This window comes from Paenibacillus popilliae ATCC 14706 (assembly GCF_000315235.1).
Taxonomy (GTDB): domain Bacteria; phylum Bacillota; class Bacilli; order Paenibacillales; family Paenibacillaceae; genus Paenibacillus_B; species Paenibacillus_B popilliae.
This window is the reverse complement of record NZ_BALG01000021.1, coordinates 1-40,985: the sequence shown is the minus strand read 5'-3', so window position 1 is coordinate 40,985 and position 40,985 is coordinate 1. Positions and strand designations below refer to the sequence as shown.

Annotated in this window: 53 protein-coding genes and 1 pseudogene; 3 read left to right on the top strand and 51 right to left on the bottom strand. The window is 51.3% G+C overall.

Annotated elements, in window-relative coordinates; translation table 11 throughout:
- Positions 1-305: 305 nt before the first annotated feature.
- Both PPOP_RS02220 and PPOP_RS02215 read right to left on the bottom strand, forming a co-directional pair.
- Positions 306-530 (bottom strand): hypothetical protein, encoded by a 225-nt coding sequence (locus tag PPOP_RS02220; protein ID WP_006284398.1) that lies wholly within the window; start codon positions 528-530, stop codon positions 306-308.
- A 203-nt stretch (positions 531-733) separates the two neighbouring features.
- On the bottom strand, positions 734-1,417 hold the full coding sequence (locus PPOP_RS02215) for a stage II sporulation protein M (RefSeq protein ID WP_093470953.1): 684 nt from the start codon (positions 1,415-1,417) through the stop codon (positions 734-736).
- Between the two features lie 98 nt (positions 1,418-1,515).
- On the opposite strand from PPOP_RS02215, the gene pdaB reads away from it, so the two are divergent.
- Positions 1,516-2,319, top strand: coding sequence for a polysaccharide deacetylase family sporulation protein PdaB (gene pdaB, locus PPOP_RS02210; protein WP_006284395.1), 804 nt, complete (start codon positions 1,516-1,518; stop codon positions 2,317-2,319).
- Between the two features lie 48 nt (positions 2,320-2,367).
- On the opposite strand, the gene PPOP_RS02205 is transcribed toward pdaB, so the two are convergent.
- On the bottom strand, positions 2,368-2,970 hold the full coding sequence (locus tag PPOP_RS02205; RefSeq protein ID WP_042227058.1) for a KinB-signaling pathway activation protein: 603 nt from the start codon (positions 2,968-2,970) through the stop codon (positions 2,368-2,370).
- A gap of 135 nt (positions 2,971-3,105) precedes the next feature.
- On the opposite strand from PPOP_RS02205, the gene gerD reads away from it, so the two are divergent.
- Positions 3,106-3,762, top strand: coding sequence for a spore germination lipoprotein GerD (gerD, locus tag PPOP_RS02200; RefSeq protein ID WP_006284392.1), 657 nt, complete (start codon positions 3,106-3,108; stop codon positions 3,760-3,762).
- 69 nt (positions 3,763-3,831) lie between these two features.
- On the opposite strand, the gene PPOP_RS02195 is transcribed toward gerD, so the two are convergent.
- The 5 genes from PPOP_RS02195 to PPOP_RS02175 all read right to left on the bottom strand — a co-directional run bounded on the left by PPOP_RS02195 (position 3,832) and on the right by PPOP_RS02175 (position 8,576).
- Positions 3,832-4,944, bottom strand: a complete 1,113-nt coding sequence (locus PPOP_RS02195) for an Mrp/NBP35 family ATP-binding protein (protein WP_006284391.1) — start codon at positions 4,942-4,944, stop codon at positions 3,832-3,834.
- Between the two features lie 76 nt (positions 4,945-5,020).
- Positions 5,021-5,791 (bottom strand): N-acetylmuramoyl-L-alanine amidase CwlD, encoded by a 771-nt coding sequence (gene cwlD / locus PPOP_RS02190; protein ID WP_006284390.1) that lies wholly within the window; start codon positions 5,789-5,791, stop codon positions 5,021-5,023.
- A gap of 115 nt (positions 5,792-5,906) precedes the next feature.
- Positions 5,907-7,073: a sulfate adenylyltransferase gene (sat, locus tag PPOP_RS02185; protein WP_006284389.1), complete on the bottom strand. Its 1,167-nt coding sequence runs from the start codon at positions 7,071-7,073 to the stop codon at positions 5,907-5,909.
- Between the two features lie 21 nt (positions 7,074-7,094).
- A complete protein-coding gene (locus tag PPOP_RS02180; protein WP_006284387.1) occupies positions 7,095-7,787 on the bottom strand; it encodes a phosphoadenylyl-sulfate reductase in 693 nt (230 codons plus the stop codon).
- A gap of 210 nt (positions 7,788-7,997) precedes the next feature.
- Positions 7,998-8,576: a cupin domain-containing protein gene (locus PPOP_RS02175; RefSeq protein WP_006284386.1), complete on the bottom strand. Its 579-nt coding sequence runs from the start codon at positions 8,574-8,576 to the stop codon at positions 7,998-8,000.
- Between the two features lie 348 nt (positions 8,577-8,924).
- Between PPOP_RS02175 and PPOP_RS02170 the strand changes: the two genes are divergently transcribed.
- Positions 8,925-9,242 carry a hypothetical protein gene (locus tag PPOP_RS02170; protein WP_006284385.1) on the top strand — a complete coding sequence of 106 codons (318 nt, stop codon included), beginning with the start codon at positions 8,925-8,927 and terminating at the stop codon, positions 9,240-9,242.
- Between the two features lie 774 nt (positions 9,243-10,016).
- Here PPOP_RS02170 and rpsI read toward each other — a convergent pair.
- The 43 genes and pseudogenes from rpsI to PPOP_RS19875 form a co-directional block, all read right to left on the bottom strand.
- Positions 10,017-10,409, bottom strand: coding sequence for a 30S ribosomal protein S9 (gene rpsI, locus PPOP_RS02165; protein ID WP_006284382.1), 393 nt, complete (start codon positions 10,407-10,409; stop codon positions 10,017-10,019).
- 21 nt (positions 10,410-10,430) lie between these two features.
- The gene (gene rplM / locus PPOP_RS02160; protein ID WP_006284380.1) at positions 10,431-10,868 is read right to left on the bottom strand and encodes a 50S ribosomal protein L13; all 438 of its coding nucleotides are present in this window, start codon (positions 10,866-10,868) and stop codon (positions 10,431-10,433) included.
- 236 nt (positions 10,869-11,104) lie between these two features.
- A complete protein-coding gene (truA, locus tag PPOP_RS02155) occupies positions 11,105-11,926 on the bottom strand; it encodes a tRNA pseudouridine(38-40) synthase TruA (RefSeq protein WP_006284378.1) in 822 nt (273 codons plus the stop codon).
- 154 nt (positions 11,927-12,080) lie between these two features.
- Positions 12,081-12,452 carry a 50S ribosomal protein L17 gene (rplQ, locus tag PPOP_RS02150; RefSeq protein WP_006284377.1) on the bottom strand — a complete coding sequence of 124 codons (372 nt, stop codon included), beginning with the start codon at positions 12,450-12,452 and terminating at the stop codon, positions 12,081-12,083.
- Positions 12,453-12,485: 33 nt separating this feature from the next.
- Entirely contained in the window at positions 12,486-13,430 is a 945-nt protein-coding gene (locus PPOP_RS02145) for a DNA-directed RNA polymerase subunit alpha (RefSeq protein WP_006284376.1), read from the bottom strand.
- 137 nt (positions 13,431-13,567) lie between these two features.
- Complete coding sequence (gene rpsK / locus PPOP_RS02140) at positions 13,568-13,963, bottom strand: 30S ribosomal protein S11 (protein WP_006284374.1); 396 nt, start codon at positions 13,961-13,963, stop codon at positions 13,568-13,570.
- Positions 13,964-13,982: 19 nt separating this feature from the next.
- On the bottom strand, positions 13,983-14,351 hold the full coding sequence (gene rpsM, locus PPOP_RS02135) for a 30S ribosomal protein S13 (protein WP_006284373.1): 369 nt from the start codon (positions 14,349-14,351) through the stop codon (positions 13,983-13,985).
- A gap of 20 nt (positions 14,352-14,371) precedes the next feature.
- Positions 14,372-14,485, bottom strand: coding sequence for a 50S ribosomal protein L36 (rpmJ, locus tag PPOP_RS02130; protein ID WP_003333770.1), 114 nt, complete (start codon positions 14,483-14,485; stop codon positions 14,372-14,374).
- Between the two features lie 87 nt (positions 14,486-14,572).
- The gene (infA, locus tag PPOP_RS02125) at positions 14,573-14,788 is read right to left on the bottom strand and encodes a translation initiation factor IF-1 (protein ID WP_006676514.1); all 216 of its coding nucleotides are present in this window, start codon (positions 14,786-14,788) and stop codon (positions 14,573-14,575) included.
- 2 nt (positions 14,789-14,790) lie between these two features.
- The gene (locus PPOP_RS02120) at positions 14,791-15,102 is read right to left on the bottom strand and encodes a KOW domain-containing RNA-binding protein (protein WP_006284369.1); all 312 of its coding nucleotides are present in this window, start codon (positions 15,100-15,102) and stop codon (positions 14,791-14,793) included.
- A 10-nt stretch (positions 15,103-15,112) separates the two neighbouring features.
- Complete coding sequence (gene map / locus PPOP_RS02115) at positions 15,113-15,865, bottom strand: type I methionyl aminopeptidase (RefSeq protein WP_006284367.1); 753 nt, start codon at positions 15,863-15,865, stop codon at positions 15,113-15,115.
- 4 nt (positions 15,866-15,869) lie between these two features.
- Positions 15,870-16,514: an adenylate kinase gene (locus PPOP_RS02110; RefSeq protein ID WP_006284366.1), complete on the bottom strand. Its 645-nt coding sequence runs from the start codon at positions 16,512-16,514 to the stop codon at positions 15,870-15,872.
- A gap of 141 nt (positions 16,515-16,655) precedes the next feature.
- Positions 16,656-17,951: a preprotein translocase subunit SecY gene (gene secY, locus PPOP_RS02105; RefSeq protein ID WP_006284364.1), complete on the bottom strand. Its 1,296-nt coding sequence runs from the start codon at positions 17,949-17,951 to the stop codon at positions 16,656-16,658.
- Positions 17,951-18,394, bottom strand: a complete 444-nt coding sequence (gene rplO / locus PPOP_RS02100) for a 50S ribosomal protein L15 (protein ID WP_006284363.1) — start codon at positions 18,392-18,394, stop codon at positions 17,951-17,953. The genes secY and rplO overlap by 1 nt, the downstream gene beginning before the upstream one ends.
- A gap of 88 nt (positions 18,395-18,482) precedes the next feature.
- Positions 18,483-18,668, bottom strand: coding sequence for a 50S ribosomal protein L30 (rpmD, locus tag PPOP_RS02095; RefSeq protein ID WP_006284362.1), 186 nt, complete (start codon positions 18,666-18,668; stop codon positions 18,483-18,485).
- 13 nt (positions 18,669-18,681) lie between these two features.
- Complete coding sequence (gene rpsE, locus PPOP_RS02090) at positions 18,682-19,179, bottom strand: 30S ribosomal protein S5 (protein WP_006284361.1); 498 nt, start codon at positions 19,177-19,179, stop codon at positions 18,682-18,684.
- A 26-nt stretch (positions 19,180-19,205) separates the two neighbouring features.
- Positions 19,206-19,574, bottom strand: coding sequence for a 50S ribosomal protein L18 (gene rplR / locus PPOP_RS02085; protein WP_006284360.1), 369 nt, complete (start codon positions 19,572-19,574; stop codon positions 19,206-19,208).
- A 64-nt stretch (positions 19,575-19,638) separates the two neighbouring features.
- Positions 19,639-20,181, bottom strand: coding sequence for a 50S ribosomal protein L6 (gene rplF / locus PPOP_RS02080; RefSeq protein ID WP_006284359.1), 543 nt, complete (start codon positions 20,179-20,181; stop codon positions 19,639-19,641).
- Between the two features lie 33 nt (positions 20,182-20,214).
- On the bottom strand, positions 20,215-20,613 hold the full coding sequence (gene rpsH / locus PPOP_RS02075; protein WP_006284358.1) for a 30S ribosomal protein S8: 399 nt from the start codon (positions 20,611-20,613) through the stop codon (positions 20,215-20,217).
- 32 nt (positions 20,614-20,645) lie between these two features.
- Positions 20,646-20,831 carry a type Z 30S ribosomal protein S14 gene (locus tag PPOP_RS19880; protein WP_006676503.1) on the bottom strand — a complete coding sequence of 62 codons (186 nt, stop codon included), beginning with the start codon at positions 20,829-20,831 and terminating at the stop codon, positions 20,646-20,648.
- 86 nt (positions 20,832-20,917) lie between these two features.
- The gene (rplE, locus tag PPOP_RS02070; protein WP_006284356.1) at positions 20,918-21,460 is read right to left on the bottom strand and encodes a 50S ribosomal protein L5; all 543 of its coding nucleotides are present in this window, start codon (positions 21,458-21,460) and stop codon (positions 20,918-20,920) included.
- A 26-nt stretch (positions 21,461-21,486) separates the two neighbouring features.
- Positions 21,487-21,837 (bottom strand): 50S ribosomal protein L24, encoded by a 351-nt coding sequence (gene rplX / locus PPOP_RS02065; protein WP_006284355.1) that lies wholly within the window; start codon positions 21,835-21,837, stop codon positions 21,487-21,489.
- 39 nt (positions 21,838-21,876) lie between these two features.
- Positions 21,877-22,245 (bottom strand): 50S ribosomal protein L14, encoded by a 369-nt coding sequence (gene rplN / locus PPOP_RS02060; RefSeq protein ID WP_006284354.1) that lies wholly within the window; start codon positions 22,243-22,245, stop codon positions 21,877-21,879.
- Positions 22,246-22,280: 35 nt separating this feature from the next.
- Positions 22,281-22,547: a 30S ribosomal protein S17 gene (gene rpsQ, locus PPOP_RS02055; protein ID WP_006284352.1), complete on the bottom strand. Its 267-nt coding sequence runs from the start codon at positions 22,545-22,547 to the stop codon at positions 22,281-22,283.
- A 61-nt stretch (positions 22,548-22,608) separates the two neighbouring features.
- A complete protein-coding gene (gene rpmC, locus PPOP_RS02050; RefSeq protein WP_006284351.1) occupies positions 22,609-22,809 on the bottom strand; it encodes a 50S ribosomal protein L29 in 201 nt (66 codons plus the stop codon).
- The gene (gene rplP / locus PPOP_RS02045; RefSeq protein ID WP_006284350.1) at positions 22,809-23,234 is read right to left on the bottom strand and encodes a 50S ribosomal protein L16; all 426 of its coding nucleotides are present in this window, start codon (positions 23,232-23,234) and stop codon (positions 22,809-22,811) included. The genes rpmC and rplP overlap by 1 nt, the downstream gene beginning before the upstream one ends.
- A 2-nt stretch (positions 23,235-23,236) precedes the next feature.
- A complete protein-coding gene (gene rpsC, locus PPOP_RS02040) occupies positions 23,237-23,902 on the bottom strand; it encodes a 30S ribosomal protein S3 (RefSeq protein WP_006284349.1) in 666 nt (221 codons plus the stop codon).
- Positions 23,903-23,905: 3 nt separating this feature from the next.
- Positions 23,906-24,238 (bottom strand): 50S ribosomal protein L22, encoded by a 333-nt coding sequence (gene rplV / locus PPOP_RS02035; RefSeq protein WP_042227060.1) that lies wholly within the window; start codon positions 24,236-24,238, stop codon positions 23,906-23,908.
- 164 nt (positions 24,239-24,402) lie between these two features.
- Positions 24,403-24,681, bottom strand: a complete 279-nt coding sequence (gene rpsS / locus PPOP_RS02030) for a 30S ribosomal protein S19 (RefSeq protein WP_006284347.1) — start codon at positions 24,679-24,681, stop codon at positions 24,403-24,405.
- Between the two features lie 71 nt (positions 24,682-24,752).
- Positions 24,753-25,583, bottom strand: coding sequence for a 50S ribosomal protein L2 (rplB, locus tag PPOP_RS02025; RefSeq protein ID WP_006284346.1), 831 nt, complete (start codon positions 25,581-25,583; stop codon positions 24,753-24,755).
- A 33-nt stretch (positions 25,584-25,616) separates the two neighbouring features.
- A complete protein-coding gene (gene rplW, locus PPOP_RS02020) occupies positions 25,617-25,907 on the bottom strand; it encodes a 50S ribosomal protein L23 (protein WP_006284345.1) in 291 nt (96 codons plus the stop codon).
- Positions 25,907-26,530: a 50S ribosomal protein L4 gene (gene rplD / locus PPOP_RS02015; RefSeq protein WP_006284344.1), complete on the bottom strand. Its 624-nt coding sequence runs from the start codon at positions 26,528-26,530 to the stop codon at positions 25,907-25,909. Before rplD ends, rplW begins: the two co-directional genes overlap by 1 nt.
- Before the next feature lie 25 nt (positions 26,531-26,555).
- Positions 26,556-27,179 (bottom strand): 50S ribosomal protein L3, encoded by a 624-nt coding sequence (gene rplC / locus PPOP_RS02010; RefSeq protein ID WP_006284343.1) that lies wholly within the window; start codon positions 27,177-27,179, stop codon positions 26,556-26,558.
- Positions 27,180-27,227: 48 nt separating this feature from the next.
- A complete protein-coding gene (gene rpsJ / locus PPOP_RS02005; protein WP_006212922.1) occupies positions 27,228-27,536 on the bottom strand; it encodes a 30S ribosomal protein S10 in 309 nt (102 codons plus the stop codon).
- Between the two features lie 309 nt (positions 27,537-27,845).
- On the bottom strand, positions 27,846-27,986 hold the full coding sequence (locus PPOP_RS22475) for a hypothetical protein (RefSeq protein ID WP_159101801.1): 141 nt from the start codon (positions 27,984-27,986) through the stop codon (positions 27,846-27,848).
- A gap of 141 nt (positions 27,987-28,127) precedes the next feature.
- On the bottom strand, positions 28,128-29,321 hold the full coding sequence (gene tuf, locus PPOP_RS02000; protein WP_006284342.1) for an elongation factor Tu: 1,194 nt from the start codon (positions 29,319-29,321) through the stop codon (positions 28,128-28,130).
- Positions 29,322-29,417: 96 nt separating this feature from the next.
- Positions 29,418-31,493: an elongation factor G gene (gene fusA, locus PPOP_RS01995; RefSeq protein WP_006284341.1), complete on the bottom strand. Its 2,076-nt coding sequence runs from the start codon at positions 31,491-31,493 to the stop codon at positions 29,418-29,420.
- A gap of 62 nt (positions 31,494-31,555) precedes the next feature.
- The gene (gene rpsG, locus PPOP_RS01990) at positions 31,556-32,026 is read right to left on the bottom strand and encodes a 30S ribosomal protein S7 (protein ID WP_006284340.1); all 471 of its coding nucleotides are present in this window, start codon (positions 32,024-32,026) and stop codon (positions 31,556-31,558) included.
- A gap of 122 nt (positions 32,027-32,148) precedes the next feature.
- Positions 32,149-32,571, bottom strand: coding sequence for a 30S ribosomal protein S12 (gene rpsL, locus PPOP_RS01985; RefSeq protein WP_006284339.1), 423 nt, complete (start codon positions 32,569-32,571; stop codon positions 32,149-32,151).
- A 137-nt stretch (positions 32,572-32,708) separates the two neighbouring features.
- Positions 32,709-32,966: a ribosomal L7Ae/L30e/S12e/Gadd45 family protein gene (locus tag PPOP_RS01980; protein WP_006284338.1), complete on the bottom strand. Its 258-nt coding sequence runs from the start codon at positions 32,964-32,966 to the stop codon at positions 32,709-32,711.
- A 180-nt stretch (positions 32,967-33,146) separates the two neighbouring features.
- Positions 33,147-36,770 (bottom strand): DNA-directed RNA polymerase subunit beta', encoded by a 3,624-nt coding sequence (gene rpoC, locus PPOP_RS01975; protein WP_042227049.1) that lies wholly within the window; start codon positions 36,768-36,770, stop codon positions 33,147-33,149.
- Positions 36,771-36,938: 168 nt separating this feature from the next.
- Complete coding sequence (rpoB, locus tag PPOP_RS01970; RefSeq protein WP_042227047.1) at positions 36,939-40,481, bottom strand: DNA-directed RNA polymerase subunit beta; 3,543 nt, start codon at positions 40,479-40,481, stop codon at positions 36,939-36,941.
- A 360-nt stretch (positions 40,482-40,841) separates the two neighbouring features.
- Positions 40,842-40,985: pseudogene (locus PPOP_RS19875) on the bottom strand (16S rRNA methyltransferase); the annotation flags it as partial.

Here is a 40,985-nt window from a genome sequence, read left to right as displayed (position 1 = left end):
TTCAGTTTTCAAAGAACAATCCAGCAACCAACTTCGTCAGTAAGCTGCTTTCTTTTCTTCACCGCGTTCAGCGGCGACTTTTATAATATATCATACTCTTAAACCGAACGCAATACCTTTTCAAAAAAAATCGATTGATCACCTCATCTAATCATGCGATAACACACATAAAACGACAAGGGAACGAAAAATAATTTATCATATTTCCGCTGTTCAGTCAACACTTTCCCCGGTTTTTTGTCCGATGTGGCCAGATGCTTCTCTTTCTATTGGCCAAGCCTCCGCTGCTCAGGCCGGCATCACGGTCACATCGGAACAATCCGGTGATTACGCGCATATTTCGATAAGTCCTTCGGCGACGCAATGCGTGCATACATGCGGAACACGATGCGGTACCGACGGGAAATCGCCTGGCGTACATCCGAATCCAAGCGGTTATCGCTCAAATCGAACAGCATCTCATCCAATTCCTTGCGAAGCATATATCCTAACTCTCTGCATTCATTATCATTAAACAGGAAACCCAACATCGCAATAAAACCTCCCTCACCGACAGTTCAACGCTTATCCTGAAGCAGTTTTAGCGGCGCTCCATTCCTCCAATGGCATATCATTCCCGGAAAGCCAAAGGATCCGCTTTACTGTTATGCTCAAATTTGTGAGGTTTTATCACAAGTCGATGCCGAACCCCCGCTACAGAAACATGTCCCCTTCTCTTCCCATCATACTGATGCTACGGAGTCATTAACCTGAAGGTAACGGTGCTCTCGATAAGCGCCGCGATCAACAAGACAACTGTTACCCATACCGCTCCCGCTCCGGTCCGCTTGGCCCATGCTATGAGAGAGATGTTTGACCGGTAAAGCCTTGACCCGAACAGCTTCTGCATCACGAGTACGCCGAACTTCAATCCGTAAGCCGCAGCGATAAGGATGGCCGGGATTTCCAATATACCGTGCGGAAGCAATCCTTTGAGCACGATCTCCGTGATATTTTGCCCCATCAGATCCATCATGCGCAGGAGAAAACCAATAACCATCCCGTTGACCACAAGGAAGAAAGCAGGAAGCAACCCGAACAGAAACCCGGCAAACATGATGATGACCGCTTTAATCGCATTGTTGTAAAAGATGAATACGAAGAACGACAGCTCCTGATTGTCTGACTTCATCAGCTGTTCCTTCACCTGTCCGAGGCCGGCCAACTGATCGGTTACGAACGTCTGCAGAACATCAAGCCGGTTCCCGAGCACATAGCCAACAGCGAACAGCAACACGGACGCAAGCAAGTACCAGCGCAATTCGGCCAATGTCTTCCACCATGAACGTAATGACAACATAAGTTCTACCCTTTCCCGCTCTGCGCCGAACGGCTGCAGCCGATCAAATTCGGGTGGCCGCCCGGCAAGAACTGTCATATTTTAATACTCTAAGCATACAGTGTACTAAACAAGCGTGACAAGCTTGCAGCTAATGATCCGTATCCTATTCATCGTAACGAGAGGAGCGCACTTGCATGAGTTCTTTTTACGTATTCAGCGGTAAAAAAATCAAACGCGTCTTTTTCCTTATTGCTGCCGCACTGCTGGCCGCCGGTGTGGTATATGTCGAAAGCGACAACATTACCGTCTTCTCTGAATCCAACCCTTCCGCGATTTACAGTGTTCCGACCGACAAAAAAGTCATTGCTCTAACCTTCGATATTAGCTGGGGTGACAAACGGGCCAAGCCGATCCTTGACATACTGAAGGAAAAGGGCGTAAACAAAGCGACGTTCTTCCTGTCATCCCCATGGAGCAAGACGCATCCCGATATTGTAAAAAAAATGGTGAGCGCCGGTTATGAAATCGGAAGTCACGGCCATAAGCATGTCAACTACAGCAGCCTGAGCGATGAGGAGATTCGTAAGCAAATCACGACCGCCCATCAACTTCTCAAGGAGGTTACTGGTCAAGATGCCAAGCTAATCCGGATGCCGAACGGCGATTTCGACAAGCGGGTACTCCGGATCGCGGACAACCTGAACTACAAAGTCATTCAATGGGATACCGATTCACTGGATTGGAAAAACCCAGGCGTGGATACAATCGTCAAACGCGTCGTCGGCAAAGCCTACCCCGGAGATATCGTCTTGCTCCATGCCAGCGATTCATGCAAGCAGACCCATCTCGCTCTCCCCACCATCATCGACAGTCTGCGGGCCAAAAAATATGAATTCGTCACCGTATCGGAGCTGATTCAGCAGACCGACATGAAGAGCAACCCGATTGAGGACAAGACGACGATGAGCGAGCACCTGCATAAGGCTGTTGGAATGTAGCATATGCACCTTTGCCTTGCCGCATGAAAAAAAGCTGGCGAAATCCCGTCAGCTTTTTGGTATTCCTAGTATTCGGTTCAGCATGAGCACCTGATAGGCGTTGCATGCCGTGAGCGGCAAGTAGACGTACCAGGCCGCAATCCGGCTAATATTCAAGACGGACAGCGTCTCGACTGTCGTAATGGCGATCATGAAGAATAAGGTAGGAATGAATGCGGTCCTGTTGCTTGCCTTGACTTTAAAATGACCGACGATCAGGGCGACTGCGAGCATGGCCAGTCCAAGCAAAATATCGTTCATTGCGTCTCCACCCCGCTGTGATCTATTATCCGCAAGCAGCATGCGCAGGAACATCAGATCCAGCAGAGCAATGACGGTGAGCACCACCTGTATGTACGTCCAAGTTTTTTTGAACAATCCGATGGCAATGAAATTCAACGTAAGATACGCGAAAAAGCCCATCTGCGAGTATACGCTTATAGTAAAACCGCTCAAAATCAACTGCACTACATTCAATACCCCGTCCATCAGGCCATTGAAATTTTGGAACTCTCCCTGAATGAATTGCAGGGACAGACCCATCACTAACGTGATTCCGCCTCCAATAAGGAGCGTGGTCCAAAATAAGTAAAACCATTTTTTCAACGTCAAGGCGCTGCACCTCCGCAATGTTCATTATTTTACCAGAAATCCCATCAAAAAACTATAACTGTTAAACATAATTCACAATCCGCCCTGCCATACTACGCGTGAAGGCATGAATGGGACAGAAAGGAGTGCCGTGCCATGAAGACATCATTCATCCGTCTAACGATGGTTGGCACCATTATAATGCTGCTCGTCACCGGTTGCGGAAGTGAACACCCCACTGCCCAGAGCAGCATGGATTATAAAGAACTAAAAAGCATGGTTATCGATATTCTCAAGAGCGAAGAAGGCCAAAAAGCGGTGCAATCGGCGTCGTCCGGAGGAGCTGGTGCTGGCATGCAGATGAAGACGTTGACGATCCAGCAGCAGGAGCAGATTCGTACGGCAGTCAAAGATACGCTCGTATCGCCTGAATATGAGAAGGTCATCGAAGAGGTTATGAAGGACCCGAAGTTCGCTGGAGAATTCTCCAAAGCCATCAATAAAGAAAATAAAGAGCTCCATCAACAGCTAATCAAAGATCCGACATATCAGAAGGCGTTCGGCGATATGTTAAAGTCGCCCGATATGTCCAAAGCCTATCTCGAACTAATGAAGACCCCGGAATACCGCAAAAACTTGATGACGCTTGTTAAAGATGCCATGGGCAGCCCATTGTTCAAGCTCGAAGTCATGGATTTATTGAGCAAAGTCGTCAAGGAAGAGCTTCAGCCGGAAGAAAAGAAAAAAAAGAAGGAAGGCGAAGGCGGAAAAGAAGAGGGCGGCGGCGAGTCCGGCGGCAGCTCCAGTTCATAGGTCTTCCCTCCCCGGTATATACAAAAGGACTCCGCACGGGAGTCCTTTTGTATATAGCTATGTTCCCGTTCAGGACAAACGCCGAACGACTTCTTCGGCCAACTCGGTATACAGCTTGCCGATAGCCGAATCCGCCTTGTATACCGAAGGCGAGAAGTCCGGCTCTGCCGGGTGATTATCCGGCGAACCGAGCGGAATCTGGGCGATCAGATCAACATGAAGCGCTTCCGCCAGCTTGCCGCCGCCTCCGCGACCGAACACGTACTGCTTGTCTCCACATTGCCCGCACTCGATATAGGCCATATTTTCAACGACGCCAAGGATGTCATGCTTCGTATGGAGCGCCATCGAACCGGCCCGGGCTGCGACGAAGGCAGCCGTCGAATGAGGCGTCGTGACGATAATTTCCTTGCTGTGAGGAATCATCTGGTGAATGTCCAGCGCGATATCTCCTGTTCCCGGAGGGAGATCAAGCAGCACGATATTGAGCTCGCCCCACTCCACTTCCTGGAAGAAATTGCTGAGCATTCTGCCCAGCATCGGGCCGCGCCATACGACCGGACTGTTGTCTTCCACGAAAAAGCCCATCGACATCACTTTGACGCCGAACCGTTCAATCGGGATTACCATGTTGCCCTGCACGATCGGGCGGTCTTCAATCCCCATCATGTCGGGGACGCTGAAGCCGTAGATGTCGGCATCGATGAGTCCGACCCGCTTGCCCAGCCGGGATAGGGCCGCCGCCAGATTGACGGTGACGGTCGATTTGCCAACACCGCCCTTGCCGCTGGCGATGGCGATGAATTCCACGCCTGATGCCGGATTCAACAATGGGTGCTGCTCTATCCCGGCTCCATGTCCTGCCGACTCTGTACCTCGTCTCGGCGCATCTTCATCTGGTTGCAGGCCGATAGCTTGTAGCTCCGCCGCTATCGCCAGCCGGATGCGGATATGGACATCGACATCGTCCAGACCGAGCAGCGACAAGCGGGTCCGAATCTCGCGGGTCAGCCGCTCACGCGCTTCCACATCGGCGGCCTGAGGAGCGATCAGCGCGGTCAGCTTCACTCCTCCTGGCTTGATCATCAGATCGCGAATCCATTGAATATCAGTCAAATCCTGGCCTGTCACGGGCTCCGTTAATCCATGCAACGCTTGCAAAATATCTTCTTTCGTGATCATGATGGCACCTCGTCTCTATCAAGGTCAGCAGACGGACATGCTGCTTCGTTACGTAGTCTATTATATCATAGGAACTCTATTTACCAATGTTTTCCTTTGCCATAAAGCGGAGTATTCCTTTGTATACCGAGGCCGCCACCTTGCGCTGATACTGTTCGTCGGCCAGTTGGCGGGATTCTTCCCGATTCGAGAGGAATCCCACCTCCACGAGTGCCGACGGAATCTCGACACGATCCATCAGATATAAGCGCCGCTCCACCAGCTTGGACACCCGATCCGTATTTTCGAGATTGCGCCGGATCTCGGACTGAATCGATTTAGCCAGACGCTCGCTCTCCGGGTGCCGCTTCGTATAGAACGATTGGGCGCCGCTCCATTTGCCTGACGGAATGCTGTTCATATGCAGACTAATCAGAATGTCCGATTTCTTTTCCTGAACGAAGCTGACGCGCCGCTTCAAGTCCTCCGCCTTGCGCCTCGCATACCCTTTTGTATCCGGGGCGGCCAGATCGTAGTCCCCTTCCCGGGTCATGAAGACGATCGCTCCCGCCTGCTGCAAATAATCGCGCAAATATAAAGCGATAGAGAGATTGATATCTTTCTCAATCACCCCTTGCTTGCTGACCGCGCCGCCATCCGGTCCTCCATGGCCCGCATCAATGACGACGACCTTGCCGGATAACGGTATCGTCCAATAGGTCCATGTCCTCGTGGCCGGCATCTCGGCGGTCATGATGGCGATGATAGCCAGCACAAGGCAGAGGCTGACGATCCATTTACGCACGCTATGCAGCGGTATCCACAGAATTGACGTTTTCTTGCTTCGCTTCTCAGGCCATTTGATCATACAAAAAGTCCACCTCCGTTCCCATACAGACACTAATCATCTATATGGGACAAGGTGGACAAATATACATCGATGTAAGTCTCATCATTGCAAGATGGAGGAGCGGCCTATGTCTTCAGTTGGCGGTATCTGACATGCCTTCGACTAGAATCCGCGCCACTTCCGGCCGTGAAAATTCAGGCGGCGGGCAAATGCCGTTCCGCAGCATCTCGCGCACCTTCGTCCCGGACAAGGCGACATGCCGCTCCTTCGGATGCGGGCATGTCTTGCTGGACGCCATATTGCCGCAAGCGGCGCAATAGAAGCTGTGCTCGAAGAAGAGCGGCATGATGCCAAGCTCTTCCGGTTGGAATTCGCGAAAAATGTGCTGAGCGTCATAAGTGCCGTAATAATCGCCTACACCGGCATGATCGCGGCCGACGATGAAGTGGGTGCAGCCGTAATTTTTGCGAACAATGGCGTGAAAAATCGCCTCTCTCGGACCCGCATATCGCATCGCGGCCGGGAATACGCCGAGAAAGACCCGGTCTCTCGGATAATAGTACTCCAGCAGACTGACATAACTACACATGCGCACATCCGCAGGCACATCGTCGGACTTCGTCTCACCGACGAGCGGATTGAGGAACAACGCATCCACCATCTCCATCGCGCTCTTCTGGATATACTCGTGAGCCCGATGAACCGGATTGCGGGTCTGAAAGCCGACGACGGTCCGCCAGCTACGCTCCCGGAAGATCTGTCTGGTCTCGGCCGGATCGAAGTAATACTCGCCGAAGCGTTCCGGCTTCAGCCTGCGCAGCAAGCGAATACTTCCGCCGACACAGAACGTCGGGCACTCCAGCAACTTCTGGACTCCCGGATGAGCGGTATCGGTCGTGCGGAACACCTGCTCCGCCTCATGGTACAGATCGATCTCGAAGATGCTCTGCACCACGACCGTTCCATATAATACGCCATCCTCTTCGCCGATGAGGGCCGCTTCTTCGCCGATGCGCAAGACGCTTGCGGTGTCCGCATGGACCCGAAGCGTTATCGGAAGGCTCCATACGGTTCCGTCCACAAGCCGCATCCGTTCCACCACATGGCGGTAATCTTCTTCTTTCATGAAGCCCTGTAAGGGAGAAAATGCCCCTATGGCAACGAGATCGGCGTCGGACAACGTTCGTCGATTGATTCGAATGGCCGGCAGTCCCTTCGCGTCGTGCTCAAACCGGTTCACCTCCGCTTCCGGGACGAGCCTGGAGATGAGTTGTCCGCCATGCGGTAAGATTGTAGTCATAAATCGTTCTCCCTTCTCTGGTTACTGATGAAGCCCGCACTCCACCTTGCCGGTTCCGGACCAGCGCCCGGCGCGCGGATTTTCTCCAAGCCGTACCTGACGCGTGCAGTGGGTGCAGCCGATGCTGGGATAGTTCAAATCATGCAGCGGATTATAAATAACGTCATGCGATCGAATGTAGTTCCATACGTCTTCGGAGGTCCATGCGGCAAGCGGATTGAACTTCATGAGGCCGAACTTCGTATCATACTCGACCTTCTTGGCGTTAGCCCGGGTTGGCGCCTGATCGCGGCGAATTCCGGTAATCCATGCATCGTATTGCCTGAGAATGCCAGTGAGCGGCTCGACCTTCCGTATATTACAGCATAGATTCGGCTCTCGTTCCCACAGTGCCTCCCCATGCAGCTTTGCCTGTTCTTCGGGCGAGAGTACGGGGGCGACGCGGACGAACTCCAGATTGTAGCGCTCGCTTAGCCGATCGCGCGTATCATAGGTCTCCCGGAAGTGAAAATGGGTATCCAAATAGAATAAATCAGTTGACGGGCTGATGCACTGGAGCATATCAACCAGGACAACGTCTTCCGCGCCGAAGCTGCATGCGAAGGTCAATTTCGGAAATGTCTCCACCGCCCAGGCAATCAGTTCTTCCGGAGCCGCAAGCTCGAATTCCTCTGCCTTCTTCCGAGCCAGCGCTTCCTTTTCCAACAGATTCATGTGTCGATCCTCCACTCGTAAATTTTTTCCGCATAGATGTGCAACGTCTCGATATTACAGCATATACCGGGACAATGCCCCAGGTGAATGTTCACGGACAACAAAATCGGGCTTGCTGTTCAAGCCCGTTCACGATTGCCAGACCCTAATTGAGAACAACTACGTAGTCTCATTTCCGAAATATGGACTTCAGGTGGCGCAAGGGAGGGTTCAATAAAAGGGATGCCCGGCATATTGCATGCCCATCGGATCATACGATGGCTCCATACACCCGGGGGGAGGACCGAGAATCAGCGATTCCGTTATCGGAGCCACCGCTTTTGCATAATCCTCTTTGTTCACGCAATAGGCGCGCTTCATCACTTCTTTGGGCACGGCCCGGAGAAAATCCGACCCATACACAATATCCGGAGTCGGATGGTCAAAAATCGTAAGGATATGGGCTTGGTTGGATTCGGCAATAATCCAATGAAACCAGCCTTGTGGGAAGATCGAAACTTGAGCGGGCCTCAGATGATAGACCATCAGCTTTCGCGCAAACGGGTTAAACACCGCAGTAATGACCTCACCACGAATAACAAACACCATTTCGGTAACATTCGTATGCCAATGCGGCTGTATAATTATGCCTCTAGTCAGATGAACATTAAAAAAACCATTCTTTATCGCGGGCAATTGTTCACCGAACAATTGCGTAATGTAATTGTACGGATCGCGCTTATAAGTGAACAACTGATCGGAATCGGCAGCCAACGCCAAGTCCGCTGCTTGCAGCACGGTATCGTTCATCAATGCCTTCCTCCTTCTTGGGTAAATGTCTATACACTGTATGCCTGGAAGGAAGGTTGGTGACGGGCAGATACGAATATGGCCAAGTGGTCGAGTTTTAATGACGCCGGAATAAAATGCATTTGATACTATCCGACCGCCACACCTGGTATCTCCTCCGTTTTGGCTTTATAATCGGCTACATTGCCGCCAAAAGTCAAAGTCGCAGCCTGCAAAGATGCGTAATATCGCTCGCGCAGCGATTCGTCCGAAGAAATGGCGATGAGGCATACTTTGGCATTATTATCAATTCAATTCATACAAATATTATTGTAGCAATATTTTAATTACTAACTGGGAGGTGAGCTTATGCACTACAAATTTTGGATTGTTGTGTTAGCGGGTGTTTTGTTGGTCAGCATGCTTGCCCCTACCGCCGGGGCAGCCCTATTCCCTGTAACGCAGGACGCTGTAGAAAAAGATAATACAACCAAGCGTACCGAACAGGTATTATGGGAATATAACAAGAAATACTATCCAACAAGATCGTCCATCCCCCCCGTTTATTACTACAATGATGGCGAGTATGCCGGCAACCTCAACATTACAGTTGTCATTTCGTATGTAAACGGAGATGGAAAGTGGTGGGGCGTAACTTACGAAGGCCCTGTTTATCCAAGCTCATAATTTAAACGCCGCTCATTTCCTACAGGCCCGCCTGGGCCACCCTTATTCCCGACCGCATTTTGATTTCTAAATGGTGCCCCGACCCTTCTCGGTAGCTACGGTACTATTTACTGCCAATTCACACCATAATGATTTATTGTTATTTAAGATGCTTTGAATTTTGTAAAATTTGTTTAAATTGTTCGCGCCGTTTTTCAATACTGGGAAATTTTCTAAATGTCAGATAGGAGAGGCATACAAAAAAATAATATTTGTAGGATGCGTCTTCGCATTTTTCATCATGAATTATATTTTTTTCATTTTATCACCACTTTCTAAAAAAAGGCCATAATTGCCGAGCAGTAGCTGCAACCAACAAAACAACAGAGTACGTAGATTGCATGGCAGAAGGAAACCCCATCTAATAAGAGTTTACCTCGAAAAAACTACGATTAAAAGGCAACCGCTTTGGGTTGCCTTTTAACTTACACACCCCGCCTACAGTCAACATACTCTCCGGAGGGAGAGGGTCGAGATTGGTTAAGAACGGGGAGTATTTCAAGATGAAAGAAAAGGGGGAAAAAGGCATGAGCATTACGCAGATCGCTAAGGAGTTGCAGCTTTTAGAGCTAGGTCCCCCAATAACAGGACACGGCCTTCGCCATACCCATGCATCTTTACTCGGCTAGGACACTTTAATAGCAAAATGACGATGGTCACGGCAGCTTGTCTGATAAAATTAACGCCCCTGACCCGCAAGGGCCAAGGGCGTTAATCGTTGATATAACAGGCTTCTTAACGCTTCGAGAACTGAGGCGCGCGGCGAGCCGCTTTGAGGCCGTATTTTTTCCGCTCTTTCATACGCGGATCGCGAGTCAGGAAACCAGCTTTCTTCAACGAAGAACGCAGTTCCGGATCTGCTTTCAGCAGCGCACGGGAAATGCCGTGACGGATAGCTCCTGCTTGTCCGGAAATTCCGCCTCCGTGAGCCAATACGATTACATCGTATTTGCCAAGAGTCTCCGTAAGGTTCAGCGGCTGCTTTACAATCAGCTTCAGCGTTTCCAAACCGAAGTATTCGTTAATGTCACGTTTATTAATCACGATGCGGCCTTCGCCCGGTACGAGACGAACACGTGCTACCGAGTGCTTGCGACGACCTGTCCCATAGTATTGTACTTGTGCCATGAAACTGTCCTCCCCTTTCTATTATCCGCGAAGTTCGTAAACTTCAGGTTGTTGTGCTTGATGCGGGTGTTCTGCGCCGGCATATGCTTTGATGCGAAGCTTCATTTTGTTGCCCATGCGCGTTTTTGGCAGCATGCCTTGAACCGCAAGTTCAATCATACGCTCAGGCTTCTTGTTCAGCATTTCCTGTGCGCTTGTCACTTTCAGACCGCCTGGATAGAGGGAGTGACGATAGTATTTCTTGTCTTGCAGCTTCTTGCCGGTCAAGACGATTTTCTCTGCGTTGATAACAACAACGAAATCGCCACCGTCAACATGTGGTGTAAATGTCGGCTTGTGCTTACCGCGGATAAGAGCCGCTGCCTCAGAAGCAAGGCGACCAAGTGTCTTGCCAGTTGCGTCAATAACGAACCATTTGCGCTCAACTTCATCTGGCTTCGCCATATATGTGGTACGCATGAAACATCCTCCTCTGATGACCTTCGATACAGTGTGAATGGCACACTGCGTCGCATATCACAATCATTATTGATACCCATCGTTACGATAGTTCGTGTGTATATTCGTTCAGTACGTTCGTTTTCTTGATCTGTCACAAAATCTGTAAATAACTGCCCATAGGCAGCGTGATTTCTTTGCGGGGCTGTGGGAAAGCCTAAAGAAACACAGATGTTATTTTACCGTATTCGCTTCTATTATGCAAGGTCTTTTTTTTCTTCAGTAAGAACCGGGACAACCTGATCCATCCGGTCGTCTCCGTCATATTCAACACGCCACAGCGTCAGACCGTGGGGCACTGCCGTCGGTCCTGCGGACTCCCGGTTTTTCGCTGTGAGAATGGGCACAATATCATCCGGAGAGAACTTCCCCTCGCCCACCCAAATCAAGGTGCCCGCAATGATACGTACCATGTTGTACAAAAAGCCGTTCCCCGTCACGAGTACATGAATCCGGCCCCGGCCAGGCTCATGGTTGACGTTCAATTCATGCTCTAATCGCGCCTCGTAAATCGTGCGCATATTGGTCAGTTTCGGTGATTTGGGCGATGCGACTGACGTAAAGTCATGCTCTCCGACAAAGTGCTGAAGCGCCTGCCGCATCGCCTCAATATCAAGCGGTGCTGGATGATGGAATTCCACATTGCGCCGGAAAACATCCCGTGTCCGTTCCGCCAGGATTGAATAACGATACGTCTTGCGCTTTGCTGAGAACCTGGCATGGAACGATTTGGGAGCTTCCCATGCATCCCAAATGACAATGTCATCGGGCAGACGAGAGTTCATCGCGGCACACCAACGTTCGATGGGTATCGATGACTCGGTCGCGAAGTTCACCACTTGCCCAAGGGCATGCACACCTGCATCCGTACGCCCGGAAGCCGTAACGGTCGCATGCTCCTTTGTTAACATGTGGATCGCTTCTTCGATGCGTCCTTGTATCGTATCCCGACCCGGCTGCGTCTGGTAACCGCTGTATGCCGTGCCGTCATAGCTTACCAGCATTCCAATGTTACGCATATAGCACCTCCGTCGTGAACCGCATGCATGGCAGCGGCTGCCCGGTTCGCGAACGACCGCATTCCCGAGGCGATTAAAAAGAAAAGCTCCTCATGGGAGCCTTCTTTCACGCCGCTACTGCGTCGTTATCGTATCGCTTCACAGGACCGCGAACTTACACGCGGTCAACCAGTTCCAAGTACACCATAGGCGCAGAATCGCCGCGGCGCGGTCCCAATTTCATAATGCGGGTATATCCGCCTTGACGTTCTGTGTAGCGTGGAGCAATATCCGAGAACAACTTCTGGATTGCATCCTGTTCTCCATTCAGCGTCTCACGGCGAACGAATGCAGCCACCTGACGGCGAGCATGCAGATCCTTATCCCCACGTTTCGCCAGCGTAATGAGCTTTTCCGCGATAGAGCGAACTTCTTTGGCTTTCGCTTCCGTCGTCTGAATACGCTCATACAAGAATAAATCAGTTACCAAGTCGCGGAACAATGCTTTACGGGCACTGGAATCACGACCCAACTTTCGGTATGCCATTGCTATTTCCCCTCCTTCTAAGCCAAGCTCCTGTTAGTCTTCCATACGAAGGCCCAATCCGAGTTCTTCGAGCTTCTCTTGAACTTCCTCCAAAGATTTGCGGCCCAGGTTCCGGACCTTCATCATATCTTCTTCGGTCTTCGTAATCAGCTCTTGAACCGTATTGATGCCTGCACGCTTCAAGCAGTTGTAGGAACGAACGGAGAGATCGAGCTCTTCGATTGTCATCTCAAGCACTTTCTCTTTTTTGTCTTCTTCTTTTTCAACCATAATTTCCGCGTCTTTTGCTTCATCCGTCAATCCGACGAACAGCATCAAGTGCTCCGTCAAAACCTTCGCACCGAGGCTCACCGCTTCTTCCGGTCGAATGCTTCCATCCGTCCACACTTCAAGGGTTAACTTGTCGTAGTTCGTCACTTGGCCGACACGCGTATTCTCCACGTTGTAGTTCACGCGGGAGATCGGCGTGTAAATCGAGTCAACCGGGATAACACCAATCGGTTGGTCTTCCCGTTTGTTGCCGTCAGCCTGCACATAGCCACGACCACGATTTGCGAAGATTCGCATATGGAGTCTGGAACCTTGCGCTAAAGTTGCAATGCGGAGATCCGGGTTCAAAATTTCCACATCACTGTCCGCTCGAATATCGCCAGCCGTTACAATCCCTTCGCCATCCGCATCGATCTCGAGAACTTTCTCTTCATCGGAGTGGATTTTGAGCGACAGGGCCTTCAAGTTCAAAATGATTTCCGTTACGTCTTCATAGACGCCTGGAATCGTCGAAAACTCATGCAGGACACCGTCGATTTGAACGGACGTCACCGCAGCACCGGGCAAGGAGGAGAGTAGAATACGACGCAAGGAGTTGCCTAGCGTCGTTCCGTACCCTCGCTCCAGCGGTTCTACGATAAATTTGCCGTATGTGCCTTCCTCATTGACGTCCACGGTCTCAATTTTCGGCTTTTCGATCTCAATCACTGTATAACCCTCCTTCAAACGTCGCTGGCGTTTATCAACGTCAAACACCTACGGTCGGTCGATTCATGCAGTATGCCTAAACATCCATTATTCCCAACAGGCGCTAGCTTAATACTACACGCATCGGTGTGCCATCATTATACGCGACGACGTTTCGGCGGGCGGCAGCCGTTATGCGGGATTGGCGTAACGTCTTTGATCATGCTGACTTCCAATCCTGCAGCTTGCAGAGAGCGGATGGCAGCTTCACGACCTGCGCCAGGGCCCTTAACCATTACCTCAACCGACTTCATACCATGTTCCATTGCCGTTTTGGCAGCGGAATCCGCAGCCATTTGGGCAGCGAACGGAGTCGATTTACGGGAACCTTTGTAGCCCGATCCACCGGAGCTTGCCCAAGAGATTGCGTTGCCGTGCGGGTCAGTAATCGTCACGATCGTGTTGTTGAACGTGGAACGAATGTGAGCCACACCACTCTCGATATTTTTACGGTCACGACGTTTTGTGCGTACGACTTTTTTCGCTTTAGCCATTGCTAGTTATCCCCCCTTATTACTTCTTCTTGTTCGCTACAGTACGACGAGGGCCTTTACGCGTACGAGCATTTGTCTTCGTACGTTGCCCACGAACAGGCAATCCGCGACGGTGGCGGATTCCGCGATAGCATCCGATTTCGACCAAACGTTTGATGTTCAAAGAGATCTCGCGGCGGAGGTCACCTTCTACTTTCACATGTTTATCAATCGCCTCACGGATTTTGTTCACTTCGTCTTCTGTCAAATCGCGAACGCGAGTATCCGGGTTCACACCTGCTTGCGCAATGACTTTCTGAGAAGTCGATTTTCCGATTCCAAAAATGTATGTTAAGGCGATCTCAACGCGTTTATCACGTGGCAAGTCCACACCAGCTATACGAGCCATTAACGCTACACCCCCTTCTTTTATCCTTGTTTTTGTTTGTGCTTCGGATTTTCACAGATTACCATAACGTTGCCTTTGCGTCGAATGACTTTGCATTTCTCGCAAATCGGCTTAACAGAAGGTCTTACCTTCATGCTGAATACCTCCTAGTTATCAAGTTGCACCCGTATCTCCAGCCCGCGTCTGACGGCCTGCAAGTGCTCCGCCGCGATGGCCGGGCGCTACTTCCGATATGTGATGCGACCTTTACTCAAATCGTATGGCGAAAGTTGCACGACCACTTTGTCCCCCGTCAGAATACGGATGAAGTGCATCCGCAGCTTGCCGGAAACATGGGCTAAAATTTGATGACCGTTCTCCAACTCAACTCGAAACGTTGCATTCGGCAACGGCTCAATGACCGTGCCCTCCACCTCAATTACATCTTCCTTGGCCAACGTCATTCTCCTTTCTGTTCAACATCTGCAGCGGCTGACTCTTCCGCAAATTTCATCAGGACGTACCGGAGCTTACTGTTCGTAACCCGGCCGCTCTCCTGTAAACTTCGGACAACCTCATGGCTAATCTCGGGTGACACCTCAAGATGAAGCAAGTTTTTCCGCTTAGGCTGGTCAAACTTCCGTTTGTCCCCATCCGCTATATTGACGTAGCGCGATTCTTCAATGCCGATGATGACTGCGAGCTTGCCCGCATCACGACCTTGAAGCACCTTGACGAATTGGCCGAGACGAGGGGTTAATTGTTCACTCATCTTCCATCACCTACTTAACCAGCTTCGTCAAAATATCGCAACCTTCCGGTGTTACGGCTACCGTATGCTCGAAGTGAGCGCACAGCGTTCCGTCCACCGTCACGACCGTCCAGTTGTCTGCGAGCGTCTTGACATACCGCTCACCAACAATGACCATCGGCTCTATCGCAAGCGTCATGCCCGGTTTGAGACGCGGGCCGCGATCCGGAATCCCGTAATTCGGGATTTGCGGTTCTTCGTGAAGAGCCGTTCCAATCCCGTGCCCAACGTATTCTCGCACGACCGATAAACCTGCATCTTCGATTACGCGCTGGATCGCATGGGATATCGTATAAAGACGCATATCCGGCTTGACCAGGGCGAGACCTGCATAGAGCGATTGCTCCGTTACCTCGAGCAGCCGCCGGGCTGTGTCTGAGATCGTGCCGACGCCATAGGTCCAAGCCGAGTCCCCATGATATCCACGGTATTCCGCACCGATATCTATGCTGATGATGTCGCCTTCGTTTAACTTGCGTGTGCCGGGAATGCCGTGCACCAGTTCTTCGTTGACTGATACGCAGATGCTGCCGGGAAATCCGTTATAACCTTTGAACGAAGGTGTCGCCCCTTGGCTGCGAATGAACGTCTCTGCAATAGAATCGAGTTCACGAGTCGTAATCCCTGGCTTAATGGATTGGGCCAGAAGACGATGCGTTTCCGCTACAATTCGCCCAGCTTCTCTCATGAAGCCTAATTCTACTTCGGACTTACAGATGATCATCTTTTTAACCTCGCAGTAAAGATACGATTTCAGACGTCACCGTATCGATTTCCTTCTCCCCATCAACCTGACGCAACAAGCCCTTGTCCCCATAGTATTCGAGTAAAGGAGCCGTTTTGTTGATATACTCGTCAAGGCGCGTGCCGACCTTCTCCTCGGTATCATCGGACCGCTGGTACAGCTCGCCTTGGCACTTATCGCAAACGCCTGCTTGTGCAGGTGGGTTAAAAATGACGTGGTACGTCGCGCCGCAAGACTTGCAGATACGTCGTCCCGTAAGACGAGCCAGCAATAAATCACGGTCAACGCTCAGATTCATGACGTGGTCCAGCTTCCGGCCCAGCTCCGTCAGGATGCCGTCCAGCGCCTCGGCTTGCGCCAACGTGCGCGGGAAGCCGTCCAGAAGGAAGCCGGCTTCGCAATCCGGCTTCGCGATCCGTTCGCGAACGATACCCACGGTCACGTCATCGGGAACGAGCAGACCTTGATCAATATACTGCTTGGCTTTCAACCCAATAGGGGTGCCTTCGTTCATTGCTTTGCGGAACGCATCACCCGTAGAAATATGGGGGATGCCGAACTCGGCAACAATGCGTTCGGCCTGCGTCCCTTTCCCTGCCCCAGGAGGCCCCATGAATAGAATGTTCATCGAATGTCACTCCCCTTTATGCAAGCACAGGCTTAACTTCGCCGGAAGTGGGGTGCTTCGATGCCATTCGTTAAGCCTCTGCTATACAAGAAACAGCACAATAGGTGCCGATGAGCACAAAACCTCATCAGAACCTATTGCCTATTTATTGATGAAACCTTTGTAATGGCGTTTAATCAATTGGCTTTCAATTTGCTTCATCGTGTCAAGCGCAACGCCAACGACGATGAGAAGCGAAGTTCCGCCGATTTGAACGGAACGAGGCAATCCGGCGAGTGATCCGAAGAACACCGGTATAATGGATACCAACGCCAGGAAGAGGGCGCCTGCCAACGTGATGCGAGTCATGACCCGCGTCAAATATGTGGCTGTCGCTTTCCCTGGACGGATGCCCGGGATATAACCACCGTTCTTCTTCATTTGATCTGCCATTTGTTGCGGGTTTAGCTGTACGAACGTATAGAAGAACGTGAAGCCGATAATTAACAGCACATACAACACCATGCCTAATGACTTGTCGACAGACATATGGTTGATAATCCATTGAGCCCACGGCTTGTCGGCCCAGAACTGTGCTATTGTCACCGGGAACATCACCAGCGATACCGCGAAAATGACCGGTATTACCCCTGCGCCATTCACTTTCAGCGGAATATGCGTATTCTGTCCGCCGTACATTTTGTTGCCGACCACACGCTTCGCGTATTGGACCGGAATTTTGCGGTTACCTTGCTGAATGAAGATAACCCCGACGATGATGAGAACGATGAACAGCGCAATGATGATCATCTTCATGATGTTTAAGAACAGCGCACTGCCTTCAACGAACTGATCCTGCACGATATCGCGGATATGCATCGGAATGCCTGCCACGATACCCGCGAAGATGATAATGGAAATCCCGTTGCCGATTCCCTTCTCCGTAATCTGCTCGCCAAGCCACATCAAGAACGCTGTACCCGCCGTCAATACGATGGCGATTAGGATGAAGTCTGCATACGTGGCATTCGGGACGAGCTCCATGCCATATAGCCGGTTAAATCCAATTGCTGTACCGAATGCTTGGATCAGACCCAGTATCACAGTGCCGTAGCGAGTAACTTGGGCCAGCTTGCGTTTGCCGACTTCTCCTTCTTTGGCCCATTCCGCAAACTTCGGAATGACGTCCATGGTAAGCAGCTGCACGATAATCGATGCCGTAATGTACGGCATGATACCAAGCGCGAAGATGGAGAATTTAAACAACGCACCCCCGGAGAACGTGTTCAGCAAGCCGAACAATTCCGTGCCTTGGTTCGCTGTAGCAAAGACCGATGTATCCACACCGGGAACCGGGACAAAGGATCCGATGCGATAAACGATCAAGATCATAAGCGTAAAAAGAATTTTACGTCTCAGATCTTCGACTCGCCATATATTCGATACGGTCTTAAACATTAAATCACCTCGGATTTGCCGCCGGCAGCCTCGATCTTCTCCACCGCAGATTGAGAGAACTTGTTCGCTTTCACTGTCAGCTTGACAGTCAATTCACCGTTGCCCAATACTTTGATACCGCTCATTGGGTTTTTCACGATGCCTTGTTCCATCAACAGTTCCGGAGTAACTTCAGTGCCAGCCTCGAAGCGGTTCAATTCCGTAACATTCACTACCGCATACTCTTTACGAGTTGGGTTGATGAATCCGCGTTTAGGCAAACGACGGTACAATGGGTTTTGTCCGCCTTCGAAGCCTGGACGAACACCACCACCGGAACGAGAGTTTTGACCTTTGTGGCCGCGGCCAGCCGTTTTCCCGTTGCCAGTACCGATACCGCGTCCAAGACGGCGCTTGCTGTCTTTACGGGAGCCAGGAGCCGGAGAAAGTTCATTCAACATCATCGTTCGTCACACCTCCTTAGTTATTTATGACTCAGCTATTTGTTATCGTTATTGCGTGCGTTGCGATTGAAGCATGCATGAAGGAAGCTTACGCTTCGACTTCTTTGACGTCAACCAAGTGCTTCACTTGGTCAACCATTCCGCGGATCGCTGCGTTGTCTTCATGAACAACCGTCTGATTGATTTTGCGTAGACCCAATGTTCTCACCGTTGTACGATGTGTTTCTGGGCGACCGATCAGACTGCGAACGAGGGTAATTTGCAACTTCGCCATTGTCGTCCCCTCCTTATCCTAACAGTTCCTCAACGGATTTGCCGCGCAATTTCGCTACTTGTTCTGCCGTCTTCAGACGTGACAGACCTTCGAGCGTCGCGTTGACCATGTTGATGGAATTCGAGGAACCAAGCGATTTCGTCAAGATGTCGCCTACTCCCGCCAATTCCAATACGGCACGTACTGGACCACCGGCGATAACCCCCGTACCTTCGGATGCTGGCTTCAAGAGAACTCTGCCTGCGCCGAAATGTCCGATGACCTGATGAGGAATCGTAGTGTTCACGAACGGAACATGGATGAGATTCTTTTTCGCGTCTTCGATGCCTTTGCGGATTGCGTCAGGTACTTCGGATGCTTTACCGATGCCTGCACCAACCCAGCCTTTGCCATCGCCGACGACGACGAGTGCGCTAAAGCTAAAACGGCGTCCGCCTTTAACGACTTTAGCAACACGGTTAATTTGCACAACTTTTTCAGAAAGTTCTAACGTGTTAGGATCAACTCGCAAGTCGTTTACCTCCTTCGATTGAATTCTTAGAATTCAAGTCCGGCTTCGCGTGCTGCTTCAGCCAATGCTTGAATTCGGCCATGATACAAGTAACCGCCACGGTCGAATACGACGTTGTCGTGTCCTTGCGCCTTGGCGCGTTTTGCGATTAATTCGCCTACTTTGCGCGCAGCTTCGACGCCGCCGCCATTCTTGATCTCCTCGCGAAGCTCTTTGTCCATTGTCGACGCAGCTGCGAGCGTAACGCCTTGGACGTCGTCGATAAGCTGAGCGTAGATGTGCTTGGAGGAACGGAATACGTTCAAACGCGGACGTGCCGATGTACCTTCGATTTTCTTGCGGACACGAAGGTGTCTTTTCAGACGCGCTTTATTTTTATTCGCCTTAGTAATCATCTGATTGATTCACTCCCTTCGGAATACCCGTTAAGCTGCTAAGACAAGCGAGCTAGGCAAGATCTTATTTCTTCTTGCCTGCTTTACCTTCTTTGCGGAGAATGCGCTCGCCTTCGTACTTGATCCCTTTGCCTTTGTAAGGTTCTGGTTCACGTACGGAGCGGATTTTTGCCGCATATTCACCAACGCGCTCTTTGTCGATACCTTTGACGATAATTTTCGTCTGTACAGGCAGTTCGAACTCGATGCCCTCTTCTGGTGTAATCTCAACCGGATGGGAGTATCCGACGTTCAACACGAGTTTGTTGCCAGTCTTGTTCGCACGATAACCGACACCAACCAGCTCCAATGTTTTGGAGAAACCCTCCGTTACCCCGTTAACCATGTTGCTGATGATGCTGCGAGTCGTGCCGTGCAAGGAACGGTGAAGTTTATTGTCAGAAGGACGCTCTACATGAATCACGTTCTCTTCAACGGACACTTTCATGTCCTTATGAATTTCACGGGATAAGCTTCCTTTTGGTCCTTTGATAGTAATCACGCTATTGTCCAGAGTGACAGTGACGCCGCCTGGAACTGTAATTGGCTTACGACCAATACGAGACATGTGTTGTTGCACCTCCAATCTTATGCGAATGGTTTACCAAACGTAGCAGATAACCTCGCCGCCGGTTTTTGCTTGGCGAGCTTCTTTGTCAGTCATAACGCCCTTGGACGTCGAGATGATAGCCATTCCGAGGCCACCTAGAACGCGTGGCACCTCAGTGGACTTCGCGTACACGCGCAGTCCTGGCTTACTGATGCGCTTCAAGCCTGTGATGACACGCTCGTTGTCGGCACCGTATTTCAGGAAAATGCGGATAAGCCCTTGTTTGTTGTCTTCGATATATTCTGCATCGCGGATAAATCCTTCGCGCTTCAAGATTTCAGCAATTTGCTTCTTCATCGTCGAAGCAGGCATCTCCACGGTCTCATGACGTACTGTGTTAGCATTGCGAATGCGTGTAAGCATATCAGCAATCGGATCGGACATAACCATTAGTGTAAACCTCCTTCCCGCAACAGGGTTGATTACCAGCTAGCTTTTTTAACGCCAGGAATCTGGCCTTTGTATGCCAATTCGCGGAAACAAATTCTGCAAATTTTGAACTTGCGCAATACAGAGTGTGGACGGCCGCAGCGTTCACAGCGTGTGTATGCCCGTACTTGAAACTTTGGTTTGCGTTGTTGCTTAATTTTCATCGAAGTTTTTGCCACGTGAGTTGACACCTCCTACATCGTGTCCAAGATATCGATTCATGGAATCGTTGCGTTCGTATTCCCTTTTTCGCCTTCGACGCAAATTACTTCACGAAAGGCATGCCGAGTTGCGTCAACAATTCGCGAGACTCTTCGTCCGTTTTCGCCGTTGTTACGACAACGATGTCCATACCACGTATTTTGTCTATTTGATCGTAATCGATCTCAGGGAAGATGAGTTGATCCTTCAGACCGAGTGTGTAGTTGCCGCGGCCGTCAAATGCTTTGTTCGAGACACCGCGGAAGTCACGAACACGAGGAAGCGTAACATTGAACAATTTGTCCAGGAAGTGATACATGCGCTCACCGCGCAAAGTCACTTTCACACCAATCGGCATTCCTTCACGAAGCTTAAAGCCTGCGATAGACTTTTTCGCACGTGTAATTACTGGTTTTTGACCCGCTAACAATTGCAGATCAGCAACAGCCGAATCCAAAACCTTGGAGTTTTGAACAGCCTCACCCATACCCATGTTGATGACGACTTTCTCCACTTTTGGCACCTGCATAACGGATGTATAGTTGAACTTCTGCATCAGCGCAGGAGTAATTTCGTTCAAGTAACGTTCTTTCAGACGAGCTGCCATAAGGTACAAACCTCCTTTCTTAGCGATTAGTCGATGATTGCGCCAGAGCGCTTAGCGACGCGCACTTTTTTGCCGTTCTCCACTTTGTAACCGATGCGCGTTGCTTTACCGGACTTCGGATCCACGTGCATGACGTTGGATACGTGGATAGGCGCTTCTTGCTCGATGATGCCGCCTTGCGGATTATCAGCGTTCGGCTTCTGGTGCTTCTTCACCATGTTGACTCCATCAACGAGAACACGGTTCTCACGCGGATACGCAGCAATAACGCGGCCTTTTTTACCTTTGTCCTTGCCCGTGATAACGATGACTGTATCGTCCTTCTTCACGTGCAGCTTATTGTTATGCGACTCGAGAATTTTCTTCAGTCGTGGCATGTGTCACACCTCCTGCATCTTGCCTGGCCGGCAAGTTGATTAGATCACTTCCGGAGCTAGGGAAACGATTTTCATGAAGTCTTTCTCGCGAAGTTCACGAGCAACCGGTCCGAAAATACGAGTTCCACGTGGGCCCTTGTCTTCTTTTACGATAACTGCCGCGTTTTCGTCAAACGAGATGTAAGAACCATCCTTCCGACGAACCGAGCGCTTCGTACGAACGATCACAGCTCTTACAACGTCGCCCTTTTTGACAACGCCGCCTGGTGTTGCTTGTTTTACAGAACATACGATCAAATCACCAATGTGGGCCGCTTTGCGTCCGGTTCCGCCCAACACGCGAATACACATCAATTCTTTCGCACCAGAGTTATCTGCGACCGCCAAACGTGTGAATGGTTGAATCATTCGATTGTCCTCCTTTCGCTGAAGCTATTCGCTGCTTAAACGATGACTGCTTTTTCTACGATTTCAACGACTCTCCAGTGCTTGTCTTTCGACAACGGGCGAGTCTCCATGATTTTCACAGTATCGCCGATTTTTGCTTCGTTGTTCTCGTCATGCGCTTTGAACTTCTTCGTGTAACGGATGCGCTTGTGATACAGGTCATGCTTTTTGTATGTTTCGACCGCGACGACGACGGTTTTCTCCATTTTATCGCTGACGACTTTGCCGACTTGCACTTTACGAGCGTTACGTTGTTCACTCATGAGTGTTGGGCCTCCTTCCTGCATGCAGGATCTCTATATTCCGATTCAACATCAAGGTCGATTAACTAGTAACCCCAAGTTCTCTTTCACGAACAACCGTATGTGCGCGAGCAATCGCTTTGCGTACATCACGGATACGAGTCGGGTTGTCAAGCTGTCCGGTAGCCAATTGGAAACGGAGGTTGAAAAGTTCTTCCTTGAATCCGGCAATCTTTTGTTCAATTTCGGCAGTGGTCAAATTGCGGAATTCACTAGCTTTCATTATGCTTCACCACCCATTTCTTCACGTTTCACGAACTTCGTCTTGACAGGCAGCTTGTGAGCGGCAAGACGCATTGCTTCGCGAGCTACTTCCTCAGAGACACCAGAAAGTTCGAACATAATCTTGCCCGGTTTAACCACAGCTACCCATTTCTCAACGTTACCTTTACCGCTACCCATCCGAACCTCAAGCGGCTTCGCCGTGATTGGCTTGTCAGGAAAAATTTTGATCCATACTTTACCGCCACGCTTCATGTAACGAGTCATCGCGATACGGGCAGCTTCGATCTGACGGTTCGTGATCCACGCCGGCTCCAATGACTGAAGACCGAAATCGCCAAAGTTAAGCGTTGTGCCGCCTTTCGCTTGACCTTTCATGCGTCCTTTGAATTGCTTGCGGTGTTTTACACGTTTAGGTACCAACATGATTAGTTGCCCCCTTCCTGAGCAGCCTTTTTCTTAGCCGTAGGAAGTACCTCTCCACGATAGATCCATACTTTTACGCCCGTACGACCGTAAGTAGTATGTGCTTCGGCTGTGCCGTAGTCAATGTCAGCGCGAAGCGTATGAAGTGGCACAGTCCCTTCGCTGTAACCTTCCGAACGAGCGATTTCAGCACCGCCCAGACGACCGCTTACTGCAGTTTTGATTCCTTTTGCACCGGCACGCATCGAGCGTTGGAGCGCTTGTTTCAGAGCGCGACGGAACGATACGCGTCGCTCCAGTTGTTGTGCAATGCTCTCAGCGACAAGAATTGCATCCAAGTCTGGAGTTTTGATTTCCGAAATGTTGATGTGCACTTTTTTGCCGCTGGCGATAGTAGTTACTTCGCGACGAAGGGCTTCAACTTCGGAGCCGCCTTTACCGATGACCATACCCGGCTTGGCAGTGTGGATCGTCACGTTCACGCGGTTAGCCGCGCGCTCGATTTCGATGCGGGATACGGCTGCATCTTTCAATTTGTTTTTCAGATACTCACGAATCTTTACGTCTTCGATAAGCAAGGTACCGAAGTCTTTTTCCGCGTACCATTTGGATTCCCAATCACGGATGATACCAACTCGAAGTCCGACTGGATTTACCTTTTGACCCACTCGTTATCCCTCCTTTTTTTTAGATACCACGATAGAAATGTGGCTGGTTCTCTTATTGATACGGCTAGCACGTCCCATAGCGCGCGGACGGAATCGTTTCAAAGTAGGACCTTGGTTCACATACACTTTCTCAACTACGAGCTTGTTCACGTCAATTTGAAAGTTATGTTCTGCATTGGCAATCGCCGAGTTGAGCAGCTTCTCCACGACCGGAGATGCCGATTTAGGCGTGTGGCGCAGAATCGCAATCGCTTCGCCCACTTGCTTGCCGCGGATCAAGTCAATCACCAGCTTGACCTTGCGCGGAGAAATGCGAACATTATTCACATTTGCCATCACATGTTCCCTTGCATATGCCTTCCTTTGCGCCTTCTTTTGTGCCCTCTTTTGTTTCTTCGTTAGTCCCGTCCTTGGTCCCTTCCTTTGTGCCTTCATTTGTTCTTCCGTTTGTTCCTTCGCTTGCATGGAAGTACCTCCCCTCAAATGCAGTATAGTCAAAATTAGCGTCTTGTTTTTTTGTCGTCGTTCGTGTGGCCTTTGTACGTGCGTGTCGGCGCGAATTCGCCGAGCTTGTGTCCGACCATATCTTCCGTCACGTAAACTGGCACGTGCTTGCGTCCATCATAGACACCGAACGTATGACCGATGAATTGAGGGAAAATCGTGGAGCGGCGCGACCAAGTCTTAACGACAGCCTTCTTGTTGGACTCGTTCATTTGCTCGACTTTTTTCATCAAATGACCATCGACGAATGGTCCTTTTTTCAAACTGCGACCCATATGTGAATCCTCCCTTCACAAAACCTTATGCTTGCGTGCGTTACGCCGCAGAGTATGCAGTCAGGTAAATATTATTTCGTGCGATGACGTACGATATATTTATCGGAATGCTTACCTTTTTTACGCGTTTTGTAACCGAGCGTCGGTTTGCCCCATGGAGACATAGGCGTCTTGCGGCCGATAGGAGCTTTCCCTTCACCACCACCGTGAGGGTGATCAACCGGGTTCATGACGACACCGCGGACGGTAGGTCGCTTGCCCAACCAACGGTTGCGGCCAGCTTTACCGATTTTGATAAGTTCGTGATCGCCGTTGCCTACGGAACCGATTGTCGCGCGGCACACTTTGAGGACCTTGCGAACTTCGCCGGAGGACAGGCGGATCGTTACATATTTTTCTTCTTTACCGAGCAACTGAGCTTCCGTTCCAGCTGCGCGGACCAATTGGCCGCCCTTGCCTGGCTTCAGCTCGATGTTGTGGATAACTGTACCTACTGGAATGTTCTCAAGCGGCATTGCATTGCCTGTCTTGATATCCGCACCAGGACCGGATACGATTACATCGTTCACTTTCAGACCTTTTGGCGCGATAATGTAGCGCTTCTCACCGTCTGCATAGTGAATCAACGCGATGTTGGACGTACGGTTCGGATCGTACTCGATCGTAGCAACGCGGCCTGGAATGCCATCCTTGTTGCGTTTGAAATCGATGATCCGGTATTTACGCTTATGCCCGCCGCCGTGGTGACGAACCGTGATTTTACCTTGGTTGTTGCGTCCTGCTCTTTTGTTCAATGGAGCGAGCAGGGACTTCTCTGGCACATTCGTTGTAATCTCTTCGAACGTAGATCCGCTCATACCGCGACGAGCCGGAGATGTCGGTTTGTACTTTTTGATAGGCACTGGTTTTCCCTCCTTACTTGTACGAGTGTGTCATTATACCGTCTCGAAAAATTCGAGCGGCTTGCTGTCTTTGGTCAGCGTGACGAATGCTTTCTTCCATTCGGTTGTATATCCAGAGTAGCGGCCATAGCGCTTCGGCTTGGCTGGTACGCGAAGCGTGTTCACGTTCGCTACTTTCACTTTGAAAATCGACTCAACAGCTTGCTTGATTTCCGTCTTATTCGCACGGATATCGACTTCAAATACATATTTCAGGTCATTCATCATGTCGGCTGTGCGTTCAGTGATGATAGGACGCTTAATGATATCGCGAGGGTCTTTCATTACGCGAACACCTCCTCTACCTTCTGAACCGCATCCTTCGTAATGATGAGCTTCTCATGGCGGAGAACGTCATATACGTTCACGCCGTCAGCCGCAACGAGCTTCACAGAAGGAATGTTGCGAGCGGAGAGTGCCACATTGTCATTGTACTCAGGCATAACGACCAACGCTTTGCGGTCCACGTTCAGATTGTTTAAGATTGCAGCGAATTCCTTCGTCTTCGGCGCATTCATCGTCAATTGATCCAATACGATAATTTGCTCTGCCAGAACTTTGGAAGACAGTGCGGATTTGATTGCCAGACGGCGAACTTTCTTAGGAAGCTTATACGCATAGCTGCGTGGTGTCGGACCAAATACCGTACCGCCGCCCTTCCATTGTGGCGAACGAATGGATCCTTGACGTGCGCGTCCAGTTCCTTTTTGTTTCCAAGGCTTGCGGCCACCACCGCTAACTTCAGAACGGGTTTTCACTTTATGCGTACCTTGACGCATCGATGCAAGCTGCATAACAACCGCATCATGAAGCACATGTTTATTCGGTTCGATGCCGAATACCGTGTCAGCCAGTTCGATCTCACCGACTTGTGCACCGCTGATGTTGTATACTGCTACTTTTGGCATTCTGAGCTCCTCCTTTCCTTACGGATTACTTTTTAATCGCTTGTTTTACGTTAACGAAGCTGTTTTTCGGACCCGGAATGGAACCTTTTACGAGGATGACATTGCGTTCTGCATCCACTTTCACAACTTCGAGATTTTGAATCGTTACGGTTTCGCTTCCCATGTGGCCTGGAAGGCGTTTGCCTTTAGGCACGCGGTTCGCTTGAATGGAACCCATGGAACCAGGACCACGGTGATAACGGGAACCGTGAGCCATTGGTCCGCGGCTTTGTCCCCAGCGCTTGATTACGCCTGCGAATCCTTTTCCTTTGGAGATAGCTGTAACGTCAACGAATTCACCTTCTGCAAAGATGTCGGCCTTCAGTTCCTGGCCAACTTCATATTGAGAAAGTTCCACACCACGAAGTTCTTTTACGTAGCGCTTAGGCGTTGTGTTTGCTTTCTTCGCGTGGCCGGCTTCCGGCTTCGTCGATCTTTTTTTCTTTTTATCAGCATAGCCAATTTGGATAGCTTCATAACCGTCGTTCTCAACGTCTTTCTTTTGAAGAACGACGCAAGGACCTGCTTCGATAACAGTTACCGGCACAACGTTACCTTCAACGGTAAACACTTGAGTCATGCCGAGCTTTTTACCTAAGATACCTTTCATGTTGACACCTCTTTTCGTTCCTTAATCCGAATCAATGGAGTGTAAAGCTTACAGCTTAATTTCGATATCTACACCGGACGGCAAGTCCAGACGCATCAGCGCATCCACCGTTTGCGGCGTTGGATTCACGATGTCGATCAGACGCTTATGCGTGCGCATTTCGAACTGCTCGCGGGAATCCTTGTACTTGTGCACCGCACGAAGAATCGTAATAATTTGCTTCTCCGTTGGCAACGGGATTGGACCGGATACTCCTGCACCGGAACGTTTTGCCGTCTCAACGATTTTCTCAGCGGATTGGTCAAGAACTCTGTGATCGTATGCTTTCAAGCGGATACGAATTTTTTGCTTTGCCATTTTAGTCCCTCCTTTTATCGCCCAATTTTGGATCGGACATACTCCGTGAAAATTTTCCGACCGCACCGCCATGGCAAAGGGGCCGGGTGTGTCGGTAACCTCTCACTTCATCGCAACGTCGACGAACAACATTCACTATTATAAATAAATGTCCCGGCTTTTGCAAGCTTTTTTCATTACTGTTTTCGTAACCTTGCTTGCCAGGCCGGGACAGTGTCCGCATTGGGTACTTTCAGACGCCAGGTACGCCGATTTGCTCGTTCAATATATTCTCTTTATAAATAGGTGAACCTATGAAGGTAGATTCGATTACCAATGCAGCGCAGTTTCATTCAGCATCTCTGCCGAAGCAGCCGCCTCGTTCGTCGCTTGCTCGATGCTCTCCGTCATCGCCAGCGTGGAGTTGTCGATAAGCTCGTCCTTTGCAAGTGAATGGCTGTAACGTCTCATTCGTGCCCGTTGTCAAGCGGGCCAGCTCCCCGCTCACCTGCGCGACGCCTCCCTTTACCTCTCCCTAGCCCTGAGCCCATGCAAAAGCCCTTCATTCCGAAGAATGAAGGGCCGGGATCGCCGACTCGCGTCGGCGATTCATTATTTAAGGATGGTTGCAACTGCACCTGCGCCTACTGTACGGCCACCTTCGCGGATAGCGAAGCGAGTACCTTCTTCGATCGCGATAGGAGCGATCAGTTTTACAGTAACGGTGATGTTGTCGCCAGGCATAACCATTTCAGTGCCTTCTGGCAGCTCAATGATACCTGTTACGTCCGTTGTACGGAAGTAGAATTGTGGACGGTAGCCAGTGAAGAAAGGCTTATGACGGCCACCTTCTTCTTTGGTCAATACGTACACTTGAGCAGTGAACTCAGTGTGTGGCTTAACGGAGCCTGGCTTAGCCAATACTTGGCCACGCTCGATATCTTTACGGTCAACACCACGGAGCAATGCGCCGATGTTGTCACCCGCTTGTGCGGAATCCAGAAGCTTACGGAACATTTCGACACCCGTAACAACGGATTTTCTCGTTTCTTCTTGGATACCAACGATTTCGATCTCGTCGCCGACTTTCACTGTACCACGCTCAACACGGCCAGTAGCAACCGTACCGCGGCCTGTGATGGAGAATACGTCCTCGACAGGCATCAGGAATGGCTTGTCAGTGTCGCGCTCTGGAGTCGGGATGTAAGCGTCGATTTGCTCGAACAGCTCGATGATTTTGTCAGCCCAAGGACCCTCTGGGTTTTGCAGTGCTTCACGTGCAGAACCGCGAACGATTGGAGTGTCGTCGCCTGGGAATTCGTATTCGCTCAGCAGATCGCGAATCTCCATTTCTACCAGTTCGAGCAACTCTTCATCTTCAACCATATCGCATTTGTTCATGAATACGACGATGTAAGGTACGCCTACTTGGCGAGAGAGCAGGATGTGCTCACGAGTTTGCGGCATTGGGCCGTCAGCTGCGGATACGACGAGAATCGCACCGTCCATTTGCGCAGCACCCGTGATCATGTTCTTAACGTAGTCGGCGTGGCCTGGGCAGTCTACGTGTGCATAGTGACGAGTAGCGGACTCATACTCAACGTGGGACGTCGAAATCGTGATCCCGCGCTCGCGCTCTTCTGGAGCTTTGTCGATTTGGTCGAAGGCGATTGCGCTGCCACCGCCATACTTTTTCGTCAATACTGACGTGATTGCAGCTGTCAACGTCGTTTTACCATGGTCAACGTGACCGATCGTACCGATATTAACGTGCGGTTTCGTACGTTCAAACTTAGCCTTTGCCATTGGAAACAGTTCCTCCTTAATAAGTGGAATAAGTATGTTGTGGCGGGCACATGACGTGTCATGTGCGCCAGCCGTTACAATCATCTGGTCGGCGAATTACACGCCTTTGCTCTTGGAAATGATCTCTTCCGAGATATTCCGTGGAACTTCTTCATAGTGAGAGAGTTCCATTGAGAATACACCGCGGCCTTGCGTACCGGAACGAAGCGTTGTGGAATATCCGAACATCTCTGCGAGAGGCACCTTGGCACGGATAATCTGTGCACCTGCGCGCGAATCCATCCCTTCGATGCGACCGCGGCGGGAGTTCAGCATACCCATGACGTCGCCCATGTACTCTTCAGGCACGGTAACCTCGACCTTCATAACTGGCTCGAGAAGAACAGGGTTACACTTGTCCTTCGCTGCTTTAAGCGCCATGGAACCGGCAATCTTAAACGCCATTTCACTGGAGTCGACATCGTGGTAAGAACCGTCGACGATCCTTGCTTTGATGTCTACCATCGGATAACCGGCCAAGATACCATTCTGCATCGCTTCTTCGATTCCCGCTTGTACCGGTGCGATATATTCGCGCGGCACAACCCCGCCGACGATCTTGTTCTCAAATGTAAAGCCTGCACCTGGCTCTTGTGGTTCGAACTCGATCCATACGTGACCGTATTGACCGCGGCCACCGGACTGACGCACGAACTTACCTTCAACACGTGCCGGTGTACGGAATGTTTCGCGATAAGCAACTTGCGGGTTACCGATATTCGTTTCAACTTTGAACTCGCGACGCATACGGTCGATGATGATGTCAAGGTGAAGCTCACCCATACCACCCAAGATCGTTTGACCTGTTTCTTCGTCCGTGTGAGCGTGGAGCGTAGGATCCTCTTCCGTCAGCTTCGCTATAGCTACGCCAAGTTTGTCTTGGTCCGCTTTGGTCTTCGGCTCGACGGCAATGTGGATAACCGGCTCAGGGAAGTTCATCGATTCCAGAATAATCGGATGCTTCTCGTCGCACAGCGTGTCGCCTGTGCCCGTATCTTTCAAGCCTACGGCAGCTGCGATATCGCCGGAGTAAACCGTACCGATCTCTTCACGGCTGTTCGCATGCATTTGCAGGATACGGCCAATGCGCTCGCGCTTGCCCTTCGTTGCATTCAAGACGTAAGAACCGGAGTTCAGTACGCCGGAGTATACGCGGAAGAATGTCAGCTTACCGACGTAAGGGTCTGTCATAATCTTGAACGCGAGTGCCGAGAACGGATCTTCGTCCGAAGAATGACGAACCGCTTCCGTTTCGTCTTCGAGGTGGCCTTTGATATCAGGCACGTCGAGTGGAGACGGCAGGTAGTCGACGACAGTGTCGATCATCATCTGAACGCCTTTATTGCGGTAGGAAGAACCGCAAATAACCGGGAAGATTTGAACGTTGCATACCCCTTTGCGGAGAGCCGCTTGCAGTTCAGGAACTGTAATCTCTTCGCCTTCGAGATATTTCATCATCAAGTCTTCGTCGAGTTCTGCAATCTTCTCAACCATTTCTAGACGAAGTTCGGCTGCTTTGTCCTTCAAATCAGCCGGAATTTCCGTCTCTTCCATTTCTTTTCCGAGATCGTCTTTGAAGATGTACGCTTTTTCCGCCATCAGATCGACGATACCTACAAAATCATTCTCTGCGCCGATAGGCAATTGAATCGCTACAGCATTCGCTTGCAGACGGTCTTTCATGGACTGGATGACGTTGAGGAAATCAGCGCCGATAATGTCCATTTTGTTGACGTAAGCAATACGGGGCACACCGTAACGGTCAGCTTGACGCCATACCGTCTCGGATTGTGGCTCAACGCCTTCTTTTGCAGAGAAAACGCCTACGGCTCCATCCAATACGCGAAGAGAACGCTCAACCTCTACCGTAAAGTCAACGTGGCCCGGAGTATCGATAATGTTGACGCGGTGTCCTTTCCATTGTGCGGTCGTTGCCGCCGATGTAATCGTGATACCGCGCTCTTGTTCTTGCTCCATCCAGTCCATTGTTGCGGCACCTTCATGAACTTCACCGATCTTATGGGTACGACCGGTGTAGAACAAAATACGCTCCGTTGTCGTTGTTTTTCCGGCATCGATGTGAGCCATAATCCCGATATTACGCGTATTTGCCAAGGAGAACTGTCTTGCCATGGAGTGATCTCCCTTCAAATTGGGTTAGGTAACTCAATAATCGAGACCCGCTCAGCTGAATCCTACCAGCGGTAGTGAGCATATGCTTTGTTCGCTTCAGCCATTTTATGCGTATCTTCACGCTTCTTAACAGCAGCGCCTGTATTGTTGGAAGCATCGATAATCTCTGCTGCCAGACGTTCTTGCATGGTCTTCTCTCCGCGGTTGCGAGAGTAGTTGACCAGCCAGCGCAATCCCAACGAAGTGCGGCGATCCGGCTTCACTTCGATAGGCACTTGATAGTTCGAACCGCCGACACGGCGAGCCTTAACTTCAAGGACCGGCATAATATTTTTCAATGCTGCTTCAAACACTTCCATAGGATCTTTCCCCGTGCGTTCTTGAATGAGCGCAAAAGAATCATATAGAATGGTTTGAGCAACACCACGTTTGCCGTCGATCATGATGCGGTTAATCAGGCGAGTAACCAGCTTGCTGTTATACACCGGATCCGGCAGCACGTCGCGTTTAGGAACTGGACCTTTGCGTGGCATGTGAATCCCCCTTTCCAAATAACTTCATAAGCAGAAGCGAGTCCGTCTCCCTCTCCCGAGGAAAGCGTCTCTCTCTGTAACGGAATAAGATAGATGTACTCCCCTATTCCCGGTGATCGCGATTAGGATTTCTTCGCTTTCGGACGCTTCGTACCGTACTTGGAACGAGCTTGCATGCGGTTGTTCACCCCAGCAGTATCCAATGCACCGCGAACGATGTGGTAGCGAACCCCCGGAAGATCCTTAACCCGGCCCCCACGCACGAGTACAACGCTGTGCTCCTGCAGGTTATGGCCGATACCTCCGATGTAAGCAGTAACCTCGACACGGTTCGTCAAGCGAACACGAGCATACTTACGAAGTGCGGAGTTCGGTTTCTTCGGTGTCATCGTACCTACACGAGTGCAGACACCGCGTTTTTGAGGCGCGCTCAAATCCGTTTCTTCACGCTTCAGGGCGTTGTATCCTCTTTGCAGAGCTGGGGATTTGGATTTTGTCACTTTGGCTTTGCGGCCTTTACGTACCAATTGGTTAATTGTTGGCATATTGGCACCCCCTTCCTATAAGTTTCAACACCTTTACAATTCATTCATTTAAGCCCACAGATCCAGGTGGTTCATAAATAAACAGATGAAATGTTTTTGCCATCGGACTTCCCCTTCGACAAAAACAATAGGTTTGCTTATGAATTCGCATGAACGACGGCCACTACAGCCGCGCCGACCTCGATACCGCACGCCTTGCCAAGCTCGCGCATCGTCTGGACATACGTCAACTTGATGCCTTGCTTCTCGCACAGTGCGATAATGTTCGAAGTCATTCGTGCATCGGCGTCTTCCGCCACATACACCTCGGCGGCTAAGCCTTGCTCTACCACCTTCAGTGTCTGCTTGGTCCCAATCTTAATTTTCTCATCCTGTAACCCTTTATCATAAGACATGAATCATGTTCCTCCAAACAGTACAGGTAATTGCCTTGGGCACACTACGATATAGTAGCACTTTCAATTTCATGTGTCAAGAATTATTTTTAGTTGAAAGAGAGCCCGATAACGGCACCGTGCAGCATGCCGCCAGGCCGCCCCTCAAGCGGGCGGTCGGCGGCATGTGGCACGATTCTATTATTCGGCGACGCCAACACCGGCGGTGTCAAGCACTTCTTCCGCCTCTTCTTCCATCAGCGGGTTGAGCAGCTTCACGCTGCGGTAGCGGTTCATGCCGGTACCAGCCGGGATCAGCTTCCCGATGATGACATTCTCCTTCAGGCCGAGCAGCTGATCGACCTTGCCCTTGATGGCGGCGTCGGTCAGGACACGTGTCGTTTCCTGGAACGATGCGGCCGACAGGAAGGAATCGGTCTCCAGCGACGCCTTCGTAATACCGAGCAGCACCGGCTTGGCGACAGCCGGCTCTTTGCCGGACAGGATCGCTTTCTTGTTCGCTGTTTCGTATTCATGAAGGTCGACGAACGAGCCTGGAAGGAGCGTCGTATCTCCCGCGTCGACGATACGGATCTTCCGCAGCATCTGCTTAATCATGACCTCAACGTGCTTGTCGTTGATTTCTACCCCTTGGTTCCGGTATACGCGCTGAACTTCCTGAAGGATGTAGTTCTGCACGCCGCGGATACCTTTGATGCGCAGCATCTCTTTCGGGTCGATGGAGCCGTCCGTGATCTCGTCCCCGGCTTCGATGGCCATGCCTTCGGTGACACGGATGCGGGAGCCGTAGCTAACGGAGTATACTTTGGTCTCCGCTTCGCCTTGAACCTCTACCTCGCGGCGGTCCTTCGCTTCGCGAATCTCTTTGACGACGCCGTCGATCTCGGAAATGATCGCTTGCCCCTTCGGATTGCGGGCCTCGAACAACTCCTGGATACGCGGCAAACCTTGGGTAATATCATCTCCGGCGACGCCCCCGGTATGGAACGTACGCATCGTGAGCTGGGTTCCCGGCTCACCGATCGATTGCGCAGCGATAATGCCGACCGCTTCACCGATCTCGACGTGCTTGCCTGTCGCCAGGTTGCGGCCGTAGCAAATTTTGCAGACGCCGTGGCGGGCGCGGCAACTCAGCACGGAGCGAATCATCAGCTTCTTCACGGCAGCATTGACGATCGCTTCGGCCTTGTTGGTATCGATGAGCTCGTTCCGGTTCACCAGCACTTCGCCCGTCTCCGGATGGCGCACCGTCTCGAACGAATAACGTCCCTCGATGCGGTCATACAAGCCTTCGATAACTTCTTTGCCGTCGGAAATATTGCTGACGAGGAAGCCTTTGTCCGTGCCGCAATCGTCCTCGCGCACGATCACGTCCTGCGCGACGTCGACGAGACGGCGGGTCAAATAACCGGAGTCCGCCGTACGAAGCGCGGTGTCCGCGAGACCTTTTCGCGCGCCGTGCGTCGAGATGAAGTACTCCAAGACGGTAAGGCCTTCGCGGAAGTTCGATTTGATTGGCAATTCAATAATCCGTCCGGACGGGTTCGCCATGAGCCCTCGCATCCCGCCCAGCTGAGTAATCTGCGATTTGTTGCCCCGCGCCTTGGAATCGACCATGAGCATGATGGAATTATAGCGGTCCATCGATTTCATGAGGATATCCGTGATGCGGTCCTTCGTATCCGACCAGATCTCGATGACACGGTCATACCGCTCGTCGTTCGTAATCAAACCACGACGGTATTGATTCGTGATCACCTTGACCTTCTCTTCGGACTCCTTGAGGATGTCCACCTTCTCCTGTGGCACGATAACGTCCGCCACCGCGATCGTAATCCCTGCGCGCGTGGAGTACGTGAATCCGATCTGCTTGATGCGGTCCAGGATGACCGAAGTAAGCGTCGTTTGGAATACATCGAAGCAGCGGGCAATAATTTGTCCGAGATAGTCTTTGCCTACCGCGCCCGATTGCGGAATGCTCTGGAGAATCTCCTGAATATTTGCGCCCTTTTCATGAATAAAGTAGAGATCCGGCGTTCCCTCGAACAAGTTGCGCTTGGTAGCCTCGTTGATATAAGGGAATTCCGGCGGGAAGATTTCATTGAAAATGATACGTCCCACCGTCGTCACGAGCAGCGCTTGCTGCTGCTGCTCCGTGAACGTGGTCTTGTTCAGCGCTCTGGCCGGAATGACGACGCGCGCATGCAAGGAGGCCGTTCCACGCTGGTAGGCGGATACCGCTTCATTGACAGAGGCGAAGATCATGCCCGACCCTTTGGCTTCCTTATTGTCCATCGTCAGGTAGAACGATCCGAGAACCATATCCTGGGACGGCGTAACAACCGGCTTACCGTCTTTCGGGTTCAAGATGTTGCCGGACGCCAACATGAGCAGGCGGGCTTCCGCTTGCGCTTCCGCAGACAACGGCACGTGAACCGCCATCTGGTCACCGTCGAAGTCGGCGTTATACGCCGTACAGACGAGCGGGTGAAGACGGATCGCGCGGCCTTCGACAAGGATCGGCTCGAATGCCTGGATACCGAGACGGTGAAGTGTCGGAGCTCGATTCAACAGAACCGGATGCTCGCGGATCACTTCTTCAAGGACGTCCCATACTTCCGGACTGACGCGCTCGACTTTGCGCTTCGCGCTCTTGATATTATGTGCCAAGCCTTTATTTACGAGTTCCTTCATGACGAAAGGCTTGAACAGCTCCAAGGCCATTTCCTTCGGCAGACCGCATTGATACATCTTCAAATACGGGCCGACGACGATAACGGAACGTCCGGAATAATCAACGCGCTTCCCGAGCAAGTTCTGACGGAAGCGCCCTTGCTTCCCTTTGAGCATATGGCTGAGCGACTTGAGCGGACGGTTCCCCGGTCCGGTAACCGGACGGCCGCGGCGCCCGTTGTCGATCAGAGCATCAACGGCTTCCTGCAGCATCCGCTTCTCATTCTGGACGATGATGTCCGGCGCGCCCAGATCGAGCAGCCGCTTGAGGCGGTTGTTCCGGTTGATGACTCGGCGATACAGATCGTTCAAGTCGGAGGTCGCGAAGCGTCCGCCGTCCAATTGGACCATCGGACGAAGCTCCGGTGGAATGACCGGCAGCACGTCGAGGATCATCCATTCCGGCGCATTGCCCGAATTGCGGAACGCCTCGATGACTTCCAGACGCTTGATCGCGCGGTTGCGGCGTTGGCCTTGGGCCGTGCGCAGCTCTTCCTTCAGCATCGCCAGCTCTTTTTCCACATCCAGATCATGCAACAGCTTCTTGACGGCTTCCGCGCCCATACCGGCCTGAAACGCATGGCCGTACTTCTCGCGGTAGCTGCGGTATTCCTTCTCCGACAACAGCTGCTTCTTCTCCAGTGGCGTATCGCCCGGATCTGTCACAACATAGGAGGCGAAGTAAATAATCTCTTCCAGCGAACGGGGCGACATGTCGAGTGCCAAGCCCATACGGCTCGGAATGCCTTTGAAATACCAGATATGCGAGACCGGAGCAGCCAATTCGATATGGCCCATCCGTTCGCGGCGCACTTTCTGGCGCGTGACTTCAACGCCGCATCGATCACAGACGACACCTTTATAGCGCACCCGCTTATACTTACCGCAGTGACATTCCCAATCTTTCGTCGGTCCGAAGATCTTTTCGCAGAACAGGCCTTCTTTCTCTGGCTTGAGCGTGCGGTAGTTGATTGTCTCCGGCTTCTTGACTTCGCCACGGGACCAAGATCGAATCTTGTCGGGAGAGGCGAGCCCAATCTTCATATATTCAAAATTGTTGACGTCCATCAAGGAGCGACCCTCCTTAATTTGTACTAGAGTTCGCCGCTGTTGCCCTTCACACAGGAGCGGCAGGCTGTGTTCCAATCTATAGGGGCTGACAGTGGCCGGCAACCGCTGTTCTCGGCACGGCTTCCGGCCACCGTTGATACCAACGTGTCCTGATGCAGTTGCGGCGTCTTATTCCGCCACGTATTCGTCATCCATGTCAAGGTTCAGCTTGTCTTGCGGAATATCATCGTCATCGTCGAATTCTCGCATTTCGATTTCTTCCTCGTTCTCCGTCAAAATCTTGACATCCATACCCAAGCTTTGCAGCTCTTTGATCAAGACCTTGAAGGACTCTGGAACACCCGGTTCCGGCACATTCTCGCCCTTGACGATCGATTCATACGTCTTCACCCGGCCGACAACGTCGTCGGATTTGACGGTAAGAATCTCTTGCAGCGTATAGGCGGCGCCGTAAGCTTCAAGCGCCCACACCTCCATCTCCCCGAAGCGCTGTCCGCCGAACTGGGCTTTACCGCCAAGCGGCTGCTGCGTAACGAGTGAGTATGGACCGGTGGAACGGGCGTGTATCTTGTCGTCAACCATGTGAGCGAGCTTAATCATGTACATGACGCCGACCGTGACTTCACGCTCGAACGGCTCGCCCGTGCGGCCATCGTACAGGATCGTCTTGCCGTTGCGTTGCATACCGGCTTCTTCCATCGTGTCGAATACGTTGTACTCGGTCGCGCCGTCGAAGACCGGCGTAGCCATGTGCATGCCGAGATAACGGCCAGCCATACCCAAGTGAACCTCGAGCACCTGGCCAATGTTCATCCGGGAAGGAACACCGAGCGGGTTCAATACGACTTGAACCGGCGTCCCATCCGGCAGGAACGGCATATCCTCTTCCGGCAGAATGCGAGCAATGACCCCTTTGTTGCCGTGGCGTCCCGCCATTTTATCCCCTTCGGATATTTTTCGCTTTTGGGCAATATAAGCACGTACCAGTTGATTGACGCCTGGAGGCAATTCATCGCCGTTCTCCCGCGTGAACACCTTCACGTCGACGACAATCCCGTCGGTTCCGTGCGGAACGCGCAAGGACGTGTCGCGCACCTCGCGTGCTTTTTCGCCGAAGATCGCGTGCAAGAGACGCTCTTCCGCCGTCAACTCGGTAACCCCTTTTGGCGTTACTTTACCGACGAGAATATCGCCGGCCTTGATCTCGGCGCCCACACGGATAATACCGCGCTCGTCAAGATTCTTCAGCGCTTCTTCCCCGACGTTCGGGATATCGCGCGTAATCTCTTCCGGCCCCAGCTTCGTGTCGCGGGCTTCCGACTCGTACTCTTCAATATGGATTGAGGTGTAGACGTCTTCTTTGACCATTTTCTCGGACAGCAGAATCGCGTCCTCGTAGTTGTAGCCTTCCCAAGTCATGAAGGCAACGACAACGTTGCGTCCCAGCGCTAGTTCGCCTATTTCCGTGGACGGACCATCCGCCAAAATATCGCCCTTCTTGACGATTTCGCCTTTCTTCGCGATCGGACGCTGGTTGATGCACGTTCCTTGGTTGGAACGCATGAACTTCTGCAATTTATATTTGACGAGGTCTCCCTTGACCTCTTTGCCGTCAATCATTTCAATGCGGCGGACCTGAATCTCGTTCGCCGTAACGCGCTCCACGACGCCGTCCACTTTGGACACGATGCAGACACCGGAGTCCTTCGCAGACTTGTGCTCCATTCCGGTTCCGACGAACGGCGCTTCCGGCACCAGCAGAGGCACTGCTTGCCGCTGCATGTTGGAACCCATTAGCGCACGGTTGGAGTCGTCGTTCTCCAGAAACGGAATGAGCGCGGTCGCAACCGACACGACCTGCTTCGGCGAGACGTCCATATAATCGACGCGCTCGCTCGGCATCGTCAAAATATTGTCGGACTGCTTGTTGTAGCGGACGATAACCGTATCGTCCTTGAACGAGCCGTCTTCATTCAACAGCGCGTTCGCCTGGGCGATGACGTAGTTGTCTTCCTCATCCGCCGTCATATAATCAATCTGTACCGTGACCTTGCCGGTCTTCGGATCGACCCAACGATACGGAGCTTCGATGAATCCGTACTCGTTGACGCGAGCGAAGGTGGACAAGGAGTTGATCAGACCGATGTTCGGACCTTCCGGCGTCTCGATCGGACACATCCGCCCATAGTGGGAGTGGTGAACGTCGCGGACTTCGAAGCCGGCGCGTTCCCGCGTCAGACCGCCCGGTCCGAGCGCAGACAGACGGCGCTTGTGCGTCAATTCCGCCAACGGGTTCGTCTGGTCCATGAACTGGGACAGCTGCGAGCTGCCGAAGAACTCCTTGATCGAGGCAATGACCGGACGGATATTAATCAGTGCTTGCGGCGTAATGACGCTCGCATCCTGAATGGACATCCGTTCGCGGACGACGCGTTCCATCCGGGACAGACCGATCCGGAACTGGTTCTGCAGCAATTCGCCAACCGAACGGAGACGGCGGTTGCCCAGATGGTCAATATCATCCGTACTGCCGATGCCATGCAGCAGGTTGATGAAATAGTTGATCGAGGAGATGATATCGGCTGGCGTAATGTTCTTCACCGATTTGTCGATGTTGCCGTTGGAAATGACCTTGATGACTTTGCCTTCCTCCAGCGGCGAGAAGACGTCGATGACCTGCATCGGAATATCGTCCGATTCCATCACTCCGCCTGCGACGTGATACGTCTTGAATCCGACGCCGTTCTCCAGGCGTGGCATGATCTCATCCAGTAGACGGCGATCGATCATCTGCCCTGCTTCGGCCACGATCTCGCCCGTCTCCACATCGATAAGCGTCTCGGCGAGGCGCTGGTTGAAGAGACGGTTCTTGATATGAAGCTTTTTATTCATCTTGTAACGGCCCACGTTAGCCAGATCATAACGTTTAGGGTCGAAGAAACGTGCGATGAGCAAGCTTCTCGCATTATCCAATGTCGGCGGTTCACCCGGACGCAGGCGCTCATAGATTTCAATCAGCGCTTTTTCCGTTGAATCGGTATTGTCTTTATCCAGCGTGTTCCGGATGTATTCGTCCTGGCCAAGCAGCTCTAGAATTTGCTCATCCGTACCGAAGCCCAAGGCGCGAAGAAGGACGGTGACCGGAATCTTCCGTGTACGGTCAATCCGGACATAAATGATATCCTTGGCGTCCATCTCCAGCTCAAGCCATGCTCCGCGGTTCGGGATGACGGTTGCCGTGTATGTCTTCTTCCCGTTCTTGTCGACTTTCGTACTGAAATAGACACTTGGGGAGCGAACCAACTGGCTGACAATAACACGTTCCGCACCGTTGATGATGAACGTGCCTGTCTCCGTCATGAGCGGGAAATCACCCATAAACACTTCTTGCTCTTTGACTTCTCCGGTCTCTTTATTGAGGAGACGCACTTTGACCCGGAGCGGTGCTGCATACGTTACATCACGTTCCTTCGATTCATCGACCGAATACTTAGGCTCGCCCAAGCTGTAATCGATAAACTCCAGAACCAAGTTACCCGTGAAATCCTGAATCGGCGAAATGTCTTGGAACATCTCACGCAGTCCTTCGTCCAAAAACCATTCGTACGATTTCTGTTGGATTTCAATCAAGTTCGGGACTTCGAGTACCTCTTTGATGCGCGCATAGCTGCGCCGAGTGCGTCGACCATACTGAACAAGATGTCCTGCCAACTTTAACTCACCCCTCATGTCTACTTACAAAAATTGGATTGCGAATCCTTTTCGATATCCTTTATAATAAAGTCACGAAAGAGACTCTGAAAACGAGAAAATGGGTTGATCAAACAAAAAGAAAAACGTACGTTCACGATAAAACGCCTTTTCCGATGGACGCCGTTTCTCCGTGCCGTCGTTTCCTGTTGTAGAACATCCTTCATATCCGATAGACTTGCCCAAAATGTAAACATTATACTTCATTTCACGAAAATGTATTCGCTTATTCAAAAAAAGCTTGACATTTTGGTCATGTAAAGACATGAAGGCCATCCTAATACTGACATTATATAATAATACCATAATGGGCATGTAGAGTCAACTTTGAATGTAAGCTGCCTCTTTGACAGCTCGATAGATACGGTACCCCTTCTCTTTGGTAATCAACTCCACTTGCTCCTCGCCGAACAACTCCCGAAGCTTGGCTTCTGCCGAAGGCGCACCCTGCTTCTTCTGAATCAC

Bases quoted from the DNA above. Each gene is read 5' to 3' on its own strand.
- rpsM (WP_006284373.1), bottom strand. From the start codon at position 14,351: ATGGCTCGTATAGCTGGTGTGGACTTGCCACGTGATAAACGCGTTGAG.
- PPOP_RS22475 (WP_159101801.1), bottom strand. From the start codon at position 27,986: ATGAGACGTTACAGCCATTCACTTGCAAAGGACGAGCTTATCGACAAC.
- rplQ (WP_006284377.1), bottom strand. From the start codon at position 12,452: ATGGCATACCGAAAGTTGGGTCGTGATTCCAGTGCCCGTAAAGCATTG.
- rplD (WP_006284344.1), bottom strand. From the start codon at position 26,530: ATGCCAAAAGTAGCAGTATACAACATCAGCGGTGCACAAGTCGGTGAG.
- rplW (WP_006284345.1), bottom strand. From the start codon at position 25,907: ATGAAAGACCCTCGCGATATCATTAAGCGTCCTATCATCACTGAACGC.
- rplP (WP_006284350.1), bottom strand. From the start codon at position 23,234: ATGTTGGTACCTAAACGTGTAAAACACCGCAAGCAATTCAAAGGACGC.
- sat (WP_006284389.1), bottom strand. From the start codon at position 7,073: ATGACTACAATCTTACCGCATGGCGGACAACTCATCTCCAGGCTCGTC.
- gerD (WP_006284392.1), top strand. From the start codon at position 3,106: ATGAAGACATCATTCATCCGTCTAACGATGGTTGGCACCATTATAATG.
- map (WP_006284367.1), bottom strand. From the start codon at position 15,865: ATGATCATCTGTAAGTCCGAAGTAGAATTAGGCTTCATGAGAGAAGCT.
- rpsH (WP_006284358.1), bottom strand. From the start codon at position 20,613: ATGGTTATGTCCGATCCGATTGCTGATATGCTTACACGCATTCGCAAT.
- tuf (WP_006284342.1), bottom strand. From the start codon at position 29,321: ATGGCAAAGGCTAAGTTTGAACGTACGAAACCGCACGTTAATATCGGT.
- rpsG (WP_006284340.1), bottom strand. From the start codon at position 32,026: ATGCCACGCAAAGGTCCAGTTCCTAAACGCGACGTGCTGCCGGATCCG.
- PPOP_RS02215 (WP_093470953.1), bottom strand. From the start codon at position 1,417: ATGACAGTTCTTGCCGGGCGGCCACCCGAATTTGATCGGCTGCAGCCG.
- PPOP_RS02195 (WP_006284391.1), bottom strand. From the start codon at position 4,944: ATGATCACGAAAGAAGATATTTTGCAAGCGTTGCATGGATTAACGGAG.
- rplV (WP_042227060.1), bottom strand. From the start codon at position 24,238: ATGGCAAATGTGAATAATGTTCGCATTTCTCCGCGCAAGGTCAAGCTG.
- rplF (WP_006284359.1), bottom strand. From the start codon at position 20,181: ATGTCTCGTATTGGTCGTAAGCCAATTACAGTTCCAGGCGGCGTCACT.
- rpmJ (WP_003333770.1), bottom strand. From the start codon at position 14,485: ATGAAGGTAAGACCTTCTGTTAAGCCGATTTGCGAGAAATGCAAAGTC.
- pdaB (WP_006284395.1), top strand. From the start codon at position 1,516: ATGAGTTCTTTTTACGTATTCAGCGGTAAAAAAATCAAACGCGTCTTT.
- rplX (WP_006284355.1), bottom strand. From the start codon at position 21,837: ATGCCACGACTGAAGAAAATTCTCGAGTCGCATAACAATAAGCTGCAC.
- rpmD (WP_006284362.1), bottom strand. From the start codon at position 18,668: ATGGCGAAGTTGCAAATTACCCTCGTTCGCAGTCTGATCGGTCGCCCA.
- rplE (WP_006284356.1), bottom strand. From the start codon at position 21,460: ATGGCAGCTCGTCTGAAAGAACGTTACTTGAACGAAATTACTCCTGCG.
- rplM (WP_006284380.1), bottom strand. From the start codon at position 10,868: ATGCGTACCACATATATGGCGAAGCCAGATGAAGTTGAGCGCAAATGG.
- cwlD (WP_006284390.1), bottom strand. From the start codon at position 5,791: ATGATCAAATGGCCTGAGAAGCGAAGCAAGAAAACGTCAATTCTGTGG.
- secY (WP_006284364.1), bottom strand. From the start codon at position 17,951: ATGTTTAAGACCGTATCGAATATATGGCGAGTCGAAGATCTGAGACGT.
- PPOP_RS02110 (WP_006284366.1), bottom strand. From the start codon at position 16,514: ATGAACATTCTATTCATGGGGCCTCCTGGGGCAGGGAAAGGGACGCAG.
- rpsJ (WP_006212922.1), bottom strand. From the start codon at position 27,536: ATGGCAAAGCAAAAAATTCGTATCCGCTTGAAAGCATACGATCACAGA.
- PPOP_RS02170 (WP_006284385.1), top strand. From the start codon at position 8,925: ATGCACTACAAATTTTGGATTGTTGTGTTAGCGGGTGTTTTGTTGGTC.
- PPOP_RS02220 (WP_006284398.1), bottom strand. From the start codon at position 530: ATGTTGGGTTTCCTGTTTAATGATAATGAATGCAGAGAGTTAGGATAT.
- rpsI (WP_006284382.1), bottom strand. From the start codon at position 10,409: ATGGCACAAGTACAATACTATGGGACAGGTCGTCGCAAGCACTCGGTA.
- rplO (WP_006284363.1), bottom strand. From the start codon at position 18,394: ATGATGTTGAATGAACTTTCTCCGGCTCCTGGCTCCCGTAAAGACAGC.
- rplR (WP_006284360.1), bottom strand. From the start codon at position 19,574: ATGATTACTAAGGCGAATAAAAATAAAGCGCGTCTGAAAAGACACCTT.
- rpsS (WP_006284347.1), bottom strand. From the start codon at position 24,681: ATGGGTCGCAGTTTGAAAAAAGGACCATTCGTCGATGGTCATTTGATG.
- PPOP_RS02120 (WP_006284369.1), bottom strand. From the start codon at position 15,102: ATGAGTGAACAATTAACCCCTCGTCTCGGCCAATTCGTCAAGGTGCTT.
- fusA (WP_006284341.1), bottom strand. From the start codon at position 31,493: ATGGCAAGACAGTTCTCCTTGGCAAATACGCGTAATATCGGGATTATG.
- PPOP_RS01980 (WP_006284338.1), bottom strand. From the start codon at position 32,966: ATGTCTTATGATAAAGGGTTACAGGATGAGAAAATTAAGATTGGGACC.
- rpsK (WP_006284374.1), bottom strand. From the start codon at position 13,963: ATGGCTAAAGCGAAAAAAGTCGTACGCACAAAACGTCGTGACCGTAAA.
- PPOP_RS02180 (WP_006284387.1), bottom strand. From the start codon at position 7,787: ATGAATCTGTTGGAAAAGGAAGCGCTGGCTCGGAAGAAGGCAGAGGAA.
- rplC (WP_006284343.1), bottom strand. From the start codon at position 27,179: ATGAAAGGTATCTTAGGTAAAAAGCTCGGCATGACTCAAGTGTTTACC.
- truA (WP_006284378.1), bottom strand. From the start codon at position 11,926: ATGCGTAACATTGGAATGCTGGTAAGCTATGACGGCACGGCATACAGC.
- PPOP_RS02175 (WP_006284386.1), bottom strand. From the start codon at position 8,576: ATGAACGATACCGTGCTGCAAGCAGCGGACTTGGCGTTGGCTGCCGAT.
- rpsQ (WP_006284352.1), bottom strand. From the start codon at position 22,547: ATGAGTGAACAACGTAACGCTCGTAAAGTGCAAGTCGGCAAAGTCGTC.
- rplN (WP_006284354.1), bottom strand. From the start codon at position 22,245: ATGATTCAACCATTCACACGTTTGGCGGTCGCAGATAACTCTGGTGCG.
- rpsL (WP_006284339.1), bottom strand. From the start codon at position 32,571: ATGCCAACAATTAACCAATTGGTACGTAAAGGCCGCAAAGCCAAAGTG.
- rpmC (WP_006284351.1), bottom strand. From the start codon at position 22,809: ATGAAAGCTAGTGAATTCCGCAATTTGACCACTGCCGAAATTGAACAA.